This is a genomic window from Agrobacterium sp. InxBP2, assembly GCF_026191755.1.
In the GTDB taxonomy this organism is placed as follows: Bacteria; Pseudomonadota; Alphaproteobacteria; order Rhizobiales; family Rhizobiaceae; genus Agrobacterium; species Agrobacterium pusense.
Window position 1 is genome coordinate 57672 of record NZ_JAINDY010000018.1, and the last position, 56888, is coordinate 114559.

The following is a 56888-nucleotide window of genomic DNA, read 5'->3' on the forward strand; positions in this document are numbered from 1 at the left end:
GACAAAGTCCTGACGTTCAGAGAACATTTCGGTCGTTACCGCCGCCAGCTCTTCACACTCGAAATGGGCGGCGTTCCGCTCAAAACCGTCCTTGAACAAATTGATTTGCTGGCCGAGCGAGTTGCGCCAGTCCTTCGCAGAGAGATGTCCGCGACACAGCCCGTTTGAGGCTGCATCTTGCTCACTGCAATTAGATAAGTTCTCGACATTGCAGGCTTTAACGCCTCTTCATACAGACCCTGAGGACGCGCTGGTTCCTGCACCGCCGGGCTAGAAGCTATTGCGCCGTTTCGGCTTTACGAGACCATCCCCTGCGGTGCTTCAAGCTGGCGTCCAAAATGCGGTGGTAGCTTACAATACCCTAAACATTTCCACGTTTAATCATTTGCTGGCGAGGACACGGCGCTTGTAGGTCTCGGCAGGCCGTGGCTTTGCAGCACCAGAGAGCGGAAGCACTCGCGGCTTTCTTTCGGCATGTGTTGTTGTCACACAGCCCTCAAACGATAAAAACTGCGGCGCCGCAAGCGTCGTGGGAAACATCTAGAACTGCAAGAACAGGCGGTTCTTGGCATGAGGTCGCCAAGAACGATCATTCGATGGCTGAAGCCATTGTGTCGCCGGTTCCTGCAAGTACACATCTTAGAGTCAAAGCGTACCTGTTGAACTGTTGCAGCGGGCGGAAGAAAGCATTTGCGATTTGGGAGCTTAAATAACACTCCAGATACACTATTCTCATGGATGACGCTCGGCGAAGAACTCGCTGTCACCCGTAAGAAGTCACCTTTGACACTGGGTCTCAACGACGAGCGGAGAACGTAGCCATGAAGAATTAAACTCGGAGACCTCCCGTGACGAAGAACCCATTGACACCGATCATGCGTATACACATCCGACTGGCGACAGAAGCCAGGGAAGCATCAATCGACGAGAGCCTGATCGCGGAGGCGCGCGAGCTGGGACTAACTGGCGCCGAGATTGACGCGGCGGTGCGTGGGGCAAGTTTCAATGCTGTCACAGATGTCGCCGTCAAATATGCCCTTGCTGTCCGCGAGGGGAATGACGTCGCGGCAGACGCTGCAAAGAAGAAGCTGATTGCTTTTACCACAACGGATTTCAGCCGGCAGATCAAGGAAATGCTGTCCGCACCGATTTAACAGCCGATATGACGGCTATGTCAACACCATTGGTCGTTCCGATCCGGTGATGCTATTTGCAAACCGAGGATGCAGCGAAGTGGCGAAATTATTCAAGGAGGGGAACGCATGGATCGCTGGCAAGCCATGAAAGTATTCGTAAAAGTCGCAGAAGCGGAGAGCTTCGCGGACGCTGGACGTCAACTCCACATGAGCCCTCCTGCCGTGACGCGCGTTGTTTCCTCGCTAGAGGATATCATCGGAACTCGTCTTCTGACGCGCACCACCCGATCCGTGAAGTTGACCGAGTCGGGTAACAGGTATTTCACCGACTGCCAGAGGCTGTTAGCGGATCTTGCAGACGCCGAGGCGGCAGCAGCGGGCGCATTTGCAAAACCCACCGGGACACTCTCTATTACTGCTTCTTCCATGTTCGGCACGATGTTCGTCCTACCTGTGGTCACGGAATACCTGGATGAGTATCCGGATGTGATTGGACGGTGCTTGTTCTTGGATCGCGTGGTAAACATCGTCGATGAGGGTATCGATGTTTCGATACGTATCGGCCACCTGCCGGACTCGGGCTTTTCCGCCATTCGAGTTGGCTCCGTGAAGAGGGTGATCTGCGGATCCCCTGACTATTTCGATCAGAATGGCGTTCCTCTCACGCCCTCGGATCTATCTCGTCACCGGATTGTCGCTTCAACGAGTGCATGGTCATCATTGGAGTGGCGTTTCGGTTCGGAGCAAAAGACGGTCGTGCATGTGAGCCCGCGTCTTTTTACAAGCTCGAACGAGGCAGCGATCGCCACAGCGGTCAAGGGATGGGGCCTCACCCGCGTGCTTTCATACCAGATTGCCCCGGAACTCGAACGCGGCCAACTTCAGACAGTTCTGGCTGATTATGAGGAAGAGCCGCTGCCTATTCACGTCGTTCACCCTGACGGTCGTCACGCCTCGGCAAAGGTGCGAAGTTTTGTAGATTTCGCCGTGGCAAAGCTTAGGGCGAACCGGCATTTCAGCTGATTTCTTTTCGACCGCGCGTTGCCGCGCGGTCGCCGTTCCCAAACAGTCTGGGTATCGCCCAGATCTACTTGGCCGCTTTTTCGATGATCTTCACGACTTCGGCCGGGTGGGAAACCATCACGACATGGGATGCGCCGCTTACAGCAACCGTTTCTTTAGAGGACGCCCGCTCGGCCATCCATCCCAATGCTTTCGCTGGGATGTTCTTATCCTTCTCACCATAAATAAAGTAGGAGGGAATTTCCTTCCATGCCGCACCTGGCGCCGCCTCAGTAAGGGCCGACAGCGTTACAGGGCGCTGTGTATCGGCCATGAGAGCGGCGACGGCGGCTGGCACATCGGCGGCGAATTGGCCATGGAATTTTGCTTTAGCAATATACATATCCTTGCCACCGTCAGCCAAGATGACGGGTTCGTCGAGTGTCGGCTCCAGCGTACTACCGGGAAACTTGGCACTCAGATCCGCAGCTGACTCGCCGATATCAGGTGCGAAGGCTCCAACAAACACCAACGATTTGACGTTCTTCATGCCTACGGCGGACGCACTGATGACAGATCCGCCATAAGAGTGGCCCACGAGAACCACTGGCATCTTGATGCTTGAAACGATCCTTGCGACGTAATCGCCATCGGTTTTTACGCCTCTAAGGGGATTTGCAACGGCCACTACTTCGAAGCCGTCCTCGTGCAGTCGCGAAATCACCCCATTCCAGCTCGAAGCGTCAGCGAAGGCTCCATGAACTAGAACGACGGTCGGCTTAGGCGATTGTGCACTGGCCGGCGCTGCAACAACGCCCGCGATAAGTCCCGCGGACAGTACCCTCCTGATTGTCAGCATATCGATCTCCTTCTTAGAGAGTTGGGATTTTTTCAATTTGGGTCGCTAGTCGGTTACCACGTGAGAAAACCGACGTGCATGGTGGGCAGCGGTCAGAGTGCGAGTTCCATCACACCGGCGTCTCCAAGATCCGTCTGTGCGGGGTATGCACTGCAAATAAGGACCTCCTCATCGCCCGCTGCAGCCTGAGGCGGCGTTGTATAGGCCACTTTTCCCTTCACCATCCGGGTAGCGCAGGTCCCGCAGGTTCCTCCTCGGCAGCTGTAATCCGGGGACAATCCTTCAGCCTCGGCAAGGTCCAACAACGTGCCACTTCCGGGACGCCACAGTGCCTGCTTTCCAGATTCCGTGAAGACAACGGGGACGTCATTTGTTGAGGGAAGAGCGCCTACAGCGGTCATTGAGCCGATATCTGGGCGACGCTTGACCGAAGCCGGGCCAAAGCTTTCGGCGAAGATCCGTTTGTCTGCTACGCTAAGGGACCGCAGCCCGTCGTAAGTGTCTTGCATGAAAGCGGGTGGACCGCAAAGATAAAAGTCGAAGTCCCCGAATGGCAGGACCTTTTTCAAAAGAGCGATGTTTATGCGGCCGATTTCATCGTAATCAACGTCTTTGACGGCTTCTTCTTTAGAGGACAGCACTCGAGTCAACGAAACAGCGCCGTCACCCTGCGAGACCAGATCGGCGAGTTCATTTGAAAAGCCCTGTTCCGCCTTGCTTCGCGCGGAGTAGATCATCCACGTCTTGCGCATCTTCTGTTTCCGCCGACCTTCATAAACAATGTGTCGTAGCATCGCCAACATGGGAGTGATTCCCACTCCGGCTGCCAATAGAACGGCGGGACGCTCTTCTAGGGGATCAATTGTGAACCCACCGGCAGGCGCGCGCACCTCAATGAGTGAACCGACATCCAATTCGTGCAAATGTTGGGAGACCCGCCCCTCTCTTTTTACGCTTATCCGGTAGCCAGCGTCTGACGGCGCAGCCGAGAGCGTGTAGGTTTTGATGACGGGATCCTCATCACCCCCAAGTAGGACACGGATTGGAAGATGTTGTCCTGCCTTATGGGGGATCAGTCCCGCTCCATCACTTGCCGAGAGGTAAATTGACCTGATGACTGAACTTTCATCGACAACCCGATCAACTTTGAACGGCCGCCATGTCTTAGCGAGTTCCGCGGCTTTCAATCGTTCACTTGCTTGGCTCCAGTCACCTGTCATCGTTGAGAACGGGCTCTCGCCTCCATCTCTCGTACTCCAGCGGATGGGCAGTGCTCCGCGGCGTCTTACAATACGCTCTGGGCGAAACGTCCAAAGCCTCTCTGCGCCCTGAAATGCGGCGATTTCAGGTGAGTTCAGAAGAACCTCCGCCCGTCCGCTCAACTGGAGGACGTCACCTGTATGGGCGTCGAGAAACGTCAGGCCGGCGCGGCCATTCAGGGCGATATTTCCAAGAGTGTTGAAGAAAAAATTCCCGTTGAAGTCAGGGATCGTGAAGAGCCCGTCAGCGCCTACCCGGACGAAACCCGGCTTTCCTCCGCGATGAGACACGTCGACCTGGCGGTCTCCGCCAACGTCCGCATAAGAGGCAACGAAAAATGTATCGGCCAGGCCTATTAGAGCTCGAGCCTCATCGTCGAGACCATCCAGAGCCTCCACAACCGGTTCGAAAGCGGCTGCCGGATCACGCTCAAAGTGGTGGTCACGATACTGGATATACCTCGGGCAATTTCCGTAGCTATGGATCACTTGCAGATCAAAACCGGCTTTGTTGTGCCGACGGATATTTCCGTTGAGCCGGTTTCGCCTGCGTGTGTGAAGCTCGATGCCAAGAACGCCTATTGGCGCACCTTCGTGGGCACCCCCAAATGCGGGATCGGACTGATCAAATTGGGTACCAATGCTGAGCGTATGCTCATCGCTCGCCCTGAGAAATCCTGGATGCCCGGTCAAAAACGTTGCCCACGGATGGCCGTGACGGTCAACGGCACCAACGACCAGGAAGGGAAGTTGAGGATAAAACTTTTGATGCTGTTCTATCAGACGACTTCTGATGAAGCGGCGCCCTACGTCGTGCATCTTTTCCATGACCCCGACGGACGACTGGATTTCAATCTCGCCCTTGTGCCATGGCGCTTCCGCCAGTTCGTAAACAATCTTTGCATCAGCCGCCATGGCAGTCTCCCAAAGGTGCGTTACGCTGCAAGACCAACCGGCGTCTTCCCGAATTCGACGAAGCCCGGAAGAGACTCGACACGTTCGAGCCAGGCGCGAACATTGGGATAAGCGGAAAGGTCTACGTTGCCCTCAGGAGCACGTGCGGTGTAGCTATAGATCGCGACATCAGCAATTGTGGGACGGTCAGACACAAGCCACCGACGGGTAGCAAGTTCCTGATCCAAGACCGAGTAGAGCGCGTGAGCACGTGCAATGACTTCGTCTGCATTGTACTTCGCACCGAAGACGGTAATCAAGCGGGCGGCGGCGGGACCAAATGCAATCTGTCCTGCGGCAACGGAAAGCCAGCGTTGGATCTGAGCAGCGCCGGTCGGATCCTCAGGCAGCCAGTCCGACTTTCCAAGTTTCTTTGCTAGGTAAGTGAGGATGGCGTTAGAGTCCGAAATTACCGTGTCGCCGTCTACAAGGACTGGAACCTGACCGAAAGCGTTCATTTTGAGGAATTCTGGGCTTTTGTGCTCTCCCCTCGCCAGATCGACGTCGATCAACTCAAATGGCTGATCAACAAGGGAAAGAAAGAGGCGAGCTCGGTGTGCATGGCCGGACAAGGGATGAAAATACAACTTCATGACGATTTCTCCAGTTCGAGCAACTCCTTATGAGCCACTTCTGAGCCCCAATTTGCGCAGGTCGGCCCAATCAATGAAGACTGTTTTCACGGAAGTCAGTATTCCACATTTGACAAGCAATTGACGTGGTTATGCCTGTCCGGCACCTCGGCACCTCGGCAAATCGTTTGCATAAGGTATCAAGAACGCGCAGCCGTTGCATGGGTGGCGGCTGGCTCCTCTGGCCGGGGGCAATCGACAACGCATCAACCTGGCAATTAGCAATTTGCGAAGAAACGACGGCGTTTCGCCAGCTCAAGGCGATCCGTGAACTTTGTGAGACCCATGACGCCTTCGCGCTCGCACACCCATCAAAGCAACCGGATGCCGAAATCTGATTGATGATTGACCCAGAAATCTAGTCTCGGCCGCCGGCATGTCGGCCACTGACCAAGATCGCGTGGAGGGCTCGCCGTATGCCCACAGCAGCAGGAGCCGCCAAATGCCCTCGATTTGTGGAATGCTGCGTTTCTCGTTTTCGGTCTTCAAGTGGAGCCCCTGCAAGCTCATTTTCAATGCGACGAAAGGAAGGTCTTTCGCATTTGAAAAGGAGAACAAGAATGTCCCGCATCCCCACACCGGCTACAATCGACGATGCACCAGAAGAATCCCGGCCGATCCTCGAGACCATTAAGAAGCAGATTGGATCGGTGCCGAACATTTTTCGGCTGGTCTCGAATAGTCCTGCCGCGCTCAACGGACTAACGTCTCTACAAGGTGCACTGGCAAAAGGAAAACTCGCTCCAGCCACCCGCGAACGTATTGCGCTCGCGATGGCGGAAGCAAACGGCTGCGACTACTGCCTATCCGCTCATACGTTTACTGGCACCAAGTTCGCCAAGCTCGACGCCGACGAGATCTTTGCGAACCGCCGGGGCACATCGAATGATCCGAAGGCCGCTGCTGCTGTAGAATTCGCGCGTGTTCTAACGACCACCAGAGGCGCCATCGGCCCGCAGGAAATCGCCAAGGTCCGATCAGCCGGCTACGCTGACGCCGAGATCGTAGAAATCATCGCTCACGTCGCTCTCAACACCTTCACAAATTACGTCAACGAGGCGTTAGAGACTGAGATCGACTTCCCGCGCATCGATAAGGCTGCGGCTTAAAATATAGGGGGACGACCCAAATCGTTACCCTGCTGCTTAGTACCCATTTGAGGAGCTATCCAATGTCACGACCACCGCTTCCACCGTTCACCAGAGAAACTGCTATTGAGAAAGTACGCCTCGCAGAGGATGGCTGGAATAGCCGCGATGCTGCCAAGGTGGCCTTAGCCTATACCTTGGATACGCGCTGGCGAAATCGCGCCGAATTCGCCAAGAATCGGGCTGAAGCCGAAGCGTTCTTGACACGTAAGTGGAATAAAGAACTCGATTACCGTCTTATAAAAGAGCTTTGGGCGTTTACTGACAATCGGATTGCCGTCCGCTACGCCTACGAATACCACGACGACAGTGGCCAATGGTTCCGCGCTTATGGAAATGAAAATTGGGAATTCGCTGAAGATGGGCTCATGCGGGAAAGACATGCGAGCATCAACGAGCACCCCATCAGTGAAGCTGATCGGAAGTTTCGTTGGCCGCTGGGCCGTAGACCTGATGATCACCCCGGTTTGAGTGACTTTGGTTTCTGAAGCCGAAATAGCTCCGCACCTGCCTTGAACGCGCCGGTCCCTAAGGATCGACGCGTTTTGTGCGTTACCGTAGCTGGAAGACGAGAATCAGCGCTTGATATATTTCCAGGGCTGAAGGATTCCGTCGCTAGTTCTCACTCTCGTGTCTTACGCTCTTCATGAGGCAGAACTCTGCGAAATGCACCGGCGACCGTCCATCAACGGCATCGACTGTTCCGATATGAGGAATTAACAGTCTGGCAGGTGGAGTATATGTTGAATTCAGCCGACGACACAATCGCTGTGTGGGGCTAGTTCGTTTCCTTGTTGTGCGGCGAGAATTAGACAGTGTCTGTTCGAATCCAATGCAACCGACGAGTGATTCTGACCGTTCTACGTCGCAGGTTGATAAACAACTGCTTACCAAGGGGGCAACCATTGTCACTCGCACTCAATGAGACAGAACCTGATGCACGCTACACGGGCCTCTTTACTTGGGATCTGAAAGCAGACGCTGTCTATGCCGATGAGATCATGGCAGTTCTCTTCGGCATGGATCCTGAAAAGGCAAAGAGGGGACAGCCGATCATCGAATATCTTCACAAAATTGTTCCTGCGGAAAAATCCGGTCTCAAAGATGCGATCGACGACGCCATACTGTCTGGTGACCGTTACTCCCATAAGTACAAAGTCCTGACTTATGACGGAGATCATTTAGAAGTAACGACTATCGGGCAGTGTTTCCGAGATGCTTCAGGCACCCCGTCGGTCTACGCTGGCGTTATGTATCTAGGTTGGCATGATGATCTTTCGGCCGGGCCGGCCTTCTGGCATTGCCTGCGGGCATTGAGCCTCGCTCAAGCTAACAGGCGCCTCGATATAGTGAAGAATATAGAAAAGGCTTTGAAGCTGCTTCGTAAGAAGCTAACCGGGAACTTCGACCTGGCATCGCCTGGGTTGGTGTTTACCGGAAACCGGTGAAGTTCTTCGACACTACGCCCTCGTCTGCGCAGGCATAGAGCACGCTCAAGTCAAGATCACGCTTGCTGGCGATGCGTTTACCTTTACACTCGACCATTCGAGGTGACGGATGCGATAGGAGTGGCCGGTAAGAAGCGTCCCTGCGCCAGCAGCAAGATCGATCCAACGCAAATGGCGATAAGACCTGCATTTGTTATAACGAACAACACGACCGATAAGCTCTCGAAGATTACGTCCTTGCCTGCGCTCGCGATCCTGATCCCGGCCGTCGAAATCGATGTCAAACCAAACGTGAAAGCCCAATATGACGCCGAGAATGGTTGCCTGAGAATCCAAGGCAGGAGGCGCAATATGATCGCAAGTTGCAATATGGCGTAACCCAGAAGCGCGTGCACGAACACATCTGGTACGCTGCCGATGACGCTCAAGTAGGCGACGCTCCCCACTGCAGGCGGTGCAAGTTGGATGCCGAGGGTTGGTCGCAATGCTGCGGTCATTTCGGGCAGGGTATAGAAACGATGCAGAAGAACGGATTCGATAGCGAGCCAAGAAAAGAAACCTGCCCCAAACGCCAGTTGCCCTGCTTCACGTGAACCTAGCGCGCCCAAAACGATCGCAGTGACAAATGAGCCGGCGACCGTTGGCAAATACAAGACAGCAGTAGATGAGGAGGGGTCTCTGGCACCTTGCCATAGTCGACCGGTTCGCCACAGCGCGAAGAAAAAGGTGAACACGAAGCCAGCAACGAACAGCACCTCCGTCAAGAGCAGAGAATAAGGAAGCAGGGCCAGACCAGCGAGCATCGTTGCAACTCCCGCCAATCCCACGTAGCAACATTGAACGGCATGCTCCGCCTCGGCGAGCGCCGCCGCGGGTGCTAGAACCCATTTGAGCCCATAGAGCACGGTGATGATCAACCACACCGCCACGCCAGACAGACTGAGGAGTTCGCCCGGCAAGGAGGGCAACATCCATGCTTCCGACGCTGTCCGCCATGAACTCCCGAACCCGACCAAGCCTAGCACAATACCGAAGAATGACGCTGGCACCCTCGCCAGCCGGTCAGAAGCGGGATGGCGTCTATTGCTCTCAAACATATCGTAGTTCTCGAATTCCAGGCAGATGGGATCAGCTTCAAATCCCTTGCCTGACTTTGTGGGGACCGACGCTTCAACGAGGGACGATCAAATTCAGCGGCGCGGCCATCGACCGCACCGCTGTGCTTACTTTACTTTTTCCCAGACAACTTACGGTCCAGAAAGCTATGGATGAGCGGGGCCATCTCATCCAGCTTGTCCTCAAGAGCAAAGTGGCCCGTATCGAGGATGTGGATTTCAGCATCAGGCAGATCACGAAGATATGGATGTGCGCCCTCCTCCGGAAAGATCTTATCGTTTTTACCCCAAACGATCAGGGTCGGCGGCTTGCGATCGCGGAAAAACTGCTGGAACTTCGGATAAAGCGGCACATTCGTTCCATAGTCATGGAACAAATCGAGCTGAATGTCTTTATTGCCTGGACGGTCGAGGAGAGCCTGGTCGTGCACCCAGTTATCAGGACTGATCCGGGTCAAGTCTCGTACACCATCCGTATACTGGAATTTGGTGGTTTCCAGTGTGACCAATCCAGCAAGTGCCTCGCGGCTTTCGTTTGAGCCATCGGCCCAGTACTTTTTAATCGGGTCCCAGAATTCGCGCAGACCTTCCGCGTATGCATTCCCATTTTGTACGATAAGGCCGGTCACCCGTTCCGGATGCTTAAGTGCGAGCCGATATCCGACGGGTGCTCCGTAGTCCATGACATACATCGTATATTGCTTGGCGTCGATTTTACCAAGAAGCCCGTCAATGAGGTCCGCGTAATGTCCGAACGTGTAAGCGAACTTTGTATGATCTGGAGCGTCGCTTTGGCCGAAGCCCGGGTAATCGGGAGCGATTACACGATAGCGGTCCGCAAGTTGCGGGATTAGATTTCTAAACATGTGTGAAGATGTAGGGAAGCCGTGAAGGAGAAGCACAACCGGCCCGTCTTTTGGACCTGCCTCCCGGTAAAAGACATTTACTCCGTCCACTTCCACCGTCCGGTAGTGAACCGTGACAGGCGCGTGTTGCGTAGCTGTGACGGCCTTGGCCGGTTGAGATGACGCGGCATGAGAAAGCGAGGCAAAGCTCACGCTTGCCAACATCATGACTGCCAATATGCGCTTCATTTGAGTTCTCCTCAGGTTGAGTGGCAGCGATGTGCTGACCTGGTGAAGAACATAACGGTTCATGCCGCGGCGATAATCGGCAGAATGTGGAAGGATTTATTTCAAATTGTGAAACGGTCGCGCCGCTGAGAGACTCAGGTCGGGCGGTCGCAACAATAGCGCAGCAGCGGAACCACGTGCTTGACAGCCTTGCATTTGCATTCGGAACATTTACCTTGCAAAAGGGCTAAAGATCGCGAGCCGCAGCGCTTTCGACGTCACTCGGTGCTTAACGGATGCGGTCTCTCCAAGCCGCTGGAGACACACCAAACTTCGCCTTGAAGATACGCGAAAAATGGCCTTGGTCCGCGAAGCTGCATTCCAAGGCTATCTGAGCGAGCGGGATTCCTTGACGCAACATGTCCTGAGCTTTGCGGACGCGATAATCAAGGAGCCATTGGTAAGGTGTTAATCCCGTAGACCGCTTGAAAGCTCGAATAAAATACCCGACAGAAAGGCCGCAAAGGGATGCGATCTCGTCTATCACGACCTCCTTGTCTACGCAGCTGACGAAATACTGCGTCGCAAGATCCAGGTGTTTGGCAGACAATCCACCTTTGCGTTCAGTCAGAGGAATGCCTCCGTATCGACACGCCACATGGGCTTTCACTGCTTCGGCAAGATGGTCTATCAGAAGCTTCCTGTGTGGTGAATTATTGGACACCAGCGGAACGACGGTTTCCGCTAAGCCTTTGAGAACAGGATCGACAGGCCCGTCTTCTATTCGCAACAGTGCAAATGGAACCCGACCTTGTTCGAGCGCAAAATCCCTCAATCCAGCGCTCGAGATGTTGAACCTCACATTGTCAAAGGCAGACTCCGGTCTACACGACCAATTTTCTTCCACGTCCATTATCGCCATGCTTCCGGATGCGTGCCCACCATGGAAGACCAGCCGTCCTGAGCGCCAAACACTGTGCCTGACGTAATTAGTCCTTTGAACAACAACGCTAAACCCGTCGAAGTTCGTAACCGGTTTCGTTTCGTTGTCACTGGCGTCCTGGTTGCCCACCACGTGCACGACATCCATGCCATTAGCTTTAAGCGAATTTCGCTTCATTGATTAGAACACCCCAACCCGATCCCACACTGGCGTTCAACGATCATCCTGTGAAGAACCTCCGAATTGACTTGCAGGAGAACAAGGGGGGTGGACGATAGCGAAACCAACCTGTGGTGCTACATCCTCCAATTACCTCCCCCGGTCCCCTGATCAAACCCTAACAGCCGACCACATAACACAAAAGAAGCTGCTCTAAAAATCTCTTGGACACATTGCTCTCGTCGGACGTCTAACATCGGGGGGTGGACAAAATTCTCCAAAATCGGTTGTTTATCTTCAAGACCAAATCTCTCTTCTGGCTAAGGTAAGGTGCGAATTTCCTATTGGCGGCTAAATCGAGAAAAATATGGATCAGCAAGATAGCCCCGAGGAGATACGCGAGCTCATTGCTTCTTCCAGATCGCCGATCGGGCTGGTTATCGGAAACGTCTTTGGCTTAGTTGCTGCACCGACACGCCACACCGTCACGATAAAATCGTCCGCCATCACACTCACACATCTTGAGGTGGTTCACGCGATGCGCGAACTAACCACACCGCTGCCAAGTGAAAAAGCGCTTCTTCTTTCGTTGTGGCTGACACCGATGACCGGCCACGAGCAATGGAAATGGGGTCGTTTCGTCAATTCGGATGACTATCCTGCGGGGGCGATGAACCTGGTCCACCTCGAAGAAGAGACGCAAGGCCTCTTCACTAACCCATTTTCCTCTATACAGATTCATTTACCCGAGATGGCCCTTCGTGAGCTATCTAACGATGACCGCGTCCCGGAATTTTCATACCTTCTCGAAAAGAATTCACACGTCGACCCATTTGTGGAACTTCTTGGCCAAGCTCTTCTGTCGGCCCTTGCAAATAATGAAGGCGTCGAAAGTCTGTTGTTTGACCATCTGATTCTAGCGCTCCATAGTCACCTTGTAGAGCGCTACTCCGCTGCTCCACGGTCTGACGTGAAGTTCCGTCGCCTGAGTATGAGACAGGAGCGTCTCGCAAAGGATTTGCTGACAGCAGATCTGACTGTCGAGCCTTCTCTAGCTGATATAGCAGCAAGTCTGGACATGCCTGTCTCTGTCTTTGGCAACGCGTTTAAAACGACAACCGGAAACCCGCCCTTTAGGTGGCTACGAGCCTACAGGGTCGAAGCAGCCAAGCGTCTTTTAAAAGAAACGGCGCTTTCGCTCGCCGAGATAGCTTACTCCTGCGGATTTTCCGATCAAAGCCATTTCACCCGCGTCTTCACAAAGTCGACGGGTGTGACCCCTGGCCAATGGCGTAGAGGCTCTTGAGAAGGGCCTCGTTGATTGTAGCGGCCAGTCTCCTCCTGCCACCGAAGCACTGATTACCGACGCGTGGCCGAGCAGGAAATTGTTACGCAAAGCGGAATAAAGACTTACGCGCTTTGCCAATTATCGAATGCGCTCCGGGAGGTATGGTTTGGACATCGTTTGAACCAAGGAGGACCTCGCCGTGAACCCCGTAGCCAATTCACAACCCGTTAATCGCCGATCTCTCCTCACGGGCGCGCTCGCGACCTTCGCCGTTGCGCCTTTTCTGACATCCAATTCGCTGGCGAAATCCGGAACGATCGTGGATTCGCTCAGGGAAGCGGCAGCCCATGCCGACATCACCACATATACGACCCGTGGAAATATTGCCGTGCTGGAAGGCTCCGGCGGCAATATTGCCGTCTTGACCGGCAAACAACGTAAGGTTCTCGTAGACGCCGGTATCACCGCAACGCGTGCTCGGATCGAGCAGGCCCTTTCCAAGCTGGGCGACCAGCCCGTTACGCATCTCATCAACACGCATTGGCACTTCGATCATACAGATGGAAACGAGTGGCTGCACTCGGTAGGCGCCGCAATCATTGCCCATGAGAACACCCGCCGTCACCTGCTTGAGGCCCAGCGCGTTGATGATTGGAACTTCGATTTTCCGCCTTCTCCCTCCGGCGCAATCCCAGCGACCCTGATCACGAGTGACAAGGTCCTGGAGCTCGAAGGCACAAAGATTGCCATCACAGCCTATCAGCCCGCCCACACGGACAGCGACATCTCCGTTTATTTTGAGGAAGCAAATGTCATTCACGTCGGGGATATCTTCTGGAACGGTCTTTACCCATTCATCGATTATTCGACTGGCGGGAGCATAGACGGAACGATCGCAGCTTCAGCAAAGGTCATCGCTGCAGTGGATGCGGATACCGTCATCATTCCAGGCCACGGCAAGCCGCTTGGGTCGCTGGACGAGCTGAAGTATTATCACGAGATGCTAGCCACCATCCGGGACAACGTCGCAAGGCTCAAATCAGCCGGCCGCTCTGTCGAGGAGGCGGTCGCAGCCAACCCGACCGAGGCTTTTGACGAGCAATGGGGCAAGGCGATCATCAGCCCCGCCTTCTTCACACGCCTCGTCTACAAGGGCGTCTAAAACCGAGCACGCTTCGATTATTTTCTGATCTTCGAAGCAAGTGAACGCCACGCCATCAGCATGAGGACTAACATGAGTAAAGATCACCCATTTGACGTCTCGCGGCGAGACATCTTGCTCGGAGGCTCAGCACTGCTGCTGGCCTCTGGAATCCCAGCCTTCGCTGCAACAGGCAACGTACCAGTCACCCCAGAAGGAGAAACGGCAATGACAGAAGCATTCATCACCACCAAAGACGGGGTAAACCTCTTTTACAAAGATTGGGGTCCGAAAGACGCCCAACCGATCGTGTTCCATCATGGCTGGCCGCTGTCGTCCGACGACTGGGACAACCAGATGCTGTTCTTCCTCTCGAAGGGCTACCGGGTGATCGCTCATGATAGACGTGGGCACGGTCGTTCACAGCAGGTAAGCGATGGTCATGACATGGACCACTATGCCGCCGACGCCTCGGCAGTCTACGAGCATCTAGACATCAAGAATGCTGTCCACATCGGCCACTCGACGGGCGGCGGCGAGACAGCTCGCTATGTCGCCGACTTCGGTGAGCCGCAAGGCCGTGTGGCGAAGGCTATTCTCGTTAGTGCAATTCCACCGCTGATGCTGAGAACACCATCTAACCCCGATGGTACACCTATTGAAGCCTTTGATGGCCTACGAAAGGCATTGGCCGACAATCGGGCCCAGTTTTATCTCGATCTTCCGTCAGGGCCCTTCTTCGGCTTTAACCGACCAGGCGCCAAGATCTCGCAGGGCCTGATCCAGAATTGGTGGCGGCAGGGCATGATTGGGAGCGCCAAGGCCCACTATGAGGGAATCAAGGTATTCTCGGAAACCGACCAGACTGAGGACCTGAAGAAGATTTCAGTGCCGACGCTCGTCCTGCATGGCGACGACGACCAGATCGTCCCCGTCAAGGCGTCTGCAGAACTTGCCGTGAAGTTGCTCAAGAATAGTACCCTGAAGGTCTATCCCGGTTACCCACACGGTATGCTTGCTACCAACTCTGATGTCCTGAACGCGGACATGCTGGCATTCATCCAGAAATAAGTCTTGCCGGGAGGGGAGAGGTGGCCGCCAGCGCTTCTCTCTTTTCGAAAACTCCGGGGTTTGGCTCGTATTCAGCGAGAGCGCAACGAAACATCGAATTCATGACGATCTTTCGATATCCAGAGTCTGCCGAATCTCGTGGATCAAGTCCACGAGCCGGCGGAGCTTCGCCGGGGTATTTCGTCGGCCGGGATAGTAGAGACATAAGCCCGGATAAGGCGGGGTCCAGTCACCAAGCACCTGCTCTAGCTTGCCGGCAGCAAGATCATCTTTGACCTGCCACTCACTTAGGTAGGCGAGCCCTGCCCCTTCACGCGCGGCGTGAAGCATAAGGTCGCTGTCGTCGAGCACGAGCTTCCCGGGAACGTCAAGCGCGAAACTTTCCCCTCGCCGCTCGAACTCCCAGCGATAGATGGTTCCGCTTGCCATTCGGGCACGGATGCACAGGTGATTTTGGAGATCCGCCGGGACCTGAGGCTTTTCATGACGGCGGAAGTAATCAGACGACCCAACGATAGCGGGTCGGATACTATCACCGATCGGGACGACCACCATGTCGGGAGGAACGGCCTCTCGGATCCTGATCCCAGCGTCGAAGCCTTTGGCATTGACGTCGACCAGGGCGCCCTCCGTAACGATCTCCACCGCCATCTGCGGGTTCAGGCGCATGTACTCCAGGATCAGCGGCGTCAGGATCATCCGCGTTGCGCCCACCGACGTGTTGATCCGCAGAGTGCCGGTCGCTTCCGCCCGGTGTTCATTGACGTGCTCGACCGCGCTCCGGATCGCCTCAAGCGCCGGACCGACGCTGGCGACAAATTGCTCGCCCGCCGCCGAAAGAACAACACTTCGGGTCGAACGGTTGAATAGCCTCACACCCATGCGCGTCTCTAAGGTCGCGATCTGCTGGCTGAGCGACGAAGACGAGATCCCGAGTTCACGCGCTGCTGCCCTGAAACCACCCCGAGAGGAAACGGCAAGGACAGCCTCCAGTTCCGCGAGTGAGCCGCGCATCATTGTCCGTAATCTCCTATCAGCCTGAGCGTTTTTGGCCATCTTATCAGGACAGTTTGCAGATGCCAAATATGTCTCTACTGCGAATAGGAGTTTAAGATGCGCAACATCGACACGATTTACATCGACGGACGGTTCGTCACGCCAAATGGAACGGAGACCATCGATCTCCACAATCCCTCGACGGAGGAAAAAATTGGCACGGTTCGCCTCGGCGACGCCGAAGACGCTCAAGAAGCTGTGGCCGCGGCAAAGCGTGCATTTCGCGCCTTTTCGCGTACGGCGAAAGCTGAGCGCATCGACATGCTTAAGAAGTTGAACGCGGCTGTTCTTGCGCGCGTGCCAGACTTAACCGAAGCTATGGCACTTGAGTATGGGGCGCCGCAAGTCTTCACACGGTTTTCTGTCCCGCATGCCGCATCAAGCTTTGCCACTATGGCAACCGTTCTAGAAGACTATCAGTTCGAGCGGAAGATCGGCCGCGCTCGTGTCGTTATGCAACCCTCCGGCGTCGCCGCTGCCATCACGCCCTGGAACAGCAATATCGGTTTTATTACCTCGAAGCTGGCAACCGCAATCGCCGCCGGCACGACCATCGTCATCAAGCCGAGCGAGATGAGCGCTATCCAGACGCATATCCTCCTCGAGTGCCTTCACGAAGCGGGACTGCCGGAAGGTGTCTTCAATATCGTCAACGGGCTCGGGAACGTCGTCGGCGCCGAACTCAGCCGGCATCCTGAAATTTCCAAGATAACCTTCACCGGCTCGACCGCGGTTGGCAGGGAAATTCTGCGAAGTGCTGCCGATAGCTTCAAGCGTGTCACGCTTGAGCTTGGCGGCAAGGGACCGAACATCATTCTCGACGACGCCGATCTTGAGGTGGTCATCCCTGCCGTTTTGAGGATGGGCTTTGTCAACAGTGGCCAGGCCTGCGTTGCAGGCACCCGCATTCTGGTTCCAAGCCATCGCCTCGACGACGTTGTATCAAAGCTGAAGCAGGAGATAAACGCATTCAAGGTCGGCGCGCCAGATGATCCGGATGCGATGATCGGCCCGATGGTCAGCCAGAAACAGTATGACCGCGTCCAGTCCTACATTGAACTGGGATTGCAAGAGGGCGCCAGCCTGCTGGTGGGGGGGCCGGGTCGGCCTGAAGGGCTGCCTCGCGGATGGTTTACGAAGCCGACGATTTTCACCGACGTCAACAACCAGATGCGCATCGCGCGAGAGGAAATATTCGGACCAGTCCTGTCCTTGATTTCGTACCGCGACGATGACGAAGCCGTTTCGATCGCCAACGACACTCCTTATGGACTTCAAGCCTACCTGCATGGCACCGACGTGGCACGCATGCAGGCGCTTGCGGATAGGCTCGACAGCGGACGCGTCGTCATCAACGGGGCACCCCACGAACCGCTTGCTCCTTTCGGAGGCTTCAAGCAGTCGGGCATCGGCCGCGAGTATGGAGTGTTCGGCCTTGAGGCATTTCTGGAGCCGAAGGCCATCATTTCATGATCTTAGCCACGACGCGCGGAGCTTGGCCTCGCGCGTCAACCCGTTCAAAGTCGCACAAGGACCTTTCCGACAGCTTTGCCGCTCTCCTGCAATTCGTGTGCTTCGGTCACGGCGTCAAGAGGATATGTTTTCGCGATTTGCGGAGTGTATGCCGCAGAGGCAGCGCAGGCCGAAACCTCTTCGGCCGCCTGCCGCATAGCGGCTTCCGGCATCGTATAAACGTAGACGAAACGAAACGAGAATCCGCCGAGCAATGCGGGAAAGAATGGGATGGCTAACTTAGCTTGCGGCGACTCCGTCGAGTAGGCCGAGACGACCCCGTCGCGGGCGAGGCAGGAGATCGCCGCGTCGATGTTTGCAGAGAGATCGACATCGACAATACGATCGACACCATGGTCGCCGGTTGCCGACCGTACTCGCTCTGGGACATCCTCTTCGTGCCTGTTGATGACGAGATTTGCCCCAGCCCGCCACGCGACCTCCGCTTGGTCTTCTCGGCTCACCGTCGCAGCCACCCACGCACCCGCCCATTTTGCAAGCAGGATTGCCGCATTACCAACGGCCCCTGCTCCACCTTGGACAAGTACCCGTTTGCCGCGCAGGTCGCCGTCGGCAAAAAGGCATCGATGCGCGGTCATTGCTGGAACGCCGAGCGAGGCCCCGATCTCAAACGACACGTTGTCGGAAAGCTTTACGGCTTGAACGGTCGGCACGACGACAAATTCCGCCGCAGTACCGAACGCCCTACCCCACTGCGCCATGTAGATCCAGACGCGCTCGCCGAGGCGCGACGGAGGCACGCCGGTACCGACGGCGTCGATGATCCCCGCCCCGTCCTGGTGCGGCACGATCCTGGGAAATGGCATGGCCTTGCCGCCAAATCCGGTTCTCGTCTTGATATCGGACGGATTGATACCGGAGACGACAATCCTCACGCGAACCTCTCCCGCGCCAGGCTGCGGATCAGGAAGTCCGCCCACGGTTAGCACATCTTTAGCCGATCCCTGCCGGTCGTAAAAAGCAGCTCGCATAACTCACCTTCGAGTAACTACCCTCAACTAGGTCCAAGACAAGCGCACTTGCAAGTAGGCAACAGTTTTGCCTATAGGTATAGAAAGTACACTATTGGAGCGCATAATGACTGCTGGCCAGAAGTGCCCCGTCGAAACGACCGTTGATGTTACCGGCGGAAAATGGAAGCCGATGATCATTTATCGGCTTCTCGCCGGTCCACGACGCTTTGGTGAGCTACGACGCTTGGTCGGCGACCCGAGCCAGCGCTCGCTCACGATGCAGCTCCGCGAGCTAGAAGCCGACGGGATTGTGGCTCGCGAAGTGTTTGCCGAAGTCCCACCACGTGTTGAATACTCGCTCACTCCCTTCGGGAAGACGCTTACGCCAGTGTTAATGGCGATGCGCGACTGGGGCGCGGCGTTTCAGAAGCGTCATCATTCGACATAGACTTACGCTCTCCCGCGTGGCGCTTCCCCAGAGACCGTCGCGAAACGCTCTACAAAAAAGTCGATCAGTACTCTCACTTTTCGCGACACGTGTGATCCTGGCGGCCGCACGATATAAATTCCGACCTCAGGCAAGCTATATTGCTCCATGATCGGAGTAAGCGTGCCAGCCTCGAGATAGCTTTGCGCGATCACGACAGGTAGTGCCGCAATGCCCAGCCCAGCTGCGGTTCCTTCCGCGATACCCGCGGCGCTGTCAGCCTTAAACCTTCCTTGACCGCTGATGATCACGGTCCGGCTGCCGTCTGAGACCTTCCAGCTTTCCGTCCCCTGGAGGATGGCTTGATGCTCAAGCAGATCTGACGGTTTTTGCGGAACGCCGTGGACGCGCAGATATTCCGGATTTGCGAACAGACCGACCGGAAATACTCCAATCTTGCGCGCAGTCAAACTCGAGTCCTGCAGATAGCCGACGCGTATTCCACAATCAAAGCCGTCAGCGACAAGGTCGACGTATCTGTCGCTGTAATGTGCGTGCAGCTGCAGCAGCGGATGCCGCCGGGCGAGTTCCGCGAGCGCAGGCGCGAAGTGTCCAGGACCGAAGGACGATGGAACAGCCACGCGAAGGCGTCCCCGTAGCTCTCCCGTCGGCAGCATTTCTTCGCGGGCGACATCCATCTCCAGGCACATGCGGGCCGCATGTTCCCGGAAAGAGGCGCCTGCTTCAGTCAAAGACGCACCTCTTGTCGTGCGCGCGAGAAGCTGGACGCCGAGCTCACTCTCGAGGCGCACAAGCCGCCGGCTGACGATCGACTTTGGCAGGCCGAGGCGCTTAGCGGCAACTGTGATGCCACCACCGTCCGCCACCTCCACGAATGTCTGCATGTCCTCGAAGCTGATCATTTCTAGCGTTCCATTTTTCGTTCCACAGAGTGGCCAATCATAGAGCTACCGCGCCGAAGTCTGCAACGCTAAATTCAACTCATCGGACGGATCGAAACCCAACTTACTAACCGCCGCCGACAAGGAAAAGGAACACGACAATGCATAAGGCCGTATTTACCCCCGAAAACTCCGCGATGCTGCTCATCGACCATCAGATCGGCACGATGGCATGGACCCACTCGCACGACATCAATCTGGTTAAGCAGAACGCGCTGAAGCTTGCCCGCATCGCCAAAGCCGCTAACATTCCGACGATCCTGACGTCCAGCATGGAAGACCAGGTTCAGGGACCGCTTCTGCCGGAACTCGAAGCCATTTTGCCTGAAGCCTTCGAAGCACGCGTTAAGCGTCCTGGCATCGTGAACGCCATGCATCACGACGGATTCAACCAGGCGGTCAAGGCGACCGGCCGAAAGAAGCTGTTCGTCGCAGGCGTGACGACCGAGATCTGTGTCACCTTCCCGGTCCTGCAGATGCTCGACGAAGGTTATGAGGTGCAGGTTTCGGCAGACGCCTCAGCCTCCTACACCAAGTACGGTGACGACATCGCCCTGCGCCGCATGGAAAAGGCTGGCGCAATTATCACCACCGTCGACCAGATCATCTCAGAGCTTGCCGTCGACTGGACCAGCCCGCTCGGTCAGAAGCTGGTCGGCATCCTCAACTACCACTGAGCGCGCATTGGTCGTCTTGGCGCGGGCAAAAGAGCCCGCGTCCTAATGAAAGGAGCATTTCCATGACCACGACCATGACCAAAGTGCCTGCGGGGCAAACACGCGGCGACTTCGCCCATGGCTTCGGCGTCGAGATCCTGTACCCCGGACTGACGCTGACCTCGGACGATAGCGGGATCGGCCCGATCGGGAGAATTGACCGCGCGCAGGTGCAGCCCGGTCATCTGATCGGCATGCACCCGCACAAGGACGACGAGATCCTCACCTATATCCGGGGCGGCGAGATGCTTCATCGCGACACGGTGGGAAACGAGAAGAAGCTCGGCACCACGCAGTTCATGATGATGAATGCCGGCCATACGTTCCAACATGAGGAACTGATGCTCGGCGACCGCCCGATCAAGGCGCTGCAGATATTTCTGCGACCAAGCGTTTCCGATCTTGAGCCGAAGGTTCAATTTCATGAGTTTGCGGAGGAAGAGAGCATCGACAGCTGGCGGCTGATTGCCGGACCACGGACCGCGCCACTGATCGTGCGATCGGACGTCCGGGTTTTTGACGCGCGGCTGAGCGGCCATGTTCAGCTACCTCTCCCGGTTTCTGATAGAGGCCGGGACATGCTGCTTTACGTCTACAGCGGAGAGATCGCCTTTGAGGATGAGGTTTTCACGGAAGGTGAAAGCGTGTTCCTGACAAACAGCGACGGCCGGATGCGTGCGTTGTCAAAGGCTGATGTCGTCCTCTTTGCGTTCGATCCCAAGGCTGAGTCCTATCGCGGTGGCATGTTTAGTGGAAATCAGCGGCGGCCATCCCAAGCGCGCGCTTCCTGACCAAATCAAAGCTTTCACACCCGTACTTCAAGTCATCGTTCCACTTCACGAAAGACTCCATGTCGCATTGTCGGGCTACCTCGCCTGCATGCTTGCAAATAGCTTGGAGCCATTGAATCCGCGCAAACTATCAGCGTCGCAAAGGTTAGAAAAAATGTCTCGCAGCGCAACGACAGGCCCGGTTCTTGTCCCCGAGAAGGCTGAAACGCAGACGCCGGCAAGCAGTACGGCGCGTGACTACACGAAGATTCTGGTACCACTCGCTGTCGTGGCTGCAGTAACGGCGATGGTGGCTTTGAGTTCACAACAATGGGACGTCTGGACCGCGGGCGCTGCGACGCAGACAACGGACAACGCCTATGTTCGCGCAGAAATGAGTAGGTTGAGCGCGCGGGTAAGCGGCAATGTCAGCGCAGTGAACGTGTCTGACTTCGCTTCCGTCAAGGCCGGTGATGTGATCTTTCAGATCGATCCTTCCGATTATGAGGCAAAGCGCGATCAAGCCAAAGCGGCCCTGGAGGCAGCATTTGCGCAGTTGAACAACCTTGCAAATCAGGAAGAGCTCCAGCGTGCTGCTATCACGCAAGCGAGCGCCCAATTAGCGGTGACACAAGCAAATGCCGACCTTGCTCAGACAGAGGCCAATCGACAGATCGCGCTCTCCCAAAGTGGCGCTGGTGTTCAGCAGAAAAAAGAACAGGCACTGGCGCAGGTACAGGTTTCATCAGCTTCCGTATCCGCAGCAACAGCTGCCATCGCGTCGGCGCAGGCCCAGCTCTCATTCATCGAGGGTCAAAAAGGGCAACTTACTGCGAATATCGATTCAGCCAAGGCGGTTCTGCAATCTGCTGAACTTTTGCTGTCCTACACGAAGATCACGGCGCCCTTTGACGGCGTTGTCGGCGAGCGGCAGGTTCATGTCGGCGATTACGTAACCCCAGGGTCGAACACAATATCCATCGTACCGCTACCATCGGTCTATCTGATCGCCAATTTCAAGGAAACACAGCTCGGGTTGATGAAGGAGGGTCAGGTCGCCACGGTGAGTGTCGATACGCTGCCTGGCGAAATCTTTGTGGCAAAGGTCAGCCGCCTTTCACCCGCGTCTGGCTCTCAGTTCGCGCTTCTGCCGGCAGACAATGCCACGGGCAATTTCACCAAGGTTGTCCAGCGCATTCCGGTCCGCATCGATTTCGAGCCATCGCCGGCACTTGCCAAACTGAGATCGGGCATGTCTGCGGTCGTCTCGGTAGCGGTCAAGCCTGAGTAGAGGTGGGCAACTATGGCCAACATCGTAACAATGCCGGCTCATCCGAATTCCGTCGCCATGCATCGTCCATTGCTGGCAGTGTTCGCGGTGCTGCTTGGGCCATTCATGGTTGGCTTTCATAGCCGCATGTTCGGGATAGGCCTCGTCGATCTGAAAGGCGCATTCGGCCTCAGTTACGACGAAGGCGCATGGCTGAGCACATTGGCCACAGCGCCTCAGATTATCCTGGCGCCTGCGGTCGCTTGGTTTGCCGCTGCCTATGGAATACGCCGCGTCATTGTCGGACCTGCAGTTATCTACGCTCTCGTATCAGCAATTATACCGTTCGCCCGGGACTATCACGTCCTCATTGGACTTCACATAGTTCACGGCGCGTTGCTTGGCCTGTTTATCCCTGCAACCCTGATGATCATCTTTCAGACCCTGCCATCGAAGTGGTGGATGTCGGCGATCGGTTTTTATGCCTTCCGTGCAGCGTTCACGACGAATGCGGGTACCGGTCTTCTTGATCTTTATGTTCAGCATCTGGGGTGGCAACTACTGTACTGGCAGGATGTCGTGCTTGCCCCTTTGATGGCACTGCTCATCCTTAAGGGAACAGCGCGCCGGGAGCCCAACCGCGAACTCATTCGCAACGCCGACTGGGGAGGCATGATCCTCTTTGGCAGTGGATTGGCCATGCTTTTCGTCGCGGTTGACCAGGGTAACCGGTTGGACTGGTTTGAGAATGGAGTCGTCGTATCAACGCTTCTCGGCGGCTTCGCCTTGATGATAGCATTTTTCCTGAACGAAGTGCTGGTCGCGCATCCATGGGCGAGCATAAGCGCGATCAGCGCGCGAAACGTCATCTTGCTGCTGGTGGTATCGCTCTTCTACCTGATGAGCGCCAGTTCCAATACCGCGTTGGTTCCGAACTTCCTCATTAATGTCATGCAGCTTCGGCCTGAGCAGGTGGGCTCCACGCTCGTGATTTGGGCCTGTGTGCCTTTGATCGTCATGACCCCGGTGGCTGTCTGGGCAATGCATCGCATAGACGGCCGTCTGGTCCTGTTTGCTGGCCTGTGCTGCTTTGCGGGTGCAGCTTTGATCGGCACGGGTCTCACTTCCGACTGGAGTGGCGAAAACTTCAGGACCATGCTGGTGCTACAGGGGGCAGGTCATATTCTCACGTTCCTGCCTGTCATCGCTGTCGCCATCGCCCATGGCGATCCCAAACGTGCAGTTGCAGTGGCTGCCTATATCCAGGTCATCCGCGTGCTGGGAACACAGACTGCGCAGGCCTTGATGACGACGTTCATTCGCAAGGGCGAGCAGTTCCATTCCTATGCCGTCGGCCTGAACTTGCAACGCGGATCGGAAATCTCGGCGGATGCGATCTCGGCGATCGGACGGGCAGTGGCGAGCTCGGGGCAAAGCCTCGCCACGAGCCGGGCCACCGCATTGGTTGCTCAGCAAGTTCAGAAGCAAGCGAACACTCTCGCCTATATCGATGCGTTCTGGCTGACATTCTACTGTGCGATGGCGGGGCTCATCCTGCTCGCTTTCGTCGCGAAAGCACCGAGAGGTCCCTTAGCGGCATGACCAGAGAGCCTAATCCATGGCCTGCGGCGACGAGTGCCGCTCAGAATGCCGATCCTTCAAAATGGGTAGAAAGTCGGCGCTCAGGCGGGGCGCTCGTCGCAGTCGGCAACTGCACTGAGATCAATGAAATCAAAATGAGAACGTCGGCTCAGCTTCAGGCGCTCGCAAAGGCAGACAAAAGGAGAATTGCAATGAAACCGATTAAAATCGATCCCTCTGTAAAACACGGCGACTGGAAACACGGATTTGGTGTCGAGATCTTCTATCCTGGGACGGCGCTTGACGGAGGCGACAGCGGTATTGGAGCGATCGGCCGCATTGATCGCGCGCTGATCCAGCCGGGTCACGTCATAGCCATGCATCCCCACAAGGATGACGAGATATTCACCTACAAGCGAGGTGGGCGGATGTTGCATCTGGACACGGTTGGCAATCGTGAGGAGGTAAACGCTCAGCGCCTCATGATGATGAACGCGGGTCATACCTTTCAGCATGAAGAGCGTGTCATTGGTGACGAGCCGACCAAGGCCCTGCAGATTTTCTTGCGTCCTCGCAAAGGCGATCTTGAGCCCAAGGTACAGTTCGAAGGTCTCGACAGCGCGTACAGTGAGGACGAGTGGCGACTGCTCGTAGCACCGAGTGGTGCCATATTCGAAGTTCGCGCTCAAGCTTGGGTACGAGATGCTCGTCTTCATGCCGGACGGCGCTTGCAGATCCCCACCCTGCCTACGCCGTCTTCAGTGAACCTGCTCTTCGTCTTCGAGGGCGAGATACGTCTAGGCGAAATCACGATCAGCGCCGGCGAATTTTACTATCTGGGTACGGAGTCACAAGCCATCGAGGCGTTGACCGATTCAGACATCGTCCTCTTCACCACCGATCCCAAGGCACCCGTGTTCAAAGGGGGAATGTTCAGTGGAAACGTCAGGTAACCGTCGTTCAGGGAAAATCTCAAGCCGTACGTTGAGCGATAGCTCGCGCGCTAGGGCCGGGGGCAGCCGTCAAACACCAGACAAAACGTGAGGCCGACTTCAGTGGCCCCTTCCTGACAAATCCAAGAGGTAGAGAGAGATGATCAAACTCAAGGCTCCACCATTGATCGCCAAGATACTCGATTGGCGCGGCACGTGGCTCGCTGCCCGTCTTGCGATCGTCTTGGTTTTCCTCGTTTCGGCGTTCGGACACTTGTTTGATTTCGGTGCGGCGGTTGCGGAACAGGTTAGCTATGGCTTGCCCGCGCCGGAATTTATGGCTGCCCTCACCGTGGCCGTTGAGATTGCAGGATCACTTCTCATTCTTACTGGCCAGTTGGTTTGGCTTGGAGCCGGAATACTGGGTGTCTTTACGGCGCTTGGTGCGGTGTTCGCTCACCCGTTCTGGGCGATACAAGGGGCTGCCCACTTTGATGCTCTCGCCTCCTTCCTGGAGCACGTTGGACTGGTTGGCGGTCTAATGCTCGTCGCTCTCGTCGCTCGCCGTCTCGAATATGAGGAGCAAAGGAATGTCTGATCAGTCCTTGATGCGCTTGCAGCGCCTGGAAGATCAACTGGCCATTCAGCAACTCGCTGCACGCGTCTCCGATGCAGTGAATGAGCGAGACGTTGACGCGTTTATTTCGACCTGGGCGGAAGATGGAGCCGTTTGGGAGATTGGTCAGCCCCTTCCTTTGCGCGGTGAAGGACGGGACGGCATACGAAAGATGTTGAATCAGTTGTTCACAATAGAGCACTACTTCATGCAGATGACCCATTCCGGCGTGCTCAGTCTCAACGGCGACCACGCAACCGCGCGCTTTGTGATACGCGAGCACGGTCGCGGAGCAAACACATTCTACGATAACCTCGCCGTTTATAACGACGACGTCATCCGGCAGGCCGACGGCTGGCGGTTCCTGCGCCGGACCTACACCTACAGATTTCTGGCTCAAGAGCCGTTTGGGGGCACCGCTTATCCAGTGGCGGCGCCCTGACAACCCTATCGCATCCACGCGGCAGATCGCAGCCGCGACACGCGGCCACATCGGATACATCAACACGAGGAAGGAATGACAATGTCTGACATCGAACATTTTGAATACGTTTTCCTGGGTGGCGGAAAAGGCGGGAAGACACTTGCGATAGAGCTCGCAACGGCAGGCAAGAGTGTCGCGCTCATCGAAAAAGGAATGATTGGCGGGTCTTGCATCAATGTCGCCTGCATTCCTAGCAAGACTTTGATCCAAAGTGCCCGCACTGCCCACGCGGCAAAGTCCGCCGCACCGGCTTCATTCAAACCGGATATGCGCGCCGCATATGATCGTATTCGCACAGTTGTATCCGAAATGGTCGATATCAACATGAAGAGTTTTATCGCCTCGGGTTTCGACCTCATTCTTGGGACAGGCCGCTTCACAGCTCCGAGAACAATCACAGTCGAACTGAATGACGGCGGGACGCGGACTGTGGAGGGCACGCATGTCTTTATCAATACAGGTACCCGAGCGTCCATTCCGGGTATTCCAGGGCTTCGCGCCAGTGAACCCTTGACCCATGTAGAGGCTCTCGAGACAACAGAAACGCCCGAAGAATTGATCGTGATCGGTGGCGGCTACATTGGCCTCGAAATGGCTCAGGCGTTTCACCGGCTTGGTAGCAAAGTGACCGTTCTTCAGGAGACGCCCCACGTTGCCAACCGCGAAGACGTAGATGTCTCCGAAGCAATCGAAACAGCGTTTCGAGAGGATGGCATCACTATCAGGACGGGCGTAAAGGCGGTTGAAGTTCAAGGGCGGTCGGGTAGTTACGTCTCGGTCTCACTTAGCGACGAAACAAACGTCACCGGAACCCACATTCTCGTCGCGGCGGGGAGAACACCTCTCACCTCGGATCTCGGACTGGATCTGGCTGGCGTAAATGTAGACGAACGCGGCATCATCGAGGTCGATGAGCGGTTAGCGACTTCAGCTGCGAATACCTGGGCGATCGGCGAAGTGGCCGGGACACCGATGTTTACCCATGCGTCTTACGACGACTACAGGGTGTTAAAGTCTCAGCTATCAGGCGGAGACCGCACCACGCGTGATCGCGTCATTCCCTATGCCATGTTCATTGAACCGGAACTAGGACGCATTGGCCTGAATGAAAGAGAGGCAAGCGAGCGCGGCATAGCAGTCCGCGTGGCGAAGCTCCCAATGACCGCCGTGCCACGCGCTCGCACCAATGGCGCTATGCGCGGCTTCATGAAGGTTCTGGTCGACGCTCATTCCGACCAGATTCTCGGGTTTACGATGCTGGGTACGAACGCGGGTGAAGTTGTCACCGCAGTGCAAATGGCCATGATTGCAAGGCTTCCTTACACTGCGGTTCGCGATTCGATCATTGCGCACCCACTGATTTCGGAAGGATTGAACCTGCTTCTTCTGAAAGTGCCAGGGAAGGCGGCGTAGTGGATGATACTGGCTCCTACTTGACGCTGCACCTCGCCTCTTTCCATAACGAGCGGAAAAGCCGAGATCATCACGAGTGAATGCTACTTCTCCCTCCTGTCGCCAACATCAGGCCGGAGCGCAAAAGGGTGGGTTATAAAGAGGTCTATCCACAACGACTTAGGGTCTCAGCTTTGTCAGGACCCCGAAAGGGCCCGCCCTTGCCCAACCATGGCGACAACCTCACCGTCGATAATGACGAATTCATCAGGTAGTTTAACGGGTACGTTGTCAGCCCATCCAGCCACCGTCGGAAAGCGAGTTCGCCATGAATAGCAATCCGGCGCGCAGTTGCTCGCGGTTGACGATGCCCCCAAGACACACTCTGACATGCTCGTCAGGTGCGCCAAGAACAGTAAATGCGTCTGACGGCATCAACCCGACATGACGACCGGCCATCCGTCCCATAAGTTCCGCTCTGCTGAAACCCTTGGGCAGCTTTAGCCATATGCTGAAAGCTTCCGGTTCGCCTCTGACATCTAAGTCTGGAAGCGCTTCGATCGCGATCTTATGTCGGGCTGAGCTTTCCGTCCGGACGAAGTGTCGGACGGCATCCGCAGTCCCATCCTCAATCCATCGCGTCGAGAGCGCCATGCAGATCGGTGAAGGCATCACTGCGCTCGCGCGCATTGCCTGGGAAAGTGAATATGCAGCCCTGGTATTGGGGGAAACCGTATAGGCTAAACGCAATCCTGCGCCGAGACATTTTGCCAATCCCCCTATGTGCCAAGTAAGGTCAGGCGCGAGCGTTGCGAATGGGACAGGCGCGGCTGCAGGGATGAAACCATATGCGTCATCTTCGATCAGGGGCAGTCTGTGCCGAAGGATCACCTCAGCAATTTCCATCCGCCGGCCCCGGGGTATTGTCAATGTCGTGGGGTTGTGAACCGTAGGATTGAGATACAACGCTTTCGGTTGATGCAAGTGGATGGCGGCGTCAAGCGCGTCCGGCAGAATGCCGGAAGCGTCCATCGGAATTCCCACGAGTTGCAATCCCATGCGAGCCGCGATCGCCCGCAAGCCAGGGTAGGTGACCGCCTCGCAAAGCACCACATCTCCGGGTCTCGTCATTGTCGACAGAATCGCCGTCATGGTTGCATGGGCTCCTGGAGTGATCGCGATCCGCTCGAGGCTCGGCACCATTCCCCTTTTTGAGAGCCATGAAGATGCTGCCGCTTTATCCTGTTCACCGCCGGTTGTAGACTGGTAGCGGAGAAGAGAGATCAGGTTGGCTGAGACAGTCTGCAGCCCATCCTGCATCCGCGCCACAAGGTCCGGATCTTGAGGTTCGGGAGGCATGTTCATTGACAAATCCTCATCGCCGGCCCGGCGAGGATCGATCTGATGTTCCTCCTTCGGTCGACCAAGGGCAAAGGTACCTCTTCCAACGTGGCTCTCAACGAGGCGACGTGAATGCGCTTCGGCGTAGGCGCGACTGACTGTCGTGAAGTCAATGGATAGACGCTCGGCGAGCCTGCGCTGCGGCGGCAGTCGATCTCCGGCAGCGATATCGCCCCGTTTGATTGCCAGCTCGATTGCGTCCGCAATCTGAAGGTATCGAGGCTTGCCGTCCGGGCGAAGCTCCGGGAGCCACTTTAACATATTAATATGCCCTATTGGTCATTGTTTCGTATTGTATGGATAAAAGTCTGGCTGTTCAAGTAGCAAATTGACAAAGTTTGTTAGCTTATAAATCGTTCACAACGGCCTCAAATGCGAATGTTTAATGAGCAGACTGCACAGAATATTTGCAATTTTGTCTTTCGACAATAAATTATTGTATGGATATTGAACTGTTTATTGATTCATTCAATTTCCTTCGTATCGTTTCTGCATCAACCCCGCTTAAGGAGATGCAGACATGCCTGAAGTAACGCAACCGCCGCACAAGGATGGTGACTTCTTTGTCGACTACGAGTCCAAGGTTTTTGAGGACGTAAAAGCCGATGCTGGTGAAAAGGCGCTTGTTACCTTCCACACCGTGGCGTTCGAAGGCTCAATCGGTCTCGTGAACATCCTCAACGCCATTCGCCTACAGCGGAAAGGCTATGAGACCTCGATCCTTCTTTACGGCCCCGGCGTGACACTGGGGATCCAACGCGGTTTCCCCAAGCTCGGCGATGAAGCTTTCCCCGGTCATCTGAATTTCAACAAGAACCTTGAGCGCTTCATGAAGGAAGGCGGCAAAGTCTACGCATGTCGCTTCGCCCTGCAGGCCCTCTACGGGCACGGAGAACCGGCACTGATCCCCGGCATCATCCCGATCCTGCCACAGGACGTTCTGGACTGCGTGCTTTTGCACAAGAAGGCCAACGCCCTGATCATCGATACATGGACCGTCTGATTTGATCTTCGCACCGCGCTTCGCAGCGAGCGGGGTGCTCAGTCCAAGGTGCTATGAAGGAGCCAGTCATGCCAAAAACAGTACGTGCCGCAGCAGTCCAGATCGCGCCCGACCTGACGTCACGCGCTGGCACCGTCGAACGGGTCCTGAATGCGATCGCCGAAGCCGCTGACAAAGGTGCGGAGCTTATCGTGTTTCCCGAGACCTTCGTGCCCTGGTATCCCTATTTCAGCTTCGTTCTGCCGCCTGTACAGCAGGGACCGGAGCACCTGCGGCTTTATGAGGAAGCCGTCACGGTACCATCTGCGGAAACACGGGCTGTCGCTGACGCCGCGCGCAAACGCAAGGCGGTTATCGTCCTTGGCGTCAATGAGCGCGACCACGGCTCGCTCTACAACAGCCAGCTGATCTTCGACGCGGATGGCAGCCTGAAACTCAAGCGCCGCAAGATCACGCCCACCTATCACGAGCGGATGATCTGGGGACAGGGCGATGGCGCGGGTCTGAAAGTGGTCGAAACTGCTGTCGGCCGCATGGGCGCGTTGGCGTGCTGGGAGCACTACAACCCCCTCGCCCGATACACGCTGATGGCGCAGCATGAGGAAATTCACGCCTCGCACTTTCCCGGCTCTCTGGTGGGTCCAATCTTCGGCGAACAGATCGAAGTCACGATGCGCCACCACGCGCTGGAATCGGGCTGTTTTGTCGTCAATTCCACCGGCTGGCTGAGCGAGGAGCAGATCGCGTCCATTCACCCGGACCCCAGCCTGCAGAAGGGTCTTCGGGATGGCTGCATGACCTGCATCATAACCCCGGAAGGCCGCCATGTCGTACCCCCTCTGACATCGGGCGAAGGGATCCTGATCGGCGACCTCGACATGCGGCTCATCACCAAGCGCAAGCGGATGATGGATTCCGTCGGACACTATGCACGGCCTGAACTGCTGCACCTTGTCCATGACACGAGGCCCGCACGCGCACTCGACCAGATCGGCCTTACAGGCGATTTTTCCGATGCAGAGCAAGGCAAGCTATTTGAGGAGGCTCAGGATGCGTGACCTGCCATCGATAGATCCAGAACTCATCAACGATCTTCAGACGCGAGGCATGCGTCTCGTCGATCCGCGTGCCGGCCACGAGAGCAGGCGCGGTGGTGCAGGTCCTTCGGACCACAAGGCCATCAATTTCGGCGACACAACCGTCATGGTGCCGGTACATACCGCACCTGCATTCGACAGTCCCTATCTGGTGGAGGCGCCCGATGCCGACGGCCGTGCGCGCATCACCAGGGAAGGATCCGAGGTCGCCCGAATTCGATTTCCCAATCGGCCGCGATTTTACGATCTGACGACTGCAGACGGCATTCCGTACAACAAGATCGCGGTTCTTCACTCCCGCGACGTCCTCGCCACGACGATCCTCCAGACCTGCATCCGCTATGAAAGCCGCAAGAAGACCTGTCAGTTCTGTTCGATCGGCCAAAGCCTTGCAGCCGGCCGGACTGTCGCGCACAAAACCCCCGCGCAACTGGCGGAGGTCGCAAAGGCAGCCGTCGAACTCGACGGCGTGAAGCACATGGTGATGACCACCGGCACGCCTGCGGGCAAGGACCGTGGTGCTGCCGTTTTGGCAGAGAGCGCGCGTGCGGTTAAGGCCGTCGTCGACCTGCCTATCCAGGTCCAATGCGAGCCGCCGGAAGACGATATCTGGCATGAACGGATGAAGGATGCGGGCGCCGACGCGCTGGGAATGCATCTTGAAGCGGTGACACCAGAAGTCCGGCAACGGATCATGCCCGGCAAGGCCAGCGTTCCGCTCGAAAAGTATTTCTCCAGCTTCGAAGCAGCAGTGAAAGTGTTCGGGCGGGGGCAGGTCTCGACCTATATCCTGGCGGGCCTGGGCGATACCCGCGAGGCAATTCTGCAAATGTCGACACGCCTCGTTGCATTGGGCGTCTATCCGTTCGTGGTCCCGTTCGTTCCAATCTCCGGAACACCGCTCGAGAGCCACCCCGCGCCGAAATCAGAGTTCATGGCCTCCATCCTGGCTCCCCTGTCGCAGATCGTCATCGATGGTGGATTAAAGGCCTCGGATATCAAGGCCGGATGCGGAAAATGCGGTGCCTGCTCGGCGCTCTCGACCTATGAGAAGCTGAGGATTCCGGCATGAGCCTGATGGATCACTCTGCCTTCATAAGCCCGGAGTTCCTGATCCGGGCAGCATCCGAGCCTTGGGAACTTCAGGGTGTATCTCTTCTCCGGCGCCGGGTGTTTGTGGAGGAGCAGCGTATTTTCGTCGGCGATGACCGCGACGAAATCGACAAGACCGCGATACCGCTTGTTGCAATCTCCTTATTCGCGGCAGAGCCTGCGGAGGTCGTGGGCACTGTCAGGATCCATGAGCCAGCACCCCGCATCTGGTGGGGTTCGCGCCTTGCGGTCGCTCCCGCATATCGCAAAGTCGGAAGGTTGGGTGCGGAACTGATCCGGTTGGCGGTGAGTACCGCGAATGGCCTCGGGTGCAGTGAGTTTCACGCCCATGTCCAGCTTCAGAACGTACCTCTTTTTCGCCGGCTGCATTGGGAGCCGCAAGGAGAGATCGACCTGCATGGCGCGCGCCACATGCACATGCTGGCTTCACTCGATCACTATCCCCCCATATGCGACCCGACCATCGGCTGGTCCGCCAGAGCGCGGAGGCCATGATGGACGTACATGCCTTGGCGGCAGCACTCGCAGCCCACCCATCGATCCGCAGCAAACTGGACATAGCAGGCACGACGCGAGCGCTCTCGATATCAGCCGGAACCGCGGGAACGCCCGGCGACGATGCCGCCGCAATTCCAGCTCCGGACGGCACTTGGGATCTGCTGGCGGGGGAAGGTTTCATGCCCCAGTTCGTGCAAGACGATCCGTGGTTCGCCGGGTGGTGCGGCGTGATGGTGAACCTCTCGGACATCGCTGCCATGGGAGGGCGTGCGACCGCGCTGCTCGATGCCGTGTGGGCACCGGACGCGGCGTCTGCCGAGCCCCTGCTTACCGGGCTACGGGATGCAGCGATGACCTACGGCGTGCCGATTGTCGGTGGTCACACGAACCTCCGAAGCAAAGATCTCAATCTCGCCGTTTCGGTGATGGGACGTGCAAAGAGGCTGATTTCCAGCTTTGCAGCCGCCCCTGGACATCTGCTTATCGCAGCCATCGATCATCGCGGGCAGTATCGGCCAAGTTTCGACAACTGGTGCGCCGCCCTTGATGCGCCCCATGAACGGCTGCGCCGCGACTACGAGATCCTTCCGGAGCTTGCCGAGGCCGGTCTGGTGGATGCCGGAAAGGACATCAGTCAGGGCGGTATTATCGGCACAGCGCTGATGCTAGCGGAATCGTCACGCTGCGGCTTCGATATCGCGCTGGCCGACATCCCGCTTCCGCAAGGCGTTCAACTCGAACGCTGGCTGCGCAGCTTCCCGAGCTTCGGCTTTCTCCTTTCGGTCCGCCCGGAGCGGGCAGAAGATGTCTGCGACGTGTTTGCTGCTCGGGGCATCAGCGCAGCTGCCATCGGTCATGCAACGGACAGCTCCCGGATCGATCTAACGAGCGGTGGCGCCCGGGCAACTTTCTGGGACTACGCGGCAGCCCCCTATATCGCGCTCGCAAAGGAGATAGCCCATGCCTGAAGTACGCTTTACCATTCGATGGCCTGATGGCACGGAGGAGAGCTGCTACTCGCCCTCGACCGCCATAACGCGCCATCTCGAAGCCGGATGCACGTATCCGCTGAGCGAATTTGTCGAACGTGCGCGCACCGGTCTAAACGAAGCATCGGACCGCGTCACGGCTAAATTCGGCTTCGCCTGCTCCTCCGCACTCGACCAACTGGCAAAGATCGAAACGACAGCTGCCGCTCAGCCGGCTGACGCCAAGGTCACCTGCCTCTCGATGTCATGAAAGGGTTTGTTATGACGAACGATACTGTACCACACGTACCGGTTCTCATCATCGGTGGCGGCCAGGCCGGTCTTTCTGTCAGTTGGTATCTGATGCAGGAGGGGATCGAACATGTCGTCCTCGAGCGCCACCGAAAGTTCGAAAGCTGGCGCAACAATCGGTGGGACAGTTTCTGTCTGGTTACGCCGAACTGGCAGTGCCGACTGCCGGGCTGGCCCTACAAGGGCAAGGATCCGGATGGCTTCATGGTCAGGCAAGAGATCGTGGACTATCTGGATGGCTTCTTCGAAAGCTTCAACCCGCCACTCCGGGAGGGGGTAGATGTCATCGAGGTCACCCCTCGCGAGGGGGGCGGATACCGGATCGAGACGAGCATCGGCACCATGACTGCGGACCAGGTCGTTATCGCGACAGGCGGTTATGACAACCCGATCGTGCCTCCCTACGCGTCCGATCTGGACACCTCGATTCTCCAGATGCACTCGCGCGACTACCGGCGGCCCTCGCAGCTGCCCGATGGCGGAACCTTGATTGTGGGCACAGGGCAATCTGGCGTGCAGATCATGGACGACTTTCATCTGGAAGGTCGTCCGGTGCACCTGGCAGTAGGGCCGGCTCCGCGCAGCCCGCGTAAATATCGTGGGCGCGACGCGACAGATTGGCTTTACGATGCCGGCACCTATGCCGTCACGATCGATAGCCATCCCGATCCTGTGAAAGCGCTCACCCAGACGAACCATTACATGTCTGGCCGAGACGGCGGGAAGGAGATCGATCTGCGCAAATACGCCCTGGAGGGCGTTCGGCTATACGGATCGGTCGCGGGTGGCTCCGGCACAACGATGACGTTCCTGCCCGACCTTGAGAAGAACCTCGATGATGCTGACCGGAGCTACCTCGGTATACGTAAGCAGATCGATGCCTGGATCGCCGCGCAAGCAATCGATGCTCCAGAGGAACCCCCTTTCGAAAAGGTCTGGCGTCCCGCTCAAGAAATCACCGAAGTTGATCTGGTGGAGGCGGGCATAACGTCGATCATCTGGGCGATCGGCTTCCGTCCGGACTATTCGTGGCTGAAGGTCGACTGCCTCGATCAGCGAGGCAAGCCCGTGTTCCGTCGCGGAGTTACGGATGCACCGGGTCTGTATTTTATTGGCCTCGGCTGGTTGAACACTTGGGGCTCTGGACGCTTTCTCGGTATCGACGAGGACAGCCGTTATCTCGCCGAACAAATAGTTGCACTCCAAAAAGACAGGCTGGCTGCATGAGCACTCTCCAGCTCGCCAGGCACGACGGAACGGAGCTAATTGAACGACACGTTCTTGGAATGGCAGAAATGGGCTACAGCGGCATTTCGGAGCAATGGCTCAAGCGCCGTGCCGGTGATTTGCACTGGCGGCTCATCGCGCGCGCCATGGGACAGCGGCACGCGGTCTTCACGTGCTCAGAGGGCGAGCCACTCTATGCGGCTTTTTGCGCGACTAGCTTGCGACTCGTAAGACCCCGCCTTCCCCGCCTGGGCGGGGAGATGGCACTGGCCGCCGATCTCTACCGCGTCGGCCAAGGTCGTCTGGCGTCACTTATCCGTATCACCGCTGGCGGCGATATTGTAGGCCGCATGATTTTGGTCTCGACCTTTGTAGGACGCTCCGAACCGGGGATCAACCGATCGGTCGTCCGGCGGAGCCCGCGAGCGTTGGCGATGCCGCCTGAGGCTCCCCTCGCGGTTCGTCGCGTCGCCGAGCAGGCCTCAGCCACCGCGCGCGACATTCGCAACGCCCGTCTTAAACTCTCCGGAATGTCGGGAACGCAAAAAGTCCTGCCGTGCCCGGCGACAGACTTCAATGCGGCCGGACTTCTTTACTTTCCGAGCTATAGCGCTTTGGCGGATCGGGGTTTGTTTCAAGCAGGCGAGACGCGCCCGAGAACTTTAGCCTCAAGGCACGTCGTCTATCTTGGTAACGTAGAGCCAGGCGAATGGATGAATATCAGCATCCGAAATCTGCCTTGGGGTCACGATGTACTATTGCGTGGCCCGGAGGAGAGACCGTTGGGGGTGATGCGCGTTCGGTTTGTTCGCGGTGAAATTTGAGCGGACCATGCGCCACAAAAATTTGCTATCGTGCTGGATGTGATCGAAGCGGATAGCTGCCAATGACGAACATAGTCCTTTTTTCGGGAGGCAGCGCCTGCCGTACTATCAACATCGCGCTTAGTCGCCGTCCGGTAGATCTCACTCGCATTGTCCCCGCTTGGGACAGCGGCGGAAGCTCCAAGGTCATTCGCGAAAAGCTCGGCATTCTTTCCGTTGGTGACATCAGGCAAGCGTTGATGACGATGGCGCATGGAGAAGGAAGGTCAGGCGATGTCGTACGAATATGCAACACGCGCCTTTCCTCCAATCGCAGCGTCAATGAGGCTAGAGCAGAATTTCAATTCTATGCCGAGGGACGCCACCCACTTTTGGAGCGGATGGAAGCCGGATTGCGTGGCGCGATCCTGAACTATCTGAAACTTTTTCTGAGACCGTGGGCAACGATTTCGATTTCAGAAACGGGAGCATCGGCAATTTCATTCTGACTGGCGCCTGTATTGCACACAATGGCGACGTCAACACCGCGATTTTCGTCTTCCGCAAGCTTTGCGGCATTTCCGGCAATGTCTGGCCATCCTCGCTCGACAGTGACCTCATCCTATCTGCAAGCTTGAAAGACGGCGGCCGGCTCGCTCCACAGGATGCGATCACCAAGATGTCGGACAAGGACGCCGGGGTTGGTGTTCGCGGGATAGAACTCACGCGTGAGCACGGTCAGCTGCCTACCGCCAATCCCGCGGCGCTGGAAGCCATTGAGCGTGCGGGCCTGATCGCTTTTGGTCCGGGCAGTTTCTACACCAGCATTTTGCCGCACCTGTTGGTCGATGGTGTGATGGACGCGGTCGGGCGAGCGAATTGCCCAAAGGTATTTATCGCCAACATCCTACAATGCCGTGAGACGCTGGGCATGACGCTCGGTGATGTCGCGGCCGCCTTCGGCGACACATGGCGCTCGCGGGGCGGTGGGAGGTTCCCTTCACTACAAGTCCTGGCCAATCAGTTGCTCTTTCCCTTTGAAAAGACAGTTGGGGTCTTTCCTTATCTGGTCGACGATTTGCCGAAGGATAGCGCGCATGTGTCCGTGGTCGAAGAACTGGAAGATGCATGGAGTCGCGGCCAGCATGACGGCGACGTGGTTGCAGACCGGCTGCTGATGATCGCCAGGGCTTATGAGACAGCCTGTAATGACTGATCATATCCAAGAAATTGATGAGATCCGCTTGTCCCATGGTTTATCGGTCGAGGATCTCTTATCGACATTGATTTCACGATGGATCAGAACGGTGACTTCACCTCGCGGCGAGCGGTGATGATGCTATCGCGACCGGAAATGGTGTCCCGCTAAACGACGGCGAATCCATTACCAACGACGCCAAAATCGCGTTGCGGGGCAAATTCTCGGTCCGATAGCGGATAACATCGCAGGGTTTGCGCCAACTAAAGCCTTAAGCACAATCGAACTACCAACCTTGTAGGTCAGTCTGGCCGCCACTCTGCCACTTCGATAGCACCGCCATGGGTCAACTCGGTGCATAGGAAGTGTGAAAGCTCATCTTTCCTGATCACAGCGGCGCTCAGCCGCCCAGTCCGGTACGCTCCGGTGTCCAGCGCAACGCGATTCGAGTAGACTTCGGGCCGAAGCGACTTCGTAATTGTGTGGCCATGCAATACTACAGGACCAAAAACGTCCATGTGGTCGAGAAACCCGGCCCTGATCCAGCGCAGGTCGTATTCGTCTTGATTTGCGAGGAGAACGCCCGGACGTATTCCCGCATGAACGAAACAGTAGCGGCCCATCTCCATGAACGTCTGCGCATCTTCTAGCAAGTTTACGTGGTGTGGGAAAACGCGGCGTATATCTGCAGCGATGCCGTCGAAATCAGGAACCGGACGGTTGGAGTACGCGCTTACTGTTGCAACGCCTCCCCAATCCATCCAATTAACGGCGTCCTCACGGGTAAGAGTTCCTCGAAGAAGCTCGCGCAGGTAAAAATCATGGTTGCCAAGGATCAACCGGGAGCCCGGATAAAGATCAAGCGTCGAACAGACCTGATCAAGTACCTTTGGGCTGTCAGGGCCACGGTCAATCAGGTCGCCAAGGAAGATTATGACCGGCCTTGATTGATGATTGCTCGATATAGCAGCGATATATCCAAGCAAGGCCTCTAGAAGATCGGCGCGCCCGTGGACGTCAGCAATAGCGTAGATGGTGGATGATGAGATCTCGGTGGGTATCACAATGTCTTCTGTGGGACTTGATAAGCGACGAACAACTGGCTGCGGCGACAACCTTGACACTCCTTTCGGGACGAAGGTGCTCCGGTCCGGCGCAAGACGCCTACCGCCAGATAGGCCATCGGCGGCTGACCGGCGTTATGGTCTTGATGATAACTTGAACCCTAATTCGATATTGAGGAGCAAAGCTTGCCAACGTTTACTCACAGCCAATCGACCTCACTTTCACTAAATATTCGCATTGAGAATTTTGATCGCCAGCGTCACTGTAGACCTGAAGATGTGGCCCTGCGTGCTATTGAAGTGCTCTTTTCGATGCCGGCCTTGCGATCGACCCTCATCGACTTGACGAGCGCATACAAGTCAACCCGGGTGCTGCTGCACGCTCAAGCCGCCATCAATGGTCAGGCATGTCGCGTTCATGAAGGGGCATTCGTCCGAAATCATGAAGACCGCAGCCAATGCAATTTCGTCGGGGGTCGCGATACGCCCGCCAGGATGTAGCTTCATTGTTTCCGCTTCGGCAGCGACAGGGTCAGGGAAGCTGTTCCAGTAATCGATGACCTTTTGCGTTGCGACATAGCCGGGAGCCAACGCATTCACCCGGATATTCTTCGGCGCATATTCCAGCCCCAGCGATTTCGTCATTCCCAGCAACGCATGTTTCGCCAGCGGATAGGGGAAGGTGTGTGGAATGATCGTGAAGGCGTGGGTGGATGCAATGTTCAGCACCACGCCGCCACCCATTTCGATCATGCCCGGAAGCACGGTCTTGCAGCAGTTCCATGCGCCCTTGAGATTGACGTCGAAGCAGCGCTGCCACTCCTCATCGCTCGTCTCCAGAGGTTCGGCAAAGACGTTGACGCCCGCATTGTTGACGAGCGCGTTGATTGGCCCGATTTCGTCCGCTGCATTTGCCACGGCAGAAGCGATCGCCTCCGCATCCGTTATGTCGGCAGCCATCCAGCCGAGTTTTCCGCCACTTTCTTTCAACTCTCCGGCCTCTCTGTCCAGGAGAGAAGCATCCTGATCAATAAGATACAAAGCGGCATCTTCGCGCAGAAATGCTCTGGCAAGCGCAAGACCTATGCCCTGCGCTGCACCGGTGATAAAAATGCGTTTGCCTGCAAGTCTTCCCGTCATGGCGTTGTCCTCACTCACCACTCGGCAAAGCTACCGTCTTCGTGACGCCAGATCGGGTTGCGCCAACGGTGGCCTTCCTTGGCACGCTCGATGACGTATGCCTCATCAATCTCAATCCCAAGACCGGGACCCTGCGGGATAGAAACAAAGCCATCGGCATACTGAAACATGTCTTTGTTGGAAAGGTAGTCCAGAATGTCATTGCTCTTGTTGTAGTGAATACCGAGGCTCTGTTCCTGAATAAAAGCATTGTACGAGACTGCATCCAACTGTAGGCAGGCAGCAAGTGCAATCGGTCCCAGAGGGCAATGCGGTGCAAGCGCCACGTCATAGGCTTCCGCCATGGCCGCGATCTTGCGGCATTCGGTGATGCCTCCGGCATGCGAAAGGTCAGGCTGAATGATATCGACAAAGCCATCCGCCAGAACCGATTTGAAATCCCAGCGGGAATAGAGACGCTCACCCAGCGCAATCGGCGTCGAGGTGTGGTTTGCGATTTCCTTGAGGGCTTCACGGTTTTCCGAGAGAACCGGCTCTTCAATGAACATAAGCTTGTAAGGTTCAAGCTCCTTGGCGAGAACCTTGGCCATGGGGCGATGGACGCGACCATGGAAATCAACGCCGATGCCGATATGGGGGCCAACGGCTTCGCGAATGATCGCGATGGTTTCCACGGCCTTCTCGACCTTCTCGTTCGTGTCGACGATTTGCATTTCTTCGCAGCCGTTGAGCTTAATAGCCTTGAAACCGCGTGCCACGACATCCTTCGCATTCTGCGCCACATCCGAAGGACGATCACCACCGATCCAGGAATAGACCTTGATGCGGTCGCGCAACTGCCCGCCGAGAAGCGAGTGCACCGGTTGCCCCAACGCCTTGCCCTTGATATCCCACAGCGCTTGGTCGATACCCGCCAGCGCCGACATGTGCACTGCGCCACCACGATAGAAGCCGCCACGATAAAGCACTGTCCAGTGATCTTCGATCAGAAACGGGTCCTTGCCGATCAGGTAGTCCGCCATTTCCTGCACGGCAGCTTCAACGGTGAGCGCACGGCCTTCCACAACCGGCTCACCCCAGCCAACGATACCTTCATCAGTTTCGATCTTGAGGAAGAGCCAGCGCGGCGGAACGATGTAGGTAGTCAGTTTGGTAATTCTCATGGGTCTAATCCAATCAGGAAAGAATAATATCCGCTGCCTTGCCTGCGGCGGCAAGAACGGCAGCGTTGGTATTGCCGCTAACGATGGCTGGCATGAGTGATGCGTCGATGACCCGCAGGCCACGCGTTCCGCGCACGTTCAGCTTGGTATCCAGCACCGCATCCGGGTCGCCATCATGGCCCATTTTGCAGGTGCCAACGGGGTGGTAGCCGGTCTTTACCGTGCGTTTGCAATGGGCTGCAATCGCATCATCGCTGGTCACTTCCGCACCGGGGAAGATTTCCTTGTCGATGAGGTCGCGCATCGGGGATGCCGCCAGCACCTGACGTGCGAAACGGAAGCCAGCCATGGTCAGCTTCAGGTCATCGGGATGGCCGAATATCTGCGTGTCGACAATCGGATTGGCGAAGGGATCGCTGGAGGAAAGCGTGACGGAGCCACGTGCTTTCGGGCGAAGCAGCAAGGAATTGATCGTTACGCCATCACCAGGATCGGTGCCCATCACATCGCGGTCCAGATAGACGGTAGGAACGCAGAACATCTGGATCGTTGGACGGTCATTGTTGCCATCCGGGTCATAGAAGGCGCAGGTTTCGACGCCGGTGGTCGAAGCTGGGCCGGACTTGAACATCAGATATTGCAAACCGGCCTTGATCATCGGCCAGCCACTATCCTGCTTGTAATACCCGAATGAGCCCTTCGTCGTGGCGACGACCGGGCATTCATAATGATCCTGTAGGTTCTTGCCCACGCCCGGAAGCGCGAGTTTCGTGGCAATGCCATGCTGCTTGAGCTGTTCTTCCGGTCCGATACCGGAAATCATCAACAGCTTCGGCGTCTGGTAGGCACCCGCTGCCAGAATGACTTCAACGCCTGCTTCCGCATTCTTTCTCGCACCGCCCTGAACATAGTCCACGCCGACCACCCGGTCTCCTTCCATACGGATGGAAGTCACGGTCGCGCCGGTTTCGATGGTCAGCTTAGGATTGTTCATAACCGGCGCCAGAAACGCATCGACCGCGCTGGAGCGCTTTCGCGTGTTCCAGTCAATGGTGTGCTGCATGAAGCCGACGCCGAACTGCTCCGCACCGTTGAAGTCAGGATTATAGGGGATCCCCATGCCCTGAAGGGTTTTGACGTAAGTGCGCGTCATCGGGCTGGTGTGGCCGAGATGCGAAATCTTCAGAGGCCCGCCGACACCGTGAAATTCACCCGCCAGATGGTCGTTGTCTTCCTGCGCCTTGAAGTAGGGCAGAAGGTCTTTGTAGGACCAAGAACCATCATTGTTCGAGCCGGGAGCGGTGACGAGTTCGTTCCACAGATCGAAATCCGCCGCCTGCCCGCGCATATAGACCATGGCGTTGACTGTGCTTCCGCCACCCAGAACCTTACCCTGCGGCACGATAGGTCCGCGACCGCCCAGCTGTGGCTGCGGCTTTGTCTGGTGCATGGCAAGGTACGTATCCTTCGCCAGAAACTTCATGTACCCCGCAGGGATATGCATGATCGGATTGGCCTTGGCCGGTCCCCGCTCCAGCAACAACACGCGCGCGCCGGGCGTGACGAGACGTGCCGCGACGACGCACGCTGAACTGCCGCCGCCGACGATGATGTAGTCGAACCCATGGCTATCGGCCATTTTCAAACTCCGCATGCATGCTCATAAACTCCGCGGCTCAAGCGTAAAGCTGCCCGCCAGTTTCTCACCGGGTGCCAGCACTTTGAGGTCTCCCAAATCCGGCAGATTGTGCCCGTTCGCAAGGTGCGACATGGGTTCGAAACAGAAATAATCGCGCTCGAACGAGGGATCGAAAGCCGTGTCGGACACGAAGACGAAGGCGTGTCTGAATATCGGATCGGCGGTCAGTCTCAACTGCGTGTGACGCTCCGACCAGATGATGGTCGCTTCGCCGGACCACCCCTCATACCCGTTGTTGACCCAGCGTTCGGGTAGTGGAGCAGGCTCGCTGAAGTCGAGATCGGCAGGGATCGCCGTTCGTTCACCCGGCAGCCAGCCCTCGACTTCGGTCCAGAAATGCTCGGCAGGCGCTTGCAGCGTCGTCTTCGGCGTCAGCGGAAAATAGGGATGCCAGCCAAGTCCGAAGGGCAGCGGGCGCTCTCCCATATTTTCCACGGAAAGGCTCAATGTCAGACGATCATCCTCAAGCGTGAATGTCTGCATCGCACGATAGCGATAGGGCGTGGATGGACCCTGGCAGGTGAAACTTATTTCAACCGAGGTCGGCGTTCTTTCGTCCACCGACCATTCGGCCTGCCAGCCTTCACCGTGCAGATAATGCGGGTCCCATTCCGTATTCGGTGTCAACGTGTAAGCCCTGCCATCGAACTCGAAGCTGTTGCCTGCGACGCGGTTGCCGAATGGCACGAGCGGATAGCAGGATGAGCCGAGAGCATCCGCGTCACTCGACTTCGCCGGGCGCAAAAGCGGCACGCGGCCTATATCGATATCTTTCCAGAAGCCGAGGATGATGCCGCCTTCTGTCGAGATGCGCAGCGATAAAGGGCCGGATTTCAGGTCAATAACAGCCATGCCGCACTCATCCCTTGTTGCGCGACAGGCTGCGCTTGATCGCCTGAATATTGGCAAGCACGGCGATGACGATGATGAGACCGCGAACCACCTGCTGGAAGAAGGGGTTGATGCCGAGCAGAACCAGACCGTTGCCGATGAGCGTAATCACAAGCACGCCGAGCAGTGTACCAAGCATCGAGCCACGGCCACCGGAAAGCGCCGTGCCACCGACAACGACTGCGGCAATCACATCGAACTCAAGACCACTCGCCGCCGTGGCATTGCCCGAACCGAGGCGGGACACCAGCAAAATGCCGGAAATGGCCGCCATCGCGCCACCGATGGCAAAGAGAGCCACGCGAATGCGCGCAACATTGATGCCGCTGAGGAAAGCCGCATGGGCATTGCCACCAACCGCAAAAACCGAGCGACCGAAGGCGGTCTTGCGGCTGACGAAAGCGAAGGCTGCAAACAGCACCAGCATGATGATCGCGGCTGGAGGAATGCCAAGCACGGAACGGTCCAGCGCATCCAGCATATCACTGCGACCGATGGAAACCGGCAGGGCATCGGTCACGAACAGCGCCGTGCCGCGCAGTGCGCTCCACATGCCAAGCGTCGCGACGAAGGAAGGCACATCGAAATAGGCCCGCAGAATGCCGGAAATGGAACCGAGCAGCGCACCAAGTGCGATGGCCAGCACGAAGGCTGCGGGTGTCGGCACGCCCCATTGCAACAGAAATGCCAGTTCCACCGAAATGAAGGCGACCATGGGGCCGACGCTGACATCGATCTCGCCCGCGATGATGATGAGCGTGACGGCCCACGCGGCGATGCCGATTGTCGCCGCGTCACGCAGGATATTCACCTGGTTGTTGAAGGACATGAAGCCCGGCGCGGTGGATGAGAAGATGACGTAGAGCACAACGATGGCAAAGAACAGGCTAAGCTCGTTCATATGCTTCGACAGGGTAAAGCCCCGCTTTGGTGCCTTCTGTGAAACGGCCGTTTTGGCAGTTTGATCGAGTGACATGGTCTGTCTCCCTCAATGTCCGGTAATGCAGGCAGCCATCAAGGTGTCCTGATCGATGTTTGGTGACTTGAACTCTTCGCGCAGCGCGCCATCGCGCAGAACCAGCGCGCGGTCGCAGACGAGCGGCAGTTCCTCGATTTCGCTGGAAACAAAAATGATGCTTCTGCCTTCCGCGGCAAGCTGGCGGATGATGGCGTAGATTTGCGCCTTCGCTTCAATATCCACGCCGCGCGTCGGCTCATCGAGAAGAAGAACGCGGCTTCCGGCGTAAACCCAGCGACCGATGACGACCTTCTGCTGGTTCCCGCCCGAAAGCGTGCCGATTGGTGTATCGGTGCTTGCGGTCTTGATATGTAGACGCTCGATGATATCCCGCGTCGCCTGCGCCATGCGGCTGCCCGAAAGGACGCCGTTGCGGCTGACGCCGGAGAAATTGGTAGCAAGTGTATTCTCATCCACGCCGAGAAGCGGCACGATGCCCTCCTCCTTGCGGCTTTCCGGCGTATAGCCGAAACCTTTGCCGACCATCTGCTTGTAACCGACGGACTTGACCGAGCGTCCGTCCACCAGCACATCGCCGCTATCGAAATCGCGCACGTCCATAATAGCTTGCAGCAATTCCGTGCGGCCAGCGCCGAGCAGACCGGCGATGCCCAACACCTCTCCCTTACGCAGCGAGAAGGAGATGGACGAAAGCTTTGGCGCAAGTGCCAGATTCCGCACTTCCAGAACCACCTCCGAAGAGGCATGGCTTTCCAGCGCTGCCGCCTGTGAAGCCTCGGAGCCGAGCATCAACCGGACGATCTCGCGGGTATCCGCACCCTTGACGTCGACGGTGTCGATGATCCGTCCATCGCGCATGATGGTGGCGGAATGCGCAATCTGGCGAATTTCGTTCATGCGGTGGCTGACATAGATGACTGCTATTCCTCGTGCGGCGACTCTCGTCACCGCAGCCATCACCTTTTCCGCTTCGGCGGCGGCCAGCGAACTTGTCGGCTCGTCCAGAATGACGATCTTTGGTCGCCCGATCATGGCGCGGGCGATTTCAAGCAACTGCCGTTCCGCAGGGCTCAAGCCTGCCACCAGACGGTCAGGCGGAAGATCGAGGCCAAGGCTTGCCATTGCTTCCGCCGCTTCGGCTTCCATGGCTGCATATTGAATGATGCCGCCTTTGCGCGGCCAGCGCCCGAGAAACAGGTTTTCGGCAAGCGTCATGCCCGGAACAAGGCTGAGTTCCTGATAAACGACGCGCACGCCATTCTGGAAAGATTCCTGCGCACGGGCGGAGCCGGAAGAGGTAAGTTCGGCGCCGCCGATCAGGACGGTCCCGATGTCGGGTGTTTCAGCACCGGTCAGCATTCGGATCAGCGTGGATTTCCCCGCGCCGTTTTTGCCGAGCAGGGCTCTCACCTCACCCGGCGCCACTTCGAATGTGGCATCGTCAAGAGCAAGCACGCCGGGATATTGCCGCGTGCAGCCTCTTATCGAAGCGACGGCAGCGCTATCCGGCAGGCTGTTCTGGGAAGCAGATGTCATTGGGTCTTTCCATTGCTGTGGAGGCCGCCGGATGCCCGGCGGCGCTACATGGCGCGCTCCAAACGGAGCCGCAGCGATGAGAAGGTCGATCAGGGAATGCCGTCGGCGTGGGCCTTCAGCCAGGCCTTGCCATCTTCGGAAGACTTGTAGAGATCGATATTGTAAGCGACCTTGATGCCTTCAGGCGGCTGGCCGTCGATGGACTTGATGGCCTGTGCAAGCGCAAGCTTGCCGAGACCCTGCCCGGAAATATCGACAACGGCTTTGATGACCGAGAAGTCGGATAGTTCCTGCGCGATTTCCGTGGTCATGTCACCACCGAAGACGACGACTTTGCCGACCTTGCCCTGGCTTTTCACAGCGCGCGCAGCACCCAGCGTCGCACCACCGGCTTCACCGAAGAAAGCATCGATATCCGGGTTGGAAGACAGCATGGTGCTGGCAACCGAAACGGCCTTGTCGAGAACAGCGCCTTCCTGATTGGCGACGATCTGCGCCCCCGGCACCTTGGCCTTCAACGCTTCTTCGAAGCCCTTGCGGCGCGTGACGCAGACTTCCACGAATTCGCAGTTCAGAACCGCGATTTTCGGTGCATCGTTCTTTTGAGCAATGAAATAATCGGCGGCTGCATCGCCCAGCTTATGACCGAAATCGAAGGGATCGCCGACCGCATAGGCGGAGATATAATCCTTCATGTCCTTGTCGTTGAGACAGGTGTTGTAGCAGACAACCGGAATGCCGGCATCATGCGCACGACGGATCGCGCGGTAGGAACCATCGGCAGACACCGGCGATACGATGATGGCCTGCACGCCAGCGGAAATCAGGGAGTCGATGAAGGAGGATTCCTTGCTGACGTCTCCCTGCGCATTCGTTTCGACAACATCGAGCTTGCGACCGGCTTCTGTCGCGCCGGTCTGGATGCCCTTGCGCACACCGGCATAGAAGCCCTGTGCGTCCATGTAGATTGCGCCGACCTTCAGATTTTCCTGCGCCGACAACGTTGCGACACTGCCCAAAAGGCCAGCCGCAATAATACCCATGTACTTGGCGATTTTCATTGTTTCCTCCCCATCACGAGTTTTTGACGACCCATTCTCCTCAAGGTCGCTATGTCAAAACATTATCATTAGTCGCACACATGTCAATTTATGTACGATTTATTTTTCAATTTGATACCGTGTGTCGGTTCATTCATACTACCCATTCAAGAGCCAAGCGGCGCAGGGGATAAGAATTATGGAACAGGTTCTAACACACCAGGGGGAGCCGATTGCCCAGCAAGGTAAGCGGGGTGTTCGGGAAGCCCTGTTGTGCAAGCTGGTAGAATTGATTGTATCCGGCAGATTCGCGGAGAACGCGACATTGCCAAATGAAATTGAAATGACCGAGCAGTTCGGCGTCAGCCGTACAAGTCTACGAGAAGCAATGCAGTATCTCTCGGCGCTTGGCATGGTCCGATCACGCACGCGGGCCGGCACCATCGTTTTGCCGCGAGAAAACTGGAACTATCTCGATCCCATCGTGCTCGACGTGATGTTGACAGTTGGTGGCGACGAGAGCTTTTACTCGTCACTGATAGATGCGCGCCAGTTGCTGGAACCGGCTGCGGCGGCGCAGGCTGCAGCCAACGCCAATGCTCGGCAACTCTACCTAATTTCCCAAGCATTCGAGGACATGGTGGAGGCGAATTCGCGGGACAACGAAGCCTGGAGCCGAGCAGATCTGGAGTTCCACACCGCCATCATCAATGCCAGCGGAAACTGGGTCTTTCGACAATTTGCCAGCGCTATTCGCGCCGCACTGCTGGCCAGCTTCCGGCTGACGAATCGCGAAAGCCAGTCTCACGAGCAGGCAATCCTCACCCATCAAAATGTGCTTGAAGCCATTCGAATGCGGCGACCGGAGGCCGCTCGGCATTCCATGGAACAGTTGATCGGCGTCGCACGATCTGAGATGACCGATGCCCTTAGAAAGACGCGCAAACCGGGCGAACTGATCAAAGGTACGTAAGTAAATAAAATCATACATATGATATTGACTGGTATGATGTTTGAAGAATAATGAGGAAAGACCGCGGGAGGCACGCGGGGTCAAAGGGAGAGACAAGACATGCGTTCATTGAAGGCTATCGTTATGGCCAGCGCCATTGCGCTGACCGCCAGCGCTGCATTTGCGGCCGATGTGAAAATCGGCTTCGTCGTGAAGCAGGCGGAAGAGCCATGGTTCCAGGACGAGTGGAAATTCGCCGAACAGGCCGCCAAGGAAAAGGGCTTTACGCTGGTCAAGATCGGCGCTGAAGACGGCGAAAAGGTTCAGTCGGCCATCGACAACCTCGGCGCACAGGGCGCACAGGGTTTCATCATCTGCGTACCGGACGTAAAGCTCGGCCCCGGCATCGTTGCCAAGGCAACCGCCAACGACCTGAAGCTGATGACGGTTGATGACCGTTTGGTCGGCGCGGATGGCAAGCCGCTGGAAGACGTGCCGCATATGGGCATTTCTGCGCTCAAGATCGGTGAAACGGTCGGGCAATCGATCGCCGCAGAGATCAAGAAGCGCGGCTGGGACATGAAGGACGTCGGCGCAATCCGCGTTTCCTACGACCAGCTTCCAACGGCAGTAGACCGAGTTGAAGGCGCAATTACTGCGCTTAAAGCAGCGGGCTTCCTGGCAGAAAACATCTATGACGCGCCGCAGGCCAAGACGGATACGGAAGCAGCTCTCAACGCCGCGACGACCGTTCTCAACAAGCATTCCAACGTCAAGCACTGGATTGCGTTCGGACTGAACGATGAAGCTGTGCTTGGCGCTGTTCGCGCATCCGAGTCCGTCGGAATTTCTGCTGACAACATGATCGGCGTCGGGATCGGTGGCGCGGAATCTGCGATCAACGAGTTCAAGAAGCCTTCCGCTACCGGCTTCTACGGCACCGTTATCATCTCGCCGAAGCGTCACGGCTATGAGACCGCGCTCAACATGTATGAGTGGATCGCCAATAACAAGGAGCCTGAAAAGCTGATCCTGACCTCCGGTTCGCTTGCTGTTCGCGGTGATTACGAAAAGGTTCGTGCCGGCCTCGGCATCGAGTAAGCCAGAACGTCTACATTGACCCACCGGCGGCCACTGCCGCCGGTTATCCTTTGTAAAGTCAGAGGCGATGATGGCCTTCCTTGAATTCAACGATATATCTAAAGCCTATCCCGGCGTGCAGGCATTATCCAATGTCTCCTTCGCTATTGAGAAAGGTGCCGTCCATGGCCTGATGGGTGAAAACGGCGCGGGCAAATCCACCCTGATCCGTATTCTTTCCGGCGATCAGTCCTCCGATACCGGCGGCATCGTGATCAACGGCGAAAAGCAGTCCTATCGTTCGGTCCGCGGTGCTTTCGACGCTGGCATCGTCGTCATCCATCAGGAATTGCAGCTTGTTCCTGAACTCACCGTGGCGGAAAACCTCTGGCTCGGACGTTTCCCCGGCAAGGCAGGCGTTATCGATAGCCGCACACTGATCGAAACGGTAAAGGCAAAACTTCAGGAAATCGGCATTGATGTCGATCCGAATGCCAAGGTCGCCACCCTTTCCATCGGCGAGCGGCAGATGGTGGAAATCGCCAAAGCCGTCATGCTGGATGCGCGCGTCATTGCGCTGGACGAGCCGACATCCTCACTCTCTTCACGAGAAAGCGAAATCCTGTTTTCGCTGATCGAGAAACTTAAAGCCAACGGCACGATCATCCTCTACGTGTCCCATCGTCTGGATGAAATTTTCCGGCTTTGCGACAGCCTGACGGTTCTGCGCGATGGCAAACTGGCGGCGCACCACCCCGATATCAGGAACACGACACGCGACCAGATCATTTCGGAAATGGTTGGCCGCGAGATCAGCAATATCTGGGGCTGGCGAGAGCGCCCCCCCGGAGATATTCGGCTGGAGGTCAAAAATCTTTCCGGTCCAAAGCTGCGCGCGCCCGTCAATTTCACCGTTCGAAAAGGCGAAATTCTTGGATTCTTCGGGCTGATCGGCGCTGGCCGTAGCGAAATGACGAGGCTGCTCTATGGCGCGGACCATCGCCATCAAGGCTCAGTCACCATCGACGGCGTTGCCGTTGCTCCCGACAGCCCCAAGGCGGCAATTACTGCCGGAATGGTTCTCTGCCCGGAAGATCGAAAGTTCGATGGCATCATTCAGGGCCGGTCCATTGAGGAAAATATCGCAATTTCCTCGCGGCGGCACTTCTCACCTTTCGGCATATTGAACCCGAAGAAAGAAGCATCCGTCGCAGAACAGTTCATCGCCAAGCTGCGGGTGCGGACGCCCTCGCGCAAGCAGGACATCATCAACCTTTCCGGCGGCAACCAGCAGAAGGTCATTCTTGGCCGGTGGCTTTCCGAACAGGGCGTGAAGGTGCTGGTCATCGATGAGCCAACACGCGGCATCGATGTGGGTGCGAAGTCGGAAATCTATGAAATCCTTTATGAGCTTGCCGCAGGCGGCATGGCGATCATCGTCATTTCCAGCGAACTGCCGGAAGTCATGGGCATTTCAGACCGCATCATGGTCATGTGCCAGGGCCGGGTCGCAGCCGATATTCCGCGCTCAGATTTCGATGAACGCACCATTCTGACCGCAGCACTGCCCGACAAGAACATCGCTGGCACCGTTTAATTTCAGGAACCCAATTCCATGACCTCTCTGAAGAAAATTCTGCTCGGCGAACAGGGTCTCGTCGTCATCTTCGCCATCGCTTTCGTCATCGTTTCGCTTTCCGTGCCGAACTTCCTGACAGAGCGCAACATGCTGGGCCTGCTGCAATCGGTCGTCACCATTGGCATCGTTTCCTGCACCATGATGTTCTGCCTTGCATCACGCGATTTCGACCTTTCGGTCGGCTCCACCGTGGCATTTTCAGGCATGATCGCGGTCATGGTCTCGAACGCCTCCGGCTCGATCATTCTGGGATTGCTGGGCGCTTTGATCTGCGGCAGCGTCGTCGGCTTCGTGAACGGTGTCGTCATTGCGAAATTCCGCATCAACGCGCTGATCACAACGCTTGCCACAATGCAGATCGTGCGTGGTCTGGCACTGATTTCCTCGGATGGCCGTGCAGTCGGCATCAACGATCCTGACTTCTACCAGCTTGCATTGTCACGCTTCTTCACCATCCCGACGCCGATCTGGATCATGATCGCGCTGTTCATCGTCTTCGGCTTCGTGCTCAACCGCACTGTCTTCGGCAAGAATACGCTGGCCATCGGCGGCAACCCGGAAGCGTCGCGTCTGGCGGGCGTTAACGTCGTCAGAATGCGCATCTGGATTTTCGCGCTTCAGGGCCTGGTCTGCGGCATTGCTGGTATTCTTCTCGCTTCGCGCATCACCTCCGGCCAGCCCAATGCGGCAACGGGGCTTGAGCTTTCGGTCATTTCCGCCTGCGTTCTGGGCGGCGTTTCTCTGGCCGGAGGCCGCGCCGCAATGACCGGCGTCATCGTCGGCGTGCTGATCATGGGTATTGCCGAGAACGTCATGAACCTGCTTAACATTCAGGCCTTCTACCAATATGTCGTCCGCGGCATCATTCTGCTCATCGCCGTTCTCCTCGACAACATGCGATCGTCAGCGGCAGGACGAGGTCGATTTTAGGCGTGGTCGCCCTACACGCCTTGAATGGAATCGAACTAGCGTGGGTACATGATTGCGACGCGAAATCATTAGAGTCTTAAAGAGTTGAGGGGCGGCTGCACGGCCCCTCCTTGTAGTTTCTCGTTAGCAGAGCAGGCGCAGGTCTAAAGCTCCGACGCAGCCTGGTGATCAAGCTGAAGATCAAAGAAACGTTGTGCTTTGCTTCTTACGGATACGCAGTTGCGCCATCCGGCTTGCGCGTCACCTTGCGCTCCCAGTGGACATAGTCGTCCTTTTGAAGCAGCTTTTCGTCAATCTCGATACCCCAGCCTGGACGATCCGGGCGGAGCTCCATATGACCATCTCGTGGCATGTAGGGATCGAGCGCCCACGGCGCATGTAGGTGGGGCTTGAACTCGAGCACCTGAAAATTGGGCTGTGCCGCACAGAAATGCACATTAACGGCGGTGGCCAGCGGTCCCATCGGATTATGAGGAGCTACGGTGACATAGTGTGCTTCTGCGATTGTCGCGATACGCCGCATTTCTGAGACGCCTCCAACCACGCAAATATCAGGCTGGATGATGTCCGCACCCTGATTGGAAAGGAGATTTAGGAATTCGAAGCGGTTATAGAGCGACTCGCCGGTGGCCAGCGGCACGTTTACCTTCGACTTCAATTCCTTCCATGCCGGGATATGCTCCGGACGGATCGGCTCCTCGTAGAAAAGTGGATCGTTCGGCGCAATGGCGGCAGCAAGCTGAACAGCCTTGTAGGGCTCGAAAATCTTGGCATGCGCATCGAAAGCAAATTCGAATTGGGAAGGCGTGATCTCGCGAATGCGCCCAAACCAGTCTCCGGTCTCCTTCACGAGCTCACCCCAGCGGCCGGAATGAAGATCCCGGCGGTAGGGGCTGAGTTTGAATGCCGTGTAGCCGTAATCCTCATTCAGCTGGAGCGTCTGCTCAAGTACCTGCTCGGGGTCAGGCGCGGTATAGACGCCGCAATAAATGCGGACGCGGTCGCGAACGCTACCGCCGAGCAGCATGTAGACCGGGAGCCCTGCAGCCTTGCCAGCAATATCCCACAAAGCGTGGTCGATTGCGGAAATCGCGGCAAGACCGAGCGCCCCGGGAGGAAAGCGGCACTGCTGGTTAAGCTTGAGGACGAGGAATTCAACGCGCCGCGGATCCTCGCCTTCGATTTGGTGGAAAAGGTAGTCGAGCAAAGGAGGCAGCGCCCAGTCGGGACCGTGATTGTAGCACTCGCCCCAACCCGAAATGCCTTCGCTCGTTTCTATCTTGAGAAGCAGGCGCGGACGATCGTCCACTCGCTGCATGTAAGTTTTGATACCGGTAATATGCACGCTTCTTCTCCAATCAGGCCGCGAGGGCCTCAGCCTTAACGCGATCAACGATTGCGCGAAGCGCCTCACGCTCTTCACCATTCAGCGACACAACGCCTGGTACGCGCACGGGGCCGACATCGCTGCCAAGCATGCCAAGAGCTTCCTTGACGACCGTGACGTTGGCTCCGTTGTTATATTTCGTACGCAGTGCCTCAAACCCTGCAATCGCATCGATCAACACTCGTGCACCGCCGAAATCGCCGTTTTCCAATGCGCGATGAATGGCGTGAGATCGCTCCGGGAAGACGTTTACGAGACCGGAGGTAAATCCGCGCGCACCCATGGCGTAGAAGGCTGGCGCCCAGCCTTCAGCCAGACCGCAAACCCAGATCGCTGGCGCATCCAGTGTAGAACGAATAACCTCCGACAGAAGCATCAGGTTAGGTGAGGCGAATTTAATGCCCGCAATGTTGGGATGGAGGGCAAGTCTGCGGAAATCAGCGACAGAAAACGCATCGCTACGCACATATGCGATAACAGGGACGGTTGAAAAATCGGCGAGTTCAAGGAAGTAACCGGCTTGGTATGAGGGCCCTGCGAAAGGATCCATCGGGTGGTGGCCCATGATCGCATCGGCACCCGCGGCAATGGCGTCTTTCGCCAGCGCCTTCGCCTCCGTCAGCGACCGCCCGACAGCTGCACTGACGAGTGAGTTTCCAGCGGCAGCCTCAATGGTGACTGCGTGGACTTTACGCACTTCATCCATGGTAAGGGTGAAGAACTCGCCGGTATTGCCCGCCGCCATCAGATTATGCACCTTGGCACTCGCGAGTGCCTTGATGAGATTCGTCAATTTCCTGGTATCGACCGAGCCGTCATGCTCATAGGGTGTCACCGGCACACCGGAAATCCCGGTCAGCGCGTTTCTCACGGTCTGGAGTTTGTCACTCACGTCAGATTTCTCCCTCTTTCTTGAAAATAATGCTGAGATACGTGTCGCCCGAACGGACGACGTGGTCACGCATTGTGCGCTCTGCCCTGTCGGCATCGCCTGCTACAATTGCCTCTGCGATCGCCACATGCTCATCAAGCGCCTTCTGTCGTTCAGTCGGATCTAGATGGATGACCCGGCGAATGCTGGCATCGTAGAACTGTTGGCGCTCAATCAGTTTAGCGAGATAACCGCATTGCGACGCCCGATGAATGTGATCATGAAAGCTTTCATTGAGAGCGATCAACCCGTCGGCGTCTCCTGATGCAGTCGCCTCCCTCATGCGGTTGGCTATCGCCTGAATCTCCACCCTGCCCTTTTCGTCTACGCGCTTGGCAGCCAGATGCGCGATCATCGATTCCAGTGCGGCACGCGCCAGAATCATTTCCTCCGCCCAGGAACTGCTGAACTTTACGACGACACCTCTGCGTGGAAGGGCTTCAACGAGACCTTCGGTTTCCAACTGACGCAATGCCTCCTTGATCGGGGTCGTACTAACTCCGAACTGCTCCGCGAGATTGCGTTCATTGATCTTCTGTCCCGTCGCAAATCGACCGGAAATGATCGCGCTGCGCATTGCACGGTGGACGTGATCGCGCACCGTGACCTGGAAACCGGCGTCGATCTTCTCAAAGTCGGCCTTGGTTGTAGGAGACTGGTTATCAAAAGCCATTTTCCGAAAATCCGTTGACGAGGATCGATTTGTGTGAAACTTGATATATCAGATTTGAAATCCATGTCGATATTGAAAATTCGATTTGGTGAGGTTGAGGAGCCTTGGGAGGCTGATATGAAAACGCTCACACGCGCGTATTTAACATGCGCAATCGCCACTGCGGCATTCAATCCCCTTCAGGCCGCCACTCCGAAAGACGAGTTGGTGATCGCCATCTCGATGACGAGTATGCGCGGCCTGGACCCGCATGAAATCAATCAGCTGGAAGCTGCCGAAGTTGTTGCGAATTTGTACGATCGTCTGATCGCGCTGCCTGCGGACAACATCACGGATCCCCAGCCATCGCTGGCCGAGAGTTGGACGATTTCTGACGATGGAAGGAGTTTTACGTTCAAGATACGTGACGGCGCGCGTTTCCATTCCGGCAATCCGGTCACGGCGCGGGATGTGGAATGGTCGCTACACAGGCTGGTTAAACTCGGACTGGCGCCGTCGACGGATTTGCGTCAGTGGGGCTTTACCGCGAAGAATGTCGATCAGCTCATCCGGGCAACCGATGACCGGACACTCGTTCTGGAAACACCAGAGGTCTGGAACTCGAACCTCATACTCTATTCACTGGCCAGCTTTTCCACCTCGATTGTCGACAGCAAATTCCTTGCCAGCAAGGAGAAAAATGGTGACTGGGCCCGCAACTATCTCCAGACTGCAGATGCTGGCTCCGGACCCTACGCGCTCATCACCTGGCGCTCTAACCAGCTCCTGATCGCTGATGCGTTCAAGGATTACTGGAAAGGAGTACCCGCCATGAAACGCGTGTATCTGGGCCACGTACCGGAATCGTCTGCGCAACGTCTGCAGATCGATGCAGGGGATGTCGACGTCGCCACTCGCCTCTCATCAACGGACCTTGCCGGTCTTGAACGGGATAGCAAAGTTACAGTGCAAAAGGTTCCGGGTTTCGGTTTCTATTACCTCGCCCTGAACCAGAAGGACGAGATCCTTTCGAACCCGAAAGTGCGAGAGGCGTTTCGATACCTCATCGACTATGACGGTCTCGCCGGTTCGGTGATGAAATATTACGGCATTAAGCAGCAGACCATTATTCCGGCAGGCCTGCCGGGTGCATCCACGGAAATTCCCTATAAGCTGGACATCGACAAGGCGAAGCAGTTGCTTGCGGAAGCGGGGTATCCAGACGGGTTCTCAAAGGTCTATTTTGCGCAGCCCGGCACACCGGAATCTGAAGTCGGCATTTCACTGCAAAACAGTGCCGCAAAGGCAGGCGTCACGCTCGATCTGCAAATCGGCGACCAGATCGGAAAGTTTCGGTCCCGACAGTTTCAACTGTTCTCGTCGCGAACGGGCGAGCGCCTCCCCGATCCCCATGCCGTCCTTCAATCATATGCAACGAATGCCAACAACGCTGACGACGCCAAACTGGCAGGACTGGTCGCATGGCGCTCTGCCTGGGACGTGCCCAAGGACATTCAGGACATGGTCAAGGCGGCAGCGCACGAGACCAACCAGCACAAACGCGAAGAGCTATATACGCGGATCAACGAGGCCTATCTCCGATCTTCGCCGGCGCTCGTCACATCATTCCAACGCACCGACCCGAAAGCCGTTCGCAACGAGGTGAAAGGCTACGTCGGGCATCCGACGTGGCTCACCCGGTGGGACACCGTGACCAAGGGCGAGTGACGATTTAACTTCAAGGACAGTGGTATGAGCATTACCCAGACCTCCGATGCCCAGCCGATCCGGAAATCCCGGTTCCCAAAGGCTGCAGGCAAGATCGCGACATCTTTCGTCGTCATCCTGACGACACTCCTCGGCCTGATGATGATCACCTTCACAGTCGGCCGGATGGTCCCGGCTGACCCTGTAATCGCCGTCATCGGCGACCAAGCCGATCAGGCGACCTATGACCGTGTCTATAAGGAAATGGGTCTGGACAGGCCCATCTATGTGCAGTTCGGTCACTATTTGAGTGACGTGGTGCAACTGGATTTTGGCCAGTCGATCATCACCAAGCAGGACGTGTCAAAGGACCTCGCGCGGGTATTCCCCGCGACCATCGAACTGGCGACGCTGGCTATAATCTTCGGTGCCGGTCTCGGTATCCCACTAGGCGTCATCGCGGCAGTGCGCAAGGGGACATGGGTGGATCACCTTGCCCGCGTTGTCGGTCTGTTGGGTTATTCCACTCCGATCTTCTGGCTGGGTACCATCGTCATC

Annotated in this window: 57 protein-coding genes (2 of these 57 cut by a window edge); 36 read left to right on the forward strand and 21 right to left on the reverse strand. The window is 56.7% G+C overall.

What is annotated here, in order from left to right:
* The 3 genes from K7A42_RS01850 to K7A42_RS01860 form a co-directional block, all read left to right on the forward strand.
* Positions 1-168 carry the 3' portion of a CE1758 family FMN-dependent luciferase-like monooxygenase gene (locus tag K7A42_RS01850; protein ID WP_282454720.1) on the forward strand. It extends 855 nt beyond the left edge of the window, so 168 of the gene's 1023 nt are visible here — the last part of the coding sequence; the start codon falls outside the window, past its left edge; it ends in the stop codon at positions 166-168.
* A 680-nt stretch (positions 169-848) separates the two neighbouring features.
* Entirely contained in the window at positions 849-1154 is a 306-nt protein-coding gene (locus K7A42_RS01855; protein ID WP_282454721.1) for a hypothetical protein, read from the forward strand.
* A gap of 108 nt (positions 1155-1262) precedes the next feature.
* On the forward strand, positions 1263-2159 hold the full coding sequence (locus K7A42_RS01860) for a LysR family transcriptional regulator (protein WP_034499869.1): 897 nt from the start codon (positions 1263-1265) through the stop codon (positions 2157-2159).
* A 64-nt stretch (positions 2160-2223) separates the two neighbouring features.
* Here the strand turns inward: K7A42_RS01860 and K7A42_RS01865 are convergent, their stop codons facing one another.
* The 3 genes from K7A42_RS01865 to K7A42_RS01875 all read right to left on the reverse strand — a co-directional run bounded on the left by K7A42_RS01865 (position 2224) and on the right by K7A42_RS01875 (position 5803).
* Positions 2224-2997 carry an alpha/beta fold hydrolase gene (locus K7A42_RS01865; protein WP_282454722.1) on the reverse strand — a complete coding sequence of 258 codons (774 nt, stop codon included), beginning with the start codon at positions 2995-2997 and terminating at the stop codon, positions 2224-2226.
* A 92-nt stretch (positions 2998-3089) separates the two neighbouring features.
* Positions 3090-5171 (reverse strand): pyridoxamine 5'-phosphate oxidase family protein, encoded by a 2082-nt coding sequence (locus K7A42_RS01870; protein ID WP_282454723.1) that lies wholly within the window; start codon positions 5169-5171, stop codon positions 3090-3092.
* A gap of 20 nt (positions 5172-5191) precedes the next feature.
* The gene (locus tag K7A42_RS01875; protein WP_034499434.1) at positions 5192-5803 is read right to left on the reverse strand and encodes a glutathione S-transferase family protein; all 612 of its coding nucleotides are present in this window, start codon (positions 5801-5803) and stop codon (positions 5192-5194) included.
* Between the two features lie 200 nt (positions 5804-6003).
* Here K7A42_RS01875 and K7A42_RS01880 point away from each other — a divergent pair, with 200 nt between their 5' ends.
* From K7A42_RS01880 to K7A42_RS01895, 4 genes are all read left to right on the forward strand, one after another.
* Entirely contained in the window at positions 6004-6180 is a 177-nt protein-coding gene (locus K7A42_RS01880) for a hypothetical protein (protein ID WP_193604436.1), read from the forward strand.
* 222 nt (positions 6181-6402) lie between these two features.
* Entirely contained in the window at positions 6403-6951 is a 549-nt protein-coding gene (locus K7A42_RS01885) for a carboxymuconolactone decarboxylase family protein (RefSeq protein WP_034499432.1), read from the forward strand.
* A 62-nt stretch (positions 6952-7013) separates the two neighbouring features.
* Complete coding sequence (locus K7A42_RS01890) at positions 7014-7478, forward strand: DUF1348 family protein (RefSeq protein ID WP_034499430.1); 465 nt, start codon at positions 7014-7016, stop codon at positions 7476-7478.
* 417 nt (positions 7479-7895) lie between these two features.
* A complete protein-coding gene (locus K7A42_RS01895; RefSeq protein WP_282454724.1) occupies positions 7896-8438 on the forward strand; it encodes a PAS domain-containing protein in 543 nt (180 codons plus the stop codon).
* A gap of 83 nt (positions 8439-8521) precedes the next feature.
* On the opposite strand, the gene tehA is transcribed toward K7A42_RS01895, so the two are convergent.
* The 3 genes from tehA to K7A42_RS01910 form a co-directional block, all read right to left on the reverse strand.
* Complete coding sequence (tehA, locus tag K7A42_RS01900) at positions 8522-9535, reverse strand: dicarboxylate transporter/tellurite-resistance protein TehA (protein ID WP_051674292.1); 1014 nt, start codon at positions 9533-9535, stop codon at positions 8522-8524.
* A 131-nt stretch (positions 9536-9666) separates the two neighbouring features.
* Positions 9667-10647 carry an alpha/beta fold hydrolase gene (locus tag K7A42_RS01905; RefSeq protein WP_034499428.1) on the reverse strand — a complete coding sequence of 327 codons (981 nt, stop codon included), beginning with the start codon at positions 10645-10647 and terminating at the stop codon, positions 9667-9669.
* Positions 10648-10915: 268 nt separating this feature from the next.
* On the reverse strand, positions 10916-11746 hold the full coding sequence (locus K7A42_RS01910; RefSeq protein ID WP_282454725.1) for a helix-turn-helix domain-containing protein: 831 nt from the start codon (positions 11744-11746) through the stop codon (positions 10916-10918).
* 349 nt (positions 11747-12095) lie between these two features.
* On the opposite strand from K7A42_RS01910, the gene K7A42_RS01915 reads away from it, so the two are divergent.
* The 3 genes from K7A42_RS01915 (at position 12096) to K7A42_RS01925 (ending at position 15228) form a co-directional block, all read left to right on the forward strand.
* Complete coding sequence (locus K7A42_RS01915) at positions 12096-13034, forward strand: helix-turn-helix domain-containing protein (protein ID WP_051674289.1); 939 nt, start codon at positions 12096-12098, stop codon at positions 13032-13034.
* 181 nt (positions 13035-13215) lie between these two features.
* Complete coding sequence (locus K7A42_RS01920; RefSeq protein WP_282454726.1) at positions 13216-14178, forward strand: MBL fold metallo-hydrolase; 963 nt, start codon at positions 13216-13218, stop codon at positions 14176-14178.
* Positions 14179-14250: 72 nt separating this feature from the next.
* Positions 14251-15228, forward strand: a complete 978-nt coding sequence (locus K7A42_RS01925; protein ID WP_034499424.1) for an alpha/beta fold hydrolase — start codon at positions 14251-14253, stop codon at positions 15226-15228.
* A 99-nt stretch (positions 15229-15327) separates the two neighbouring features.
* Here the strand turns inward: K7A42_RS01925 and K7A42_RS01930 are convergent, their stop codons facing one another.
* Positions 15328-16242: a LysR family transcriptional regulator gene (locus K7A42_RS01930; protein WP_282454770.1), complete on the reverse strand. Its 915-nt coding sequence runs from the start codon at positions 16240-16242 to the stop codon at positions 15328-15330.
* Between the two features lie 99 nt (positions 16243-16341).
* Here K7A42_RS01930 and K7A42_RS01935 point away from each other — a divergent pair, with 99 nt between their 5' ends.
* A complete protein-coding gene (locus tag K7A42_RS01935) occupies positions 16342-17757 on the forward strand; it encodes an aldehyde dehydrogenase family protein (protein ID WP_282454727.1) in 1416 nt (471 codons plus the stop codon).
* A gap of 44 nt (positions 17758-17801) precedes the next feature.
* Here K7A42_RS01935 and K7A42_RS01940 read toward each other — a convergent pair whose 3' ends face one another.
* Entirely contained in the window at positions 17802-18788 is a 987-nt protein-coding gene (locus K7A42_RS01940) for an NADPH:quinone reductase (protein WP_282454728.1), read from the reverse strand.
* Between the two features lie 106 nt (positions 18789-18894).
* On the opposite strand from K7A42_RS01940, the gene K7A42_RS01945 reads away from it, so the two are divergent.
* The gene (locus K7A42_RS01945) at positions 18895-19218 is read left to right on the forward strand and encodes a winged helix-turn-helix transcriptional regulator (protein WP_034499415.1); all 324 of its coding nucleotides are present in this window, start codon (positions 18895-18897) and stop codon (positions 19216-19218) included.
* A 2-nt stretch (positions 19219-19220) separates the two neighbouring features.
* Here the strand turns inward: K7A42_RS01945 and K7A42_RS01950 are convergent, their stop codons facing one another.
* A complete protein-coding gene (locus K7A42_RS01950; RefSeq protein WP_034499413.1) occupies positions 19221-20120 on the reverse strand; it encodes a LysR family transcriptional regulator in 900 nt (299 codons plus the stop codon).
* Between the two features lie 140 nt (positions 20121-20260).
* Here K7A42_RS01950 and K7A42_RS01955 point away from each other — a divergent pair, with 140 nt between their 5' ends.
* The 8 genes from K7A42_RS01955 (at position 20261) to K7A42_RS01990 (ending at position 27941) form a co-directional block, all read left to right on the forward strand.
* On the forward strand, positions 20261-20836 hold the full coding sequence (locus K7A42_RS01955; protein ID WP_034499411.1) for an isochorismatase family protein: 576 nt from the start codon (positions 20261-20263) through the stop codon (positions 20834-20836).
* A gap of 62 nt (positions 20837-20898) precedes the next feature.
* Positions 20899-21666 carry a pirin family protein gene (locus tag K7A42_RS01960; RefSeq protein ID WP_282454729.1) on the forward strand — a complete coding sequence of 256 codons (768 nt, stop codon included), beginning with the start codon at positions 20899-20901 and terminating at the stop codon, positions 21664-21666.
* Between the two features lie 154 nt (positions 21667-21820).
* Complete coding sequence (locus K7A42_RS01965) at positions 21821-22936, forward strand: HlyD family secretion protein (protein ID WP_416220892.1); 1116 nt, start codon at positions 21821-21823, stop codon at positions 22934-22936.
* 12 nt (positions 22937-22948) lie between these two features.
* Positions 22949-24517 (forward strand): MFS transporter, encoded by a 1569-nt coding sequence (locus K7A42_RS01970; RefSeq protein WP_282454731.1) that lies wholly within the window; start codon positions 22949-22951, stop codon positions 24515-24517.
* Positions 24518-24708: 191 nt separating this feature from the next.
* A complete protein-coding gene (locus tag K7A42_RS01975; protein ID WP_051674282.1) occupies positions 24709-25449 on the forward strand; it encodes a pirin family protein in 741 nt (246 codons plus the stop codon).
* A 139-nt stretch (positions 25450-25588) separates the two neighbouring features.
* A complete protein-coding gene (locus tag K7A42_RS01980; protein ID WP_282454732.1) occupies positions 25589-26026 on the forward strand; it encodes a DoxX family protein in 438 nt (145 codons plus the stop codon).
* Complete coding sequence (locus tag K7A42_RS01985) at positions 26019-26486, forward strand: nuclear transport factor 2 family protein (RefSeq protein ID WP_282454733.1); 468 nt, start codon at positions 26019-26021, stop codon at positions 26484-26486. The genes K7A42_RS01980 and K7A42_RS01985 overlap by 8 nt, the downstream gene beginning before the upstream one ends.
* Before the next feature lie 81 nt (positions 26487-26567).
* Entirely contained in the window at positions 26568-27941 is a 1374-nt protein-coding gene (locus K7A42_RS01990; protein WP_282454734.1) for an FAD-dependent oxidoreductase, read from the forward strand.
* 270 nt (positions 27942-28211) lie between these two features.
* On the opposite strand, the gene K7A42_RS01995 is transcribed toward K7A42_RS01990, so the two are convergent.
* Positions 28212-29582: a PLP-dependent aminotransferase family protein gene (locus K7A42_RS01995; protein ID WP_282454735.1), complete on the reverse strand. Its 1371-nt coding sequence runs from the start codon at positions 29580-29582 to the stop codon at positions 28212-28214.
* A gap of 259 nt (positions 29583-29841) precedes the next feature.
* Between K7A42_RS01995 and K7A42_RS02000 the strand changes: the two genes are divergently transcribed.
* The 10 genes from K7A42_RS02000 to K7A42_RS02045 all read left to right on the forward strand — a co-directional run bounded on the left by K7A42_RS02000 (position 29842) and on the right by K7A42_RS02045 (position 37558).
* Entirely contained in the window at positions 29842-30324 is a 483-nt protein-coding gene (locus K7A42_RS02000) for an MSMEG_0572/Sll0783 family nitrogen starvation response protein (RefSeq protein ID WP_282454736.1), read from the forward strand.
* Between the two features lie 68 nt (positions 30325-30392).
* A complete protein-coding gene (locus tag K7A42_RS02005; RefSeq protein WP_282454737.1) occupies positions 30393-31382 on the forward strand; it encodes a Nit6803 family nitrilase in 990 nt (329 codons plus the stop codon).
* The gene (locus tag K7A42_RS02010) at positions 31375-32493 is read left to right on the forward strand and encodes an MSMEG_0568 family radical SAM protein (protein WP_282454738.1); all 1119 of its coding nucleotides are present in this window, start codon (positions 31375-31377) and stop codon (positions 32491-32493) included. Before K7A42_RS02005 ends, K7A42_RS02010 begins: the two co-directional genes overlap by 8 nt.
* Complete coding sequence (locus K7A42_RS02015) at positions 32490-33029, forward strand: MSMEG_0567/Sll0786 family nitrogen starvation N-acetyltransferase (RefSeq protein ID WP_282454739.1); 540 nt, start codon at positions 32490-32492, stop codon at positions 33027-33029. The genes K7A42_RS02010 and K7A42_RS02015 overlap by 4 nt, the downstream gene beginning before the upstream one ends.
* Positions 33029-34000 carry a sll0787 family AIR synthase-like protein gene (locus K7A42_RS02020; protein ID WP_282454740.1) on the forward strand — a complete coding sequence of 324 codons (972 nt, stop codon included), beginning with the start codon at positions 33029-33031 and terminating at the stop codon, positions 33998-34000. Before K7A42_RS02015 ends, K7A42_RS02020 begins: the two co-directional genes overlap by 1 nt.
* Positions 33993-34271: an MSMEG_0570 family nitrogen starvation response protein gene (locus K7A42_RS02025; protein WP_142187844.1), complete on the forward strand. Its 279-nt coding sequence runs from the start codon at positions 33993-33995 to the stop codon at positions 34269-34271. Before K7A42_RS02020 ends, K7A42_RS02025 begins: the two co-directional genes overlap by 8 nt.
* An 11-nt stretch (positions 34272-34282) precedes the next feature.
* The gene (locus tag K7A42_RS02030) at positions 34283-35539 is read left to right on the forward strand and encodes an MSMEG_0569 family flavin-dependent oxidoreductase (protein ID WP_282454741.1); all 1257 of its coding nucleotides are present in this window, start codon (positions 34283-34285) and stop codon (positions 35537-35539) included.
* Complete coding sequence (locus K7A42_RS02035) at positions 35536-36363, forward strand: Pnap_2097 family protein (protein ID WP_282454742.1); 828 nt, start codon at positions 35536-35538, stop codon at positions 36361-36363. Before K7A42_RS02030 ends, K7A42_RS02035 begins: the two co-directional genes overlap by 4 nt.
* A gap of 62 nt (positions 36364-36425) precedes the next feature.
* Positions 36426-36851: a 2-phospho-L-lactate transferase CofD family protein gene (locus K7A42_RS02040; protein ID WP_282454743.1), complete on the forward strand. Its 426-nt coding sequence runs from the start codon at positions 36426-36428 to the stop codon at positions 36849-36851.
* Positions 36800-37558, forward strand: coding sequence for a 2-phospho-L-lactate transferase CofD family protein (locus tag K7A42_RS02045; RefSeq protein ID WP_282454744.1), 759 nt, complete (start codon positions 36800-36802; stop codon positions 37556-37558). The genes K7A42_RS02040 and K7A42_RS02045 overlap by 52 nt, the downstream gene beginning before the upstream one ends.
* A gap of 284 nt (positions 37559-37842) precedes the next feature.
* On the opposite strand, the gene K7A42_RS02050 is transcribed toward K7A42_RS02045, so the two are convergent.
* The 8 genes from K7A42_RS02050 to K7A42_RS02085 form a co-directional block, all read right to left on the reverse strand.
* Positions 37843-38604, reverse strand: a complete 762-nt coding sequence (locus K7A42_RS02050; protein ID WP_282454745.1) for a metallophosphoesterase — start codon at positions 38602-38604, stop codon at positions 37843-37845.
* Positions 38605-38964: 360 nt separating this feature from the next.
* Positions 38965-39744 (reverse strand): SDR family oxidoreductase, encoded by a 780-nt coding sequence (locus tag K7A42_RS02055; protein ID WP_282454746.1) that lies wholly within the window; start codon positions 39742-39744, stop codon positions 38965-38967.
* Positions 39745-39758: 14 nt separating this feature from the next.
* On the reverse strand, positions 39759-40907 hold the full coding sequence (gene dgoD, locus K7A42_RS02060; RefSeq protein WP_282454747.1) for a galactonate dehydratase: 1149 nt from the start codon (positions 40905-40907) through the stop codon (positions 39759-39761).
* 13 nt (positions 40908-40920) lie between these two features.
* Positions 40921-42546 (reverse strand): GMC family oxidoreductase, encoded by a 1626-nt coding sequence (locus K7A42_RS02065; RefSeq protein ID WP_282454748.1) that lies wholly within the window; start codon positions 42544-42546, stop codon positions 40921-40923.
* A 21-nt stretch (positions 42547-42567) separates the two neighbouring features.
* Positions 42568-43458 carry an aldose 1-epimerase gene (locus K7A42_RS02070; RefSeq protein WP_282454749.1) on the reverse strand — a complete coding sequence of 297 codons (891 nt, stop codon included), beginning with the start codon at positions 43456-43458 and terminating at the stop codon, positions 42568-42570.
* Between the two features lie 7 nt (positions 43459-43465).
* Positions 43466-44473: an ABC transporter permease gene (locus K7A42_RS02075; RefSeq protein WP_282454750.1), complete on the reverse strand. Its 1008-nt coding sequence runs from the start codon at positions 44471-44473 to the stop codon at positions 43466-43468.
* Between the two features lie 12 nt (positions 44474-44485).
* Positions 44486-46012 carry a sugar ABC transporter ATP-binding protein gene (locus K7A42_RS02080; RefSeq protein WP_282454751.1) on the reverse strand — a complete coding sequence of 509 codons (1527 nt, stop codon included), beginning with the start codon at positions 46010-46012 and terminating at the stop codon, positions 44486-44488.
* 89 nt (positions 46013-46101) lie between these two features.
* Entirely contained in the window at positions 46102-47073 is a 972-nt protein-coding gene (locus K7A42_RS02085; RefSeq protein ID WP_282454752.1) for a substrate-binding domain-containing protein, read from the reverse strand.
* A 178-nt stretch (positions 47074-47251) separates the two neighbouring features.
* Between K7A42_RS02085 and K7A42_RS02090 the strand changes: the two genes are divergently transcribed.
* The 4 genes from K7A42_RS02090 (at position 47252) to araH (ending at position 51653) form a co-directional block, all read left to right on the forward strand.
* Positions 47252-48025: a FadR/GntR family transcriptional regulator gene (locus tag K7A42_RS02090; RefSeq protein ID WP_282454753.1), complete on the forward strand. Its 774-nt coding sequence runs from the start codon at positions 47252-47254 to the stop codon at positions 48023-48025.
* A gap of 99 nt (positions 48026-48124) precedes the next feature.
* Positions 48125-49105 carry an arabinose ABC transporter substrate-binding protein gene (locus tag K7A42_RS02095; RefSeq protein WP_282454754.1) on the forward strand — a complete coding sequence of 327 codons (981 nt, stop codon included), beginning with the start codon at positions 48125-48127 and terminating at the stop codon, positions 49103-49105.
* A 70-nt stretch (positions 49106-49175) separates the two neighbouring features.
* Positions 49176-50681 carry an L-arabinose ABC transporter ATP-binding protein AraG gene (gene araG / locus K7A42_RS02100; RefSeq protein WP_282454755.1) on the forward strand — a complete coding sequence of 502 codons (1506 nt, stop codon included), beginning with the start codon at positions 49176-49178 and terminating at the stop codon, positions 50679-50681.
* 18 nt (positions 50682-50699) lie between these two features.
* Entirely contained in the window at positions 50700-51653 is a 954-nt protein-coding gene (gene araH, locus K7A42_RS02105) for an L-arabinose ABC transporter permease AraH (RefSeq protein WP_282454756.1), read from the forward strand.
* A 205-nt stretch (positions 51654-51858) separates the two neighbouring features.
* Here the strand turns inward: araH and K7A42_RS02110 are convergent, their stop codons facing one another.
* Genes K7A42_RS02110 through K7A42_RS02120 form a run of 3 tightly spaced genes read right to left on the reverse strand, consistent with a single transcriptional unit; the run spans position 51859 to position 54644 of the window.
* Positions 51859-52998: a mandelate racemase/muconate lactonizing enzyme family protein gene (locus K7A42_RS02110; protein WP_282454757.1), complete on the reverse strand. Its 1140-nt coding sequence runs from the start codon at positions 52996-52998 to the stop codon at positions 51859-51861.
* A 13-nt stretch (positions 52999-53011) separates the two neighbouring features.
* On the reverse strand, positions 53012-53932 hold the full coding sequence (locus K7A42_RS02115) for a dihydrodipicolinate synthase family protein (RefSeq protein ID WP_282454758.1): 921 nt from the start codon (positions 53930-53932) through the stop codon (positions 53012-53014).
* Position 53933: 1 nt separating this feature from the next.
* On the reverse strand, positions 53934-54644 hold the full coding sequence (locus tag K7A42_RS02120; RefSeq protein WP_282454759.1) for a GntR family transcriptional regulator: 711 nt from the start codon (positions 54642-54644) through the stop codon (positions 53934-53936).
* A 33-nt stretch (positions 54645-54677) separates the two neighbouring features.
* Between K7A42_RS02120 and K7A42_RS02125 the strand changes: the two genes are divergently transcribed.
* On the forward strand, positions 54678-56351 hold the full coding sequence (locus tag K7A42_RS02125; protein ID WP_282454760.1) for an ABC transporter substrate-binding protein: 1674 nt from the start codon (positions 54678-54680) through the stop codon (positions 56349-56351).
* 24 nt (positions 56352-56375) lie between these two features.
* Positions 56376-56888: the 5' end (the start) of an ABC transporter permease gene (locus K7A42_RS02130; RefSeq protein WP_282454761.1), read on the forward strand. The gene runs 549 nt beyond the window's last position; the window shows 513 of its 1062 coding nt (coding positions 1-513); the start codon lies at positions 56376-56378; its stop codon lies beyond the right edge, outside the window.

Coding starts and splice junctions, on each gene's coding strand:
- K7A42_RS01860 (WP_034499869.1), top strand. CDS start 1,263: ATGGATCGCTGGCAAGCCATGAAAGTATTCGTAAAAGTCGCAGAAGCG.
- K7A42_RS01865 (WP_282454722.1), bottom strand. CDS start 2,997: ATGCTGACAATCAGGAGGGTACTGTCCGCGGGACTTATCGCGGGCGTT.
- K7A42_RS01870 (WP_282454723.1), bottom strand. CDS start 5,171: ATGGCGGCTGATGCAAAGATTGTTTACGAACTGGCGGAAGCGCCATGG.
- K7A42_RS01875 (WP_034499434.1), bottom strand. CDS start 5,803: ATGAAGTTGTATTTTCATCCCTTGTCCGGCCATGCACACCGAGCTCGC.
- K7A42_RS01880 (WP_193604436.1), top strand. CDS start 6,004: ATGGGTGGCGGCTGGCTCCTCTGGCCGGGGGCAATCGACAACGCATCA.
- K7A42_RS01885 (WP_034499432.1), top strand. CDS start 6,403: ATGTCCCGCATCCCCACACCGGCTACAATCGACGATGCACCAGAAGAA.
- K7A42_RS01890 (WP_034499430.1), top strand. CDS start 7,014: ATGTCACGACCACCGCTTCCACCGTTCACCAGAGAAACTGCTATTGAG.
- tehA (WP_051674292.1), bottom strand. CDS start 9,535: ATGTTTGAGAGCAATAGACGCCATCCCGCTTCTGACCGGCTGGCGAGG.
- K7A42_RS01905 (WP_034499428.1), bottom strand. CDS start 10,647: ATGAAGCGCATATTGGCAGTCATGATGTTGGCAAGCGTGAGCTTTGCC.
- K7A42_RS01910 (WP_282454725.1), bottom strand. CDS start 11,746: ATGAAGCGAAATTCGCTTAAAGCTAATGGCATGGATGTCGTGCACGTG.
- K7A42_RS01915 (WP_051674289.1), top strand. CDS start 12,096: ATGGATCAGCAAGATAGCCCCGAGGAGATACGCGAGCTCATTGCTTCT.
- K7A42_RS01925 (WP_034499424.1), top strand. CDS start 14,251: ATGAGTAAAGATCACCCATTTGACGTCTCGCGGCGAGACATCTTGCTC.
- K7A42_RS01930 (WP_282454770.1), bottom strand. CDS start 16,242: ATGCGCGGCTCACTCGCGGAACTGGAGGCTGTCCTTGCCGTTTCCTCT.
- K7A42_RS01935 (WP_282454727.1), top strand. CDS start 16,342: ATGCGCAACATCGACACGATTTACATCGACGGACGGTTCGTCACGCCA.
- K7A42_RS01940 (WP_282454728.1), bottom strand. CDS start 18,788: ATGCGAGCTGCTTTTTACGACCGGCAGGGATCGGCTAAAGATGTGCTA.
- K7A42_RS01945 (WP_034499415.1), top strand. CDS start 18,895: ATGACTGCTGGCCAGAAGTGCCCCGTCGAAACGACCGTTGATGTTACC.
- K7A42_RS01950 (WP_034499413.1), bottom strand. CDS start 20,120: ATGATCAGCTTCGAGGACATGCAGACATTCGTGGAGGTGGCGGACGGT.
- K7A42_RS01955 (WP_034499411.1), top strand. CDS start 20,261: ATGCATAAGGCCGTATTTACCCCCGAAAACTCCGCGATGCTGCTCATC.
- K7A42_RS01960 (WP_282454729.1), top strand. CDS start 20,899: ATGACCACGACCATGACCAAAGTGCCTGCGGGGCAAACACGCGGCGAC.
- K7A42_RS01965 (WP_416220892.1), top strand. CDS start 21,821: ATGTCTCGCAGCGCAACGACAGGCCCGGTTCTTGTCCCCGAGAAGGCT.
- K7A42_RS01970 (WP_282454731.1), top strand. CDS start 22,949: ATGGCCAACATCGTAACAATGCCGGCTCATCCGAATTCCGTCGCCATG.
- K7A42_RS01975 (WP_051674282.1), top strand. CDS start 24,709: ATGAAACCGATTAAAATCGATCCCTCTGTAAAACACGGCGACTGGAAA.
- K7A42_RS01980 (WP_282454732.1), top strand. CDS start 25,589: ATGATCAAACTCAAGGCTCCACCATTGATCGCCAAGATACTCGATTGG.
- K7A42_RS01985 (WP_282454733.1), top strand. CDS start 26,019: ATGTCTGATCAGTCCTTGATGCGCTTGCAGCGCCTGGAAGATCAACTG.
- K7A42_RS01990 (WP_282454734.1), top strand. CDS start 26,568: ATGTCTGACATCGAACATTTTGAATACGTTTTCCTGGGTGGCGGAAAA.
- K7A42_RS01995 (WP_282454735.1), bottom strand. CDS start 29,582: ATGTTAAAGTGGCTCCCGGAGCTTCGCCCGGACGGCAAGCCTCGATAC.
- K7A42_RS02000 (WP_282454736.1), top strand. CDS start 29,842: ATGCCTGAAGTAACGCAACCGCCGCACAAGGATGGTGACTTCTTTGTC.
- K7A42_RS02005 (WP_282454737.1), top strand. CDS start 30,393: ATGCCAAAAACAGTACGTGCCGCAGCAGTCCAGATCGCGCCCGACCTG.
- K7A42_RS02010 (WP_282454738.1), top strand. CDS start 31,375: ATGCGTGACCTGCCATCGATAGATCCAGAACTCATCAACGATCTTCAG.
- K7A42_RS02015 (WP_282454739.1), top strand. CDS start 32,490: ATGAGCCTGATGGATCACTCTGCCTTCATAAGCCCGGAGTTCCTGATC.
- K7A42_RS02020 (WP_282454740.1), top strand. CDS start 33,029: ATGGACGTACATGCCTTGGCGGCAGCACTCGCAGCCCACCCATCGATC.
- K7A42_RS02025 (WP_142187844.1), top strand. CDS start 33,993: ATGCCTGAAGTACGCTTTACCATTCGATGGCCTGATGGCACGGAGGAG.
- K7A42_RS02030 (WP_282454741.1), top strand. CDS start 34,283: ATGACGAACGATACTGTACCACACGTACCGGTTCTCATCATCGGTGGC.
- K7A42_RS02035 (WP_282454742.1), top strand. CDS start 35,536: ATGAGCACTCTCCAGCTCGCCAGGCACGACGGAACGGAGCTAATTGAA.
- K7A42_RS02040 (WP_282454743.1), top strand. CDS start 36,426: ATGACGAACATAGTCCTTTTTTCGGGAGGCAGCGCCTGCCGTACTATC.
- K7A42_RS02055 (WP_282454746.1), bottom strand. CDS start 39,744: ATGACGGGAAGACTTGCAGGCAAACGCATTTTTATCACCGGTGCAGCG.
- dgoD (WP_282454747.1), bottom strand. CDS start 40,907: ATGAGAATTACCAAACTGACTACCTACATCGTTCCGCCGCGCTGGCTC.
- K7A42_RS02065 (WP_282454748.1), bottom strand. CDS start 42,546: ATGGCCGATAGCCATGGGTTCGACTACATCATCGTCGGCGGCGGCAGT.
- K7A42_RS02070 (WP_282454749.1), bottom strand. CDS start 43,458: ATGGCTGTTATTGACCTGAAATCCGGCCCTTTATCGCTGCGCATCTCG.
- K7A42_RS02075 (WP_282454750.1), bottom strand. CDS start 44,473: ATGTCACTCGATCAAACTGCCAAAACGGCCGTTTCACAGAAGGCACCA.
- K7A42_RS02080 (WP_282454751.1), bottom strand. CDS start 46,012: ATGACATCTGCTTCCCAGAACAGCCTGCCGGATAGCGCTGCCGTCGCT.
- K7A42_RS02085 (WP_282454752.1), bottom strand. CDS start 47,073: ATGAAAATCGCCAAGTACATGGGTATTATTGCGGCTGGCCTTTTGGGC.
- K7A42_RS02090 (WP_282454753.1), top strand. CDS start 47,252: ATGGAACAGGTTCTAACACACCAGGGGGAGCCGATTGCCCAGCAAGGT.
- K7A42_RS02095 (WP_282454754.1), top strand. CDS start 48,125: ATGCGTTCATTGAAGGCTATCGTTATGGCCAGCGCCATTGCGCTGACC.
- araG (WP_282454755.1), top strand. CDS start 49,176: ATGGCCTTCCTTGAATTCAACGATATATCTAAAGCCTATCCCGGCGTG.
- araH (WP_282454756.1), top strand. CDS start 50,700: ATGACCTCTCTGAAGAAAATTCTGCTCGGCGAACAGGGTCTCGTCGTC.
- K7A42_RS02120 (WP_282454759.1), bottom strand. CDS start 54,644: ATGGCTTTTGATAACCAGTCTCCTACAACCAAGGCCGACTTTGAGAAG.